At 69.7% G+C, this 56,064-nt stretch carries 57 protein-coding genes (2 of these 57 running past the window's edge); 29 read left to right on the top strand and 28 right to left on the bottom strand.

Annotated features, from left to right (window positions below; genetic code table 11):
• The 5 genes in view from P0Y60_16445 to P0Y60_16425 are tightly spaced (at most 47 nt apart) and all read right to left on the bottom strand, a layout consistent with a single transcriptional unit that may run on beyond the window.
• Positions 1-631 carry the 5' portion of a hydrolase gene (locus P0Y60_16445; protein WEK60869.1) on the bottom strand. Its footprint begins 431 nt before the window's first position, so the window shows 631 of its 1,062 coding nt (coding positions 1-631); the start codon lies at positions 629-631; its stop codon lies off the left edge, out of view.
• Positions 631-1,482: a tryptophan 2,3-dioxygenase family protein gene (locus P0Y60_16440; GenBank protein WEK60868.1), complete on the bottom strand. Its 852-nt coding sequence runs from the start codon at positions 1,480-1,482 to the stop codon at positions 631-633. The genes P0Y60_16445 and P0Y60_16440 overlap by 1 nt, the downstream gene beginning before the upstream one ends.
• 47 nt (positions 1,483-1,529) lie before the next feature.
• The gene (locus tag P0Y60_16435) at positions 1,530-1,748 is read right to left on the bottom strand and encodes a hypothetical protein (GenBank protein ID WEK60867.1); all 219 of its coding nucleotides are present in this window, start codon (positions 1,746-1,748) and stop codon (positions 1,530-1,532) included.
• Positions 1,749-1,779: 31 nt separating this feature from the next.
• On the bottom strand, positions 1,780-3,489 hold the full coding sequence (locus P0Y60_16430) for an amidase (GenBank protein ID WEK60866.1): 1,710 nt from the start codon (positions 3,487-3,489) through the stop codon (positions 1,780-1,782).
• Positions 3,489-4,529, bottom strand: coding sequence for an agmatine deiminase family protein (locus P0Y60_16425; protein ID WEK60865.1), 1,041 nt, complete (start codon positions 4,527-4,529; stop codon positions 3,489-3,491). The genes P0Y60_16430 and P0Y60_16425 overlap by 1 nt, the downstream gene beginning before the upstream one ends.
• Positions 4,530-4,596: 67 nt before the next feature.
• On the opposite strand from P0Y60_16425, the gene P0Y60_16420 reads away from it, so the two are divergent.
• Both P0Y60_16420 and P0Y60_16415 read left to right on the top strand, forming a co-directional pair.
• Positions 4,597-5,229: a TetR family transcriptional regulator C-terminal domain-containing protein gene (locus P0Y60_16420; protein ID WEK60864.1), complete on the top strand. Its 633-nt coding sequence runs from the start codon at positions 4,597-4,599 to the stop codon at positions 5,227-5,229.
• A 9-nt stretch (positions 5,230-5,238) separates the two neighbouring features.
• Positions 5,239-6,612 (top strand): aminotransferase class V-fold PLP-dependent enzyme, encoded by a 1,374-nt coding sequence (locus P0Y60_16415; GenBank protein ID WEK60863.1) that lies wholly within the window; start codon positions 5,239-5,241, stop codon positions 6,610-6,612.
• 345 nt (positions 6,613-6,957) lie between these two features.
• Here the strand turns inward: P0Y60_16415 and P0Y60_16410 are convergent, their stop codons facing one another.
• The 5 genes from P0Y60_16410 to P0Y60_16390 all read right to left on the bottom strand — a co-directional run bounded on the left by P0Y60_16410 (position 6,958) and on the right by P0Y60_16390 (position 13,246).
• Positions 6,958-8,013 (bottom strand): alpha/beta hydrolase, encoded by a 1,056-nt coding sequence (locus tag P0Y60_16410; protein WEK60862.1) that lies wholly within the window; start codon positions 8,011-8,013, stop codon positions 6,958-6,960.
• Positions 8,014-8,197: 184 nt separating this feature from the next.
• A complete protein-coding gene (locus P0Y60_16405) occupies positions 8,198-8,782 on the bottom strand; it encodes an ECF transporter S component (GenBank protein WEK60861.1) in 585 nt (194 codons plus the stop codon).
• A gap of 17 nt (positions 8,783-8,799) precedes the next feature.
• Entirely contained in the window at positions 8,800-9,543 is a 744-nt protein-coding gene (locus P0Y60_16400) for a siderophore-interacting protein (protein WEK60860.1), read from the bottom strand.
• The gene (locus P0Y60_16395) at positions 9,543-11,342 is read right to left on the bottom strand and encodes an ABC transporter ATP-binding protein (protein ID WEK60859.1); all 1,800 of its coding nucleotides are present in this window, start codon (positions 11,340-11,342) and stop codon (positions 9,543-9,545) included. Before P0Y60_16395 ends, P0Y60_16400 begins: the two co-directional genes overlap by 1 nt.
• Positions 11,339-13,246, bottom strand: coding sequence for an ABC transporter ATP-binding protein (locus tag P0Y60_16390; protein ID WEK60858.1), 1,908 nt, complete (start codon positions 13,244-13,246; stop codon positions 11,339-11,341). The genes P0Y60_16395 and P0Y60_16390 overlap by 4 nt, the downstream gene beginning before the upstream one ends.
• 131 nt (positions 13,247-13,377) lie before the next feature.
• Here P0Y60_16390 and P0Y60_16385 point away from each other — a divergent pair, with 131 nt between their 5' ends.
• The 9 genes from P0Y60_16385 (at position 13,378) to P0Y60_16345 (ending at position 23,301) form a co-directional block, all read left to right on the top strand.
• Entirely contained in the window at positions 13,378-14,061 is a 684-nt protein-coding gene (locus tag P0Y60_16385) for a hypothetical protein (protein ID WEK60857.1), read from the top strand.
• On the top strand, positions 14,058-14,858 hold the full coding sequence (locus P0Y60_16380; GenBank protein WEK60856.1) for an AraC family transcriptional regulator: 801 nt from the start codon (positions 14,058-14,060) through the stop codon (positions 14,856-14,858). The genes P0Y60_16385 and P0Y60_16380 overlap by 4 nt, the downstream gene beginning before the upstream one ends.
• 132 nt (positions 14,859-14,990) lie before the next feature.
• Positions 14,991-16,007 (top strand): ABC transporter substrate-binding protein, encoded by a 1,017-nt coding sequence (locus P0Y60_16375; GenBank protein ID WEK60855.1) that lies wholly within the window; start codon positions 14,991-14,993, stop codon positions 16,005-16,007.
• Positions 16,007-16,882, top strand: a complete 876-nt coding sequence (locus P0Y60_16370) for a siderophore-interacting protein (protein ID WEK60854.1) — start codon at positions 16,007-16,009, stop codon at positions 16,880-16,882. The genes P0Y60_16375 and P0Y60_16370 overlap by 1 nt, the downstream gene beginning before the upstream one ends.
• Before the next feature lie 4 nt (positions 16,883-16,886).
• Positions 16,887-17,972, top strand: coding sequence for an iron chelate uptake ABC transporter family permease subunit (locus P0Y60_16365; GenBank protein ID WEK60853.1), 1,086 nt, complete (start codon positions 16,887-16,889; stop codon positions 17,970-17,972).
• Positions 17,969-19,093 (top strand): iron chelate uptake ABC transporter family permease subunit, encoded by a 1,125-nt coding sequence (locus tag P0Y60_16360; GenBank protein WEK60852.1) that lies wholly within the window; start codon positions 17,969-17,971, stop codon positions 19,091-19,093. Before P0Y60_16365 ends, P0Y60_16360 begins: the two co-directional genes overlap by 4 nt.
• A gap of 25 nt (positions 19,094-19,118) precedes the next feature.
• A complete protein-coding gene (locus tag P0Y60_16355; GenBank protein ID WEK60851.1) occupies positions 19,119-19,946 on the top strand; it encodes an ABC transporter ATP-binding protein in 828 nt (275 codons plus the stop codon).
• Entirely contained in the window at positions 19,943-21,559 is a 1,617-nt protein-coding gene (locus tag P0Y60_16350; protein ID WEK60850.1) for an ABC transporter ATP-binding protein, read from the top strand. The genes P0Y60_16355 and P0Y60_16350 overlap by 4 nt, the downstream gene beginning before the upstream one ends.
• Positions 21,556-23,301 carry an ABC transporter ATP-binding protein gene (locus tag P0Y60_16345; protein WEK60849.1) on the top strand — a complete coding sequence of 582 codons (1,746 nt, stop codon included), beginning with the start codon at positions 21,556-21,558 and terminating at the stop codon, positions 23,299-23,301. The genes P0Y60_16350 and P0Y60_16345 overlap by 4 nt, the downstream gene beginning before the upstream one ends.
• A 126-nt stretch (positions 23,302-23,427) precedes the next feature.
• Here P0Y60_16345 and P0Y60_16340 read toward each other — a convergent pair whose 3' ends face one another.
• The gene (locus P0Y60_16340) at positions 23,428-23,952 is read right to left on the bottom strand and encodes a WHG domain-containing protein (GenBank protein ID WEK60848.1); all 525 of its coding nucleotides are present in this window, start codon (positions 23,950-23,952) and stop codon (positions 23,428-23,430) included.
• An 80-nt stretch (positions 23,953-24,032) separates the two neighbouring features.
• Here P0Y60_16340 and P0Y60_16335 point away from each other — a divergent pair, with 80 nt between their 5' ends.
• A complete protein-coding gene (locus P0Y60_16335; GenBank protein ID WEK60847.1) occupies positions 24,033-24,740 on the top strand; it encodes an MBL fold metallo-hydrolase in 708 nt (235 codons plus the stop codon).
• Positions 24,741-24,904: 164 nt separating this feature from the next.
• Here the strand turns inward: P0Y60_16335 and P0Y60_16330 are convergent, their stop codons facing one another.
• From P0Y60_16330 to P0Y60_16320, 3 genes are read right to left on the bottom strand one after another with little or no spacing between them, the layout of a single operon-like run.
• A complete protein-coding gene (locus P0Y60_16330; GenBank protein ID WEK60846.1) occupies positions 24,905-25,471 on the bottom strand; it encodes an isochorismatase family protein in 567 nt (188 codons plus the stop codon).
• Positions 25,468-26,910 (bottom strand): cytosine permease, encoded by a 1,443-nt coding sequence (locus P0Y60_16325; protein ID WEK60845.1) that lies wholly within the window; start codon positions 26,908-26,910, stop codon positions 25,468-25,470. The genes P0Y60_16330 and P0Y60_16325 overlap by 4 nt, the downstream gene beginning before the upstream one ends.
• Before the next feature lie 46 nt (positions 26,911-26,956).
• Positions 26,957-28,240, bottom strand: coding sequence for a M18 family aminopeptidase (locus P0Y60_16320; protein ID WEK60844.1), 1,284 nt, complete (start codon positions 28,238-28,240; stop codon positions 26,957-26,959).
• A 291-nt stretch (positions 28,241-28,531) separates the two neighbouring features.
• Between P0Y60_16320 and P0Y60_16315 the strand changes: the two genes are divergently transcribed.
• Together P0Y60_16315 and P0Y60_16310 are read left to right on the top strand one after the other, a co-directional pair.
• Positions 28,532-29,401 (top strand): EamA family transporter, encoded by an 870-nt coding sequence (locus P0Y60_16315; GenBank protein WEK60843.1) that lies wholly within the window; start codon positions 28,532-28,534, stop codon positions 29,399-29,401.
• 184 nt (positions 29,402-29,585) lie between these two features.
• Complete coding sequence (locus tag P0Y60_16310) at positions 29,586-31,337, top strand: DUF222 domain-containing protein (protein ID WEK60842.1); 1,752 nt, start codon at positions 29,586-29,588, stop codon at positions 31,335-31,337.
• Positions 31,338-31,432: 95 nt separating this feature from the next.
• Here the strand turns inward: P0Y60_16310 and P0Y60_16305 are convergent, their stop codons facing one another.
• The gene (locus tag P0Y60_16305; GenBank protein WEK60841.1) at positions 31,433-31,924 is read right to left on the bottom strand and encodes a YfbM family protein; all 492 of its coding nucleotides are present in this window, start codon (positions 31,922-31,924) and stop codon (positions 31,433-31,435) included.
• Between the two features lie 72 nt (positions 31,925-31,996).
• Complete coding sequence (locus P0Y60_16300) at positions 31,997-32,740, bottom strand: GntR family transcriptional regulator (GenBank protein WEK60840.1); 744 nt, start codon at positions 32,738-32,740, stop codon at positions 31,997-31,999.
• Positions 32,741-32,910: 170 nt separating this feature from the next.
• Between P0Y60_16300 and phnD the strand changes: the two genes are divergently transcribed.
• From phnD to P0Y60_16260, 8 genes are all read left to right on the top strand, one after another.
• Positions 32,911-33,837, top strand: coding sequence for a phosphate/phosphite/phosphonate ABC transporter substrate-binding protein (gene phnD / locus P0Y60_16295; GenBank protein WEK60839.1), 927 nt, complete (start codon positions 32,911-32,913; stop codon positions 33,835-33,837).
• Between the two features lie 134 nt (positions 33,838-33,971).
• Positions 33,972-34,895, top strand: coding sequence for a phosphonate ABC transporter ATP-binding protein (gene phnC / locus P0Y60_16290; GenBank protein ID WEK60838.1), 924 nt, complete (start codon positions 33,972-33,974; stop codon positions 34,893-34,895).
• A complete protein-coding gene (gene phnE / locus P0Y60_16285) occupies positions 34,895-36,646 on the top strand; it encodes a phosphonate ABC transporter, permease protein PhnE (protein ID WEK60837.1) in 1,752 nt (583 codons plus the stop codon). The genes phnC and phnE overlap by 1 nt, the downstream gene beginning before the upstream one ends.
• Positions 36,643-37,875, top strand: coding sequence for a TIGR03364 family FAD-dependent oxidoreductase (locus P0Y60_16280; GenBank protein WEK60836.1), 1,233 nt, complete (start codon positions 36,643-36,645; stop codon positions 37,873-37,875). Before phnE ends, P0Y60_16280 begins: the two co-directional genes overlap by 4 nt.
• Positions 37,872-38,579: an HAD family hydrolase gene (locus P0Y60_16275; GenBank protein ID WEK60835.1), complete on the top strand. Its 708-nt coding sequence runs from the start codon at positions 37,872-37,874 to the stop codon at positions 38,577-38,579. Before P0Y60_16280 ends, P0Y60_16275 begins: the two co-directional genes overlap by 4 nt.
• An 11-nt stretch (positions 38,580-38,590) precedes the next feature.
• Positions 38,591-39,679, top strand: a complete 1,089-nt coding sequence (locus tag P0Y60_16270; protein ID WEK60834.1) for an alcohol dehydrogenase catalytic domain-containing protein — start codon at positions 38,591-38,593, stop codon at positions 39,677-39,679.
• Positions 39,680-39,873: 194 nt separating this feature from the next.
• Positions 39,874-41,139 (top strand): CoA transferase, encoded by a 1,266-nt coding sequence (locus tag P0Y60_16265; GenBank protein WEK60833.1) that lies wholly within the window; start codon positions 39,874-39,876, stop codon positions 41,137-41,139.
• Positions 41,139-41,957, top strand: coding sequence for an enoyl-CoA hydratase/isomerase family protein (locus P0Y60_16260; GenBank protein WEK60832.1), 819 nt, complete (start codon positions 41,139-41,141; stop codon positions 41,955-41,957). The genes P0Y60_16265 and P0Y60_16260 overlap by 1 nt, the downstream gene beginning before the upstream one ends.
• On the opposite strand, the gene P0Y60_16255 is transcribed toward P0Y60_16260, so the two are convergent.
• Together P0Y60_16255 and P0Y60_16250 are read right to left on the bottom strand one after the other, a co-directional pair.
• A complete protein-coding gene (locus P0Y60_16255) occupies positions 41,924-42,403 on the bottom strand; it encodes an FHA domain-containing protein (GenBank protein WEK60831.1) in 480 nt (159 codons plus the stop codon). The genes P0Y60_16260 and P0Y60_16255 overlap by 34 nt on opposite strands.
• Before the next feature lie 107 nt (positions 42,404-42,510).
• Complete coding sequence (locus P0Y60_16250; protein ID WEK60830.1) at positions 42,511-42,861, bottom strand: hypothetical protein; 351 nt, start codon at positions 42,859-42,861, stop codon at positions 42,511-42,513.
• 71 nt (positions 42,862-42,932) lie between these two features.
• Between P0Y60_16250 and P0Y60_16245 the strand changes: the two genes are divergently transcribed.
• From P0Y60_16245 to P0Y60_16235, 3 genes are all read left to right on the top strand, one after another.
• Positions 42,933-43,280 (top strand): ATP-dependent DNA ligase, encoded by a 348-nt coding sequence (locus P0Y60_16245; GenBank protein WEK60829.1) that lies wholly within the window; start codon positions 42,933-42,935, stop codon positions 43,278-43,280.
• 133 nt (positions 43,281-43,413) lie between these two features.
• Complete coding sequence (locus P0Y60_16240; protein WEK60828.1) at positions 43,414-44,298, top strand: SDR family oxidoreductase; 885 nt, start codon at positions 43,414-43,416, stop codon at positions 44,296-44,298.
• 45 nt (positions 44,299-44,343) lie between these two features.
• Positions 44,344-45,258, top strand: coding sequence for an EamA family transporter (locus P0Y60_16235; protein ID WEK60827.1), 915 nt, complete (start codon positions 44,344-44,346; stop codon positions 45,256-45,258).
• A gap of 27 nt (positions 45,259-45,285) precedes the next feature.
• On the opposite strand, the gene yidC is transcribed toward P0Y60_16235, so the two are convergent.
• Both yidC and P0Y60_16225 read right to left on the bottom strand, forming a co-directional pair.
• Complete coding sequence (gene yidC, locus P0Y60_16230) at positions 45,286-46,092, bottom strand: membrane protein insertase YidC (protein ID WEK60826.1); 807 nt, start codon at positions 46,090-46,092, stop codon at positions 45,286-45,288.
• Between the two features lie 63 nt (positions 46,093-46,155).
• Positions 46,156-46,428, bottom strand: a complete 273-nt coding sequence (locus P0Y60_16225) for a DUF6412 domain-containing protein (GenBank protein WEK60825.1) — start codon at positions 46,426-46,428, stop codon at positions 46,156-46,158.
• A gap of 110 nt (positions 46,429-46,538) precedes the next feature.
• On the opposite strand from P0Y60_16225, the gene P0Y60_16220 reads away from it, so the two are divergent.
• Complete coding sequence (locus tag P0Y60_16220; protein ID WEK60824.1) at positions 46,539-47,582, top strand: DUF561 domain-containing protein; 1,044 nt, start codon at positions 46,539-46,541, stop codon at positions 47,580-47,582.
• A 52-nt stretch (positions 47,583-47,634) separates the two neighbouring features.
• On the opposite strand, the gene purU is transcribed toward P0Y60_16220, so the two are convergent.
• Entirely contained in the window at positions 47,635-48,486 is an 852-nt protein-coding gene (gene purU / locus P0Y60_16215; GenBank protein ID WEK60823.1) for a formyltetrahydrofolate deformylase, read from the bottom strand.
• Positions 48,487-48,572: 86 nt separating this feature from the next.
• Between purU and P0Y60_16210 the strand changes: the two genes are divergently transcribed.
• Positions 48,573-49,031 (top strand): glutaminase, encoded by a 459-nt coding sequence (locus tag P0Y60_16210; GenBank protein WEK60822.1) that lies wholly within the window; start codon positions 48,573-48,575, stop codon positions 49,029-49,031.
• Positions 49,032-49,048: 17 nt separating this feature from the next.
• Here P0Y60_16210 and P0Y60_16205 read toward each other — a convergent pair whose 3' ends face one another.
• The 4 genes from P0Y60_16205 to P0Y60_16190 form a co-directional block, all read right to left on the bottom strand.
• On the bottom strand, positions 49,049-49,765 hold the full coding sequence (locus P0Y60_16205; protein WEK60821.1) for a GMP synthase: 717 nt from the start codon (positions 49,763-49,765) through the stop codon (positions 49,049-49,051).
• A gap of 64 nt (positions 49,766-49,829) precedes the next feature.
• A complete protein-coding gene (locus tag P0Y60_16200; GenBank protein WEK60820.1) occupies positions 49,830-50,600 on the bottom strand; it encodes a LysR family substrate-binding domain-containing protein in 771 nt (256 codons plus the stop codon).
• 38 nt (positions 50,601-50,638) lie between these two features.
• Positions 50,639-50,956, bottom strand: a complete 318-nt coding sequence (locus P0Y60_16195) for a hypothetical protein (protein WEK60819.1) — start codon at positions 50,954-50,956, stop codon at positions 50,639-50,641.
• On the bottom strand, positions 50,956-52,539 hold the full coding sequence (locus P0Y60_16190) for a PspC domain-containing protein (GenBank protein ID WEK60818.1): 1,584 nt from the start codon (positions 52,537-52,539) through the stop codon (positions 50,956-50,958). The genes P0Y60_16195 and P0Y60_16190 overlap by 1 nt, the downstream gene beginning before the upstream one ends.
• A 114-nt stretch (positions 52,540-52,653) precedes the next feature.
• On the opposite strand from P0Y60_16190, the gene P0Y60_16185 reads away from it, so the two are divergent.
• The gene (locus P0Y60_16185; GenBank protein ID WEK60817.1) at positions 52,654-53,877 is read left to right on the top strand and encodes a PspC domain-containing protein; all 1,224 of its coding nucleotides are present in this window, start codon (positions 52,654-52,656) and stop codon (positions 53,875-53,877) included.
• Positions 53,870-54,529, top strand: coding sequence for a response regulator transcription factor (locus tag P0Y60_16180; GenBank protein ID WEK60816.1), 660 nt, complete (start codon positions 53,870-53,872; stop codon positions 54,527-54,529). Before P0Y60_16185 ends, P0Y60_16180 begins: the two co-directional genes overlap by 8 nt.
• 48 nt (positions 54,530-54,577) lie before the next feature.
• On the opposite strand, the gene P0Y60_16175 is transcribed toward P0Y60_16180, so the two are convergent.
• The 3 genes from P0Y60_16175 to P0Y60_16165 all read right to left on the bottom strand — a co-directional run.
• On the bottom strand, positions 54,578-54,985 hold the full coding sequence (locus tag P0Y60_16175) for a DapH/DapD/GlmU-related protein (protein WEK60815.1): 408 nt from the start codon (positions 54,983-54,985) through the stop codon (positions 54,578-54,580).
• Positions 54,986-55,067: 82 nt separating this feature from the next.
• Positions 55,068-55,841 carry an Fpg/Nei family DNA glycosylase gene (locus tag P0Y60_16170; GenBank protein WEK60814.1) on the bottom strand — a complete coding sequence of 258 codons (774 nt, stop codon included), beginning with the start codon at positions 55,839-55,841 and terminating at the stop codon, positions 55,068-55,070.
• Positions 55,841-56,064: the final stretch of an EI24 domain-containing protein gene (locus tag P0Y60_16165; protein WEK60813.1), read on the bottom strand. Its footprint extends 562 nt past the window's final position; only the last 224 of its 786 coding nucleotides appear in the window; its start codon lies beyond the right edge, outside the window — the gene reads right to left on this strand; its stop codon occupies positions 55,841-55,843. Before P0Y60_16165 ends, P0Y60_16170 begins: the two co-directional genes overlap by 1 nt.

Below are 56,064 nucleotides of genomic sequence, written 5' to 3'. Positions count from 1 at the left end.
CCTCCGCATGGGCGACGACGTCGAGTGCGTGCGCGGCGGCGAGATCGACGATCGTGCGGAACAGGTCGTCGTCGAACACCGGGCCCGCGCTGCCGTTGCTCGCGACCTTGATGCAGGAGGCCCCGGCATCCGCCATCTCGGCGACGGCTCTGGCGGCGGCATCGGCATCTGCGATCTCGCGGACCGAGCCCTCCGGCGCCCACTCACGGTCGGAGGGGTAGCCGCCCGGTGCGGTGAGGAACGCGCCGGCGAAGTCGATCTGGACGGGGTGCGGCGCGGGAGGTGTGCACAACTCCTCAAAACCGTCAGCTCCGGGGCCGGAAACGGGGCCAGCCGTCGAGCCGGGGGCCTCCGGGCCGGTGGCTTTTGAGGAGTTGTGAACGGCCAGCTGCGCGACCACGGCCGGATTCGCGCCCAGATCGAGCACGCGGCCGAGCGGAGAACCGGCCAGGAGTGCGTGATCGACGAGCTGCAGGTGCACGTGGTGGTCGGTGAAGCCGCCCGTGATCACGCCGTCGAGTCGGGGCAGCTCGGGCGAGGGGCGCTCGTCGCGCAGCGCCGGGCGCCCGTCGACGCAGTCGATCACACCGTCGCGCCATTCCTCGCCGTCGAAGAACGTCACGGCGTTCATCAGCCGCCGAGCTCCGTGCGCACCGTGTACAGCTCGGGGAAGAACGTCAGCTCCAGGGCGCGCTGCAGGAAGCCGGCGCCGCTCGATCCGCCCGTCCCGACCTTCATGCCGATCGTGCGCGTCACCGTCTTCAGGTGCCGGAAGCGCCAGAACTGGAAGTTGTCCTCGAGGTCCACCAGGTCTTCGCACGCTTCGTAGAGGTCCCAGTACCGATTCGGATCCTGATAGATCTCGCGGATCGCGGGCACGAGCGCCGCCGTCTCGCGGTAGGGCTCGCGCACGTCGCGTTCGAGGATCTCGACCGGGATGGGCAGCCCACGACGGGCGGCGAAGCGCAGGAACTCGTCGTACACCGTGGGCTTCTCCCACTCGGCGGTGAGCAGGGCGAGGTTCGCGGGGTGATCGCGGAACACGCTCAGCATGCGTTCGTTCTTGTTGCCGAGGGCGAACTCCACCGCCCGGTACTGCACCGACTGGAATCCGGAGGAGTTGCCCAGCGCGCCGCGGAACTGCGCGTACTCGGTGGGAGTAAGGGTCGCGAGCACCGACCACTGCTGCGTCATCACGTCCTGGATGCGCTTGACCCGCGCGATCCGCTTGAGCGCCTCACGCAGGTCGTCGCTGGCGAGCAGCTCGCGCGCGGACGACAGTTCGTGCAGCAGCTGCTTGAGCCAGAGCTCGGTGGTCTGGTGCTGGATGATGAACAGCAGTTCGTCGTGGTGCTCGGGCACGCTGACCGGATTCTGCGCGGTGAGCAACTGGTCGAGCGACAGGTACGACCCGTAGGTCATGCGTCCGGACAGGTCGGTGACGATGCCCTCTTCGAGTGCGCGCTCGTTCTCAGTGCTCATGGGGTGAATATATCACCATCGTGGCGAGCGTCACAGTAGTGAAATGTTTACCGCGAGGATGTCGGTGCGGCTGTTGACTCCGCTCCGGTCTCTACGCTCGCCTGTGCGATGCGGTCGCGCCGGGCTGCCAGGAAGCCATCGATCGTCACGCGGATCAGGATATTGACCGCGGCGACCGCCAGGAACACGAGAACGATGGACCCGAACGCAATACCGAGCCAGAACGGGATCACGAAGAGCCCGTACATGATCGACCCGTTGTCCATGCGCCGAGTGTATCCCCGCGACTCCGAGCTGTCAGAGGCGGGGCGTGCGCGGCGGGGGCACGCGCCGTGCACCGGGAGCGCCGCTCGCCTCGAACGCTGCCGCGAGCCGCAGCAGAGCGGAGTCGTCGTACGCGCGCCCGGCGAACGTGAGTCCGATCGGCATGCCGATGTCGTGCATCACGCCCATCGGCACCGTCACCGTCGGGACGCCGAGATGCCGCACGGCGAGGTTGCCGTTCGCGATCCACACCCCGTTGCGCCAGCCTCGATCGGCGGACGCCGGGTTCACGTCCATGTCGGCCGGTCCCACGTCGGCGACCGCGGGGAACACGACGGCGTCGAGCCCGAGCTCGTCCATCCATGCCTCCAGGTCGCGCCGCCGCGTCTCCTCGAGTCCGCGCAGCCCGTCGGCGAGTTCGGGCATGTCGTTGATTCCGGTGCCCGGATTTCGACGCACCCAGTCCGGATACTCCGCGATGTCGTCGTCGAACCCCGTGTAGCGGTCGGGGAGGGCGCCGTCCGGATGCGGGAAGATCGTCGCCCCGTCGACGTCGGCGAGCGTGCGCAGCGCGGGGTCGCCGTTCGCCTGCAGGAAGTCCTCCCAGCCCCACGCCGAGAGGTCGACGATCTCGCGCCTCAGGTACGCGGGGGTCACGATTCCGCGGGTCGCGATCGTCGGTGCGCCGCTGCGATCGCCCTCGTAGTTCGACACCACCGGGAAATCCACCTCGACCACGGTCGCGCCGGCTGCTTCGAGATCGCGGCGGGCGTCGTTCCAGCGCGCGATGATCGAGGCGCGGGTCTCGATGGGATGTCCGGTCGGCCCGCCGATGCCGGGAGCCGCACCGCTGCCGGCATCCGGATCGGCGTTGATGTACATGCGGGGGATGCCGATGCGGATGCCATCGAACGAGGCGTCGGCGGCGAGTGCGGCGTACGAGGCCGGGCGCACGGCCGAGGCGGCGGGCAGCGGCACCCACGACTGGGCGCGCCAGAAGTCGCCTCGGGTCTCGTCGTCGTCGGCCACGATCACGTCGAGCACCTCGAGCAGGTCCGCCATGCTGCGGGTGTGCGGAACCACGACGTCCATCGTCGGCACGAGCGGCCAGTTGCCGCGCACCGAGATAACGCCGCGCGACGGGGTGTAGGCGCACAGCGAGTTGTTGGTCGCGGGGCCGCGGCCGCTCGACCAGGTCTCTTCTCCGAGACCGAAGGCGCCGAAGCTCGCCGAGGTCGCCGTGCCGGAGCCGTTCGACGACCCCGAGGCGAACGGCGCGGTCAGCCAGTCCGCCGAGTACGGGCTCTCGGCGCGCCCGTAGACGCCGCGCTGCATCCCGCCGTTCGCCATCGGGGGCATGTTCGTCAGGCCGAGGCAGATCGCACCGCCCGCCCGCAGCCGGGCGATCGTGAAGGCGTCGCGCTGGGCGACGAGCCCGGCGAACGCGGGGCTGCCGGCCGCCGCGGTGAGGCCCCGCACCAGATAGCTGTCCTTGGCCGTGTACGGGATGCCGTCGAGAGGGCCGTGGGTCTCGCCGCGCGCGCGTCGCTCGTCGGAGGCGGCGGCCTCGGCGCGCGCGTCGGGGTTGCGCACCACGACCGCGTTCAGCGCCGTCGCGGTCTCAGGCCCGTCGTAGGCGTCGATGCGCGCGAGATAGGCGTCGACCAGGTCGGCCGCGGTGACGCTGCCGGCATCGAGTGCCCGCCGCAGTTCGGCGATCGACGCCTCGACGACGTCGAACATCAGCGCGTTCCGTCGAGTGCCGGCTGCTGCTGCGTGATGCAGTGGATGCCGCCGCCGCGGTCGAACAGCGGGCGCGCATCGACGGTGACCACGCGCCGGCCGGGGTACGCGTCCGACAGGATCTCGCGCGCCGCGGCATCCGCCCGCTCGTCACCGAACCCGCACGCCACCACGCCGTCGTTCGTGACGAGATGGTTGACATAGCTCCAGTCGACCGGTCCCTCGTCGTCGCGCAGCGTGGCCGGGGCGGGCAGGTCGATGATCTCGAAGCGGCGGCCCGCGGCATCCGTCTGCCGGGAGAGGTGCTCGCGCAGTTCGCGGGTCACGAGGTGGTCGGGGTGGTCGGGGTTCTGCTGGTCGTGGAGCAGCAGCCGCCCGGGCGAGACGATCGTGGCGACGATGTCGACGTGGCCGTTCGTGCCGAAGTCGTCGTAGTCGCGGGTGAGTCCGCGGGGGAGCCAGACGGCGGTGGTCGCGCCGATCGTGCGTGCCATCTCGGCCTCGACGCGCTGGCGATCGGCGTAGGGGTTACGGCGCGGATCGAGCTGCACGGTCTCGGTGAGCAGCACGGTCCCCTCGCCGTCGACGTGGATGCCGCCACCCTCGTTCACGAGCGTCGAGCTCACGAGTTCGGCACCGACCACATCGGCGATGATGCGGGCGTGCTGGGCGGCCTTGCGCCACTCCGCCCAGTCGGGAGCACCCCAGCCGTTGAAGATCCAATCGACCGCGCCGAGCACGCCGGGGCGCTCGGCATCGACCACGAACGTCGGTCCGGCGTCGCGCATCCAGAACTCGTCGACCGGGGCTTCGATGATCTCGATGCTCCCGCTCAGCATGCGCCGCGCGCGGGCCAGTTCGCTCGGATCGACGAGCATGCTCACCGGTTCGAACTCCGCGACCGCGTGCGCGACGGCCGTCCAGGTGGCGTAGCCCTCCTCGCGCTCGGCGTCGCTCGCGCCGAGGGTCTCGCCCTCGGCGGGGAACGCCATCCAGGTGCGGTCGTGACGTGCGGTCTCCGCGGGCATGCGCCAGCTCATGGGGATCTCCTCGCTGCCGAGTGGACTCTATTGAACATGTGATCAACAGCTGTTACGGTAGCCCTTGATGAAGACCACGTCAACAGGTACGACTCCCCGGCGTATGTCGCCCGAGGAGCGCGATCGCTCGATCCTGCGGGGGGCGATCGCGCACGCCCGCGAGAGTGGGCTCGAGAGCCTGAGCGTGCGCGCGGTCGCCGCGCGCGTCGGCGTCACGCCGGCCCTGGTGGCGCACTACCGGCCGGGTATGGACTCGTTCGTCGCCGAGGTGTTCGGAGTGATCGTGGCCGCCGAGCGCGACGAGGTGATCGCCGCACTCGACGACTCCGACGATGTGCGCGGCAACCTGCTCGGACTCATCGACACACTGCTCGACACAGCGCGTGACGACGTCACACTCATCTGGGTGCAGGCGTGGGCACTCGGCACCCGCAACGCCGCACTCGCCCAGCGCGTGCGTCAGGAGATGGACGGCTGGCAGAGCGCCTTGGAGCAGGTCTTCGCCCGTGCCGCGGCATCCGGTCAGATCGCTGCGGGGCGCGCCGACACCGCGGCCTGGCTGCTGCTGGCGATGGTCGACGGCATGAACGCCCACTCGCTGGTGAAGTGGGCGCCGCGCGACCGTGCCGATCTCGCCCGACGCGCGCTCTCGGCCGTGCTCGACGGCTCTCTTCCCAATACGACCTCCCTCGACAAGTAAGGAACGCCCATGGATGCTGTGCGCATGCACGCGGCCTCGCCCGAATCGACCGCGATCATCGATGCCGTCCTCGACTACTCCCGCCGGCGGATGCTGGCGGCAGACGTGCCGCTCGACAAGCCGCAGAGCGAGGCCGAGTTGAACAGGCTCGTCGGTCCGACGATCACCGACGCCGGGCTCGGCGCCCCGCGTGCGCTGAGCGTGTTCGAGCACATCCTGGCCCCCGCCTGCCTGACCACGAGTCATCCGCTGTACCTGTCGTTCATCCCGACAGCCCCGACCATGGCGGCGATCGCGTTCGACCTCGTGGTGTCGGCATCCGGGCTCTACGGAGGCAGCTGGCTGGAGGGCGCCGGCGCCGTGCACGCCGAGAACGAGGTGCTGGCGTGGCTCGCCCGCGAGTTCGGCCTGCCCGAGACCGCGGGAGGGGTGTTCGTGCAGGGCGGCACGATCGGCAACCTCTCGGCACTGGTCGCGGCGCGCGAATCAGCGAAGGAACGCCTTCTCGCGCAGGGCAAGGAGCTGCCGCGGCGGTGGAAGATCGTCTGCAGCGTCGAGGCGCATTCGTCGAACAAGTCCGCCGCGAAGGTGATGGATGCCGATGTGCTCCTGGTTCCCGCGGGCGACGACGGGAGGCTGCGCGCCGAGGCCGTGCGCGAGGCCCTCGCCGCGCACGGCGACGAGATCTGCGCGGTCGTGGCGACCGGCGGATCGACGAACTTCGGCATCGTCGACGACATCGCGGGGATCGCCGCCCTCAAGGACGACTTCGACTTCTGGCTGCACATCGACGGCGCCTACGGACTCACCGCGATGCTGGCCCCCGAGGCGCGGCACATCTTCGCCGGTGTCGAGCGCGCCGACTCGGTGATCGTCGATCCGCACAAGTGGCTGTTCGCGCCGTTCGACTGCTGCGCCCTGATCTACCGAGACCCCGACAGCGGGCGGCGGGCGCACACGCAGCACGCCGAGTACCTCGACACCCTCACGGACGGCGACGACTTCAGCCCGTCGGACTACTCGATCCAGCTCACGCGGCGCCCGCGCGGACTGCCGATGTGGTTCTCGGTCGCGACCTACGGAGTGCAGGCGTATCGGGATGCCGTCAGTGCGACGCTCGCCCTCACGGCGCGCATCGCCGACGAGATCGCGCGCCGGCCGGAGCTCCGCCTGGTGCGCGACCCCGAGCTGTCGGTCGTGGTGTTCGAGCGGGATGGGTGGGAACGCGCCGACTACGACCGGTGGTCCGCCGCGTTGCTCGACTCGCAGCGTGCGTTCGTGGTTCCCAGCTCGCACGCCGGACGCCCCAACACGCGCTTCGCCATCCTCAATCCACTGACGACGTTCGACGACCTGGTCGGCATCCTCGACACGATGAAGTAGCCCCCCCGGGGTCGGCCTGGTGTTGAGGGTAGGCGCCTGGTGTTGACGTAGGCGAAGTCGCGAGTGTAGGCCGATTCGCGCGATTTCGTCCTACGCCCGCGACTTCACCTACCTTCGGTCACGCTCCCCGGTGCCGGTGCCGGTGCCGGTGCCGGTGCGCGGTGCGCCCGTGTTGGTTCACCGTGCAGGGAGAAGTGCCGGATGCAGGGAGGATGCGGCAGGTTCGCCCGGCATCCGGGCTTCCTCCATGCATCCTGTTCGCTCCACCGCTGTTCGCTCCGCCGCTGTTCGCTCAGTCGGCCCAGCGGCACCGCGGCCCAGATCGCACCGCGGCACCACCAGGGGTCAGCGCGGGGTGTGGGTGTTCAGGAAGTCGATGGTCTTCTGCAGGGCGGTCTGCGCATCGGGCATGTCGAGGTGGAACTGGTACTCGTGCGGCAGGGCGGGCTCGTGCGGCGCGGGCCAGAACTGTGTGGTCACGTCGACGCCGAGCTCGTCGAGCCGCTGGGCCATCGGGATCGACTGCAGCCAGGTCAGCCCGTCGCCGTTGCCGCCTGAGATGTAGGTCGTGGGGAAGTCGGCGGTGACCCAGTCGACGGTCGACATGGTCGCTCCGGTCGAGTCCTCCGCCCAGGTCTTGGTGCCCGAGTATGCCCACATCGCCGACTTGAATCCCCAGCCCGCGATGCCGTCGAGGCGGGCGAGGGCCGCGAGGTCGTACACGCCGCAGTTCAGCACGGTCGCCACGAGCTGGTCGGCGGAGATCGCGGGCGTGATGTCCATGATCTCGGCGTAGTCCGAGCTCGTGATGAGGGTCGCCATCTGGCTGGCGAGCTGGGCGCCGGCGGAATCACCCGCGAGCACGATCTGCGCGGCATCCACTCCGAGCTCGTCGGCGTGCGCGTCGATGTAGGCGAGGGCCTCGTTGAGCTGGTTCACGGCCAGCGGATACACGCCCTCGGGGCCGATCGTGTAGTTGACGCCGATCGTCGTGTAGCCCTCGGCGGCGAGGATGCGCAGGTAGGGGTCGACGTTCTCCTTCGCCCCCGAGATCCACGCGCCGCCATGGATCCACACGATCGTGGGCAGCGGGCCGGTGGCGGATGCCGGTGCGAAGACGTCCATCGTGGTGTCGGCTCCGGCATCGCCGTACGCGACGTCGAGCTTCTCGGTGAGCGTCGTTTCGGGCAGGTGGCGGTCCATCTCGGCGGCCGTCTCATCGCCGCCCTTCGTGAACACGGCGCGGATGAGCATGGCCGAGGGCCAGGGGGTGACCGAGCCGACGACCGCGATGACCGCGACGACTCCGACCACGACCCCGAGTGCGATCTTCATGCGGTGCCACGGCCGCCGCGCCCTCTCGGTGCGATCCGGCTCAGCGTCATTCTCGCGCGCAGTCATGGAACCCCTCTCCGCGCCCCAGTGTGCCAGTATTCCGGTCACGGCATCCAGAGATCTGACCCGCGGGCATGCTGAGCGTAGGCGATCGACCGGGGGTAGGCGGCTTCCGGCGGCTTCGGCCTCCGTGGGAGTATTCGCCTACCTCCGATAGTCGCCTGCCTGGCCCCGCCTACAGCCCAGCCCCTTACAGCCCAGCCCCAACCCGCGCAGCACGGACGCGCTGCGGCGCCGGGCTCATGAGCCCGCGCGTCACGCCGGTGCGATCCAGACGTTTCGCGACGACCCGCGCGACCCAGGTCGTCGCGACGGCGCTCGCCGCGGCGAGGGGGTACACGGCGAACCGCACGGTATCCGGGGTGTCGCTTGCGAAGATCGCCTGTGCGGGAAAGGCGTACGCCAGCCCGATGACCCCGTTCGAGACGTAGAACAGCCACGCCGGCCAACGGCGGTAGAGCGTCGCGAGGAACGGCAGCTCCTGGCAGAGCCCGACCGTCGCGGTCGACAACACGGTCGAGAAGCCGTACGGCGTGAACGGCCCGATCACGAGCCCGGCGATGACCGAGGTCAGCAGCGCCATGCCCGGTCGGTGCGTGATCGACTGCATGAGCACGCCGCCGAAGAACCAGAAGCCCAGGAGCACGGTGTACAGCAGGGGAGCAGCGGCGATCGCGGCGCTGGAGAAGATGCCGAAGATCGGCAGAAGGACGATGCCGCACGCCACGCCGATCGCGGCGCAGGTGAGCAGGAGGCGAGTGCTGATGTTCTTCATGTGCGGTGCCCGTGGCGTCAGCCCGTGGCCTTCCCTTCGATCCAGTAGAGCTGCGTGAAATGGTGGCCACGGTCGAGGCCGAGATGTTCGCGGAGTGCTCCGCGCACGTTCTTGATGAGTGTCTTCTCGCCGGCTCCCCAGGCGTAGACGCCCTCGGCCGGTGCGACGGATGCGCGGATGGCGCGGGCGAGCGCCGTGCCCCGATCGCCCTCCCGCACCACCCACTCCCAGGTGCCGCGTTCCCGCTCGATGCGGGGCAGTGCGGCACGGTCTTGGTGCTCCTCCTCGAGGAACACGTGGGTCTCGATCTCGGGCGGGACCGATTCCAGCCAGGTGTTGATGGCGGGCAGCGCGGTCGCGTCGCCCGCGAGCACCAGTGTGGTGGTGCCGTCGGGGATGTCGATCCTCGCTGGGGTGAGCGCGGCTTCGATGCGCTCACCGACGACGACGCGCTTCGCCCAGTCGCCCGCGGGGCCCGCCACGTCGTGCAGCACGAAGTCCAGGCTGAACGTGCGCGCGGCGGCATCCACGCGCACGAAGGTGTACCCGCGCTGGACTACGAAGCCCTCACCCTTGGCCGGATGCGGCACCCACAGGCGCAGCCACAGTGTCGGGAACACGTCGAGAGTGTCGGTGAGCGTCGGCGTGCGGAACGTGATGCGCCGATACCAGGGCGTGAAGTCGTGCACCTCGACGACCTCGACCTCGTGGTTCGCGATGCGCATCAGGCGCATCATCCCGCGCTGCCAGTTGCCGGCCATCAGCGCACCACCGTCGCCGATCGCACCACCGGGATCGCGGTCGTGGCAGGGGCGGCATCGGCGTGAACGGATGCCGGCGTCAATCGCCATCCGGATGCCCGAGAGCGTTCGTTCCAGAAGTCCGCATAGCGTCCTCCCGCAGCCAGCAGCTCGTCATGCGTGCCGCGCTCCACGATGCGGCCCCGGTCGAGGAACAGGATCTGGTCGGCGTGCTGGATGGTCGACAGCCGGTGGGCGACGACCATCACGGTCTTGTCGCGGGTGAGTTCGTGGATGCCGCGCACCACGGCCGCCTCGTTCTGCGGATCGAGCGCGCTCGTGGCCTCGTCCAGCAGCACGATGGGGGCGTTCTTGAGCAGGGCGCGAGCGATCGAGACGCGCTGGCGCTCGCCACCCGACAGCGAGGTGCCGCCCTCGCCGACGTTGGTGTCCCATCCGTCGGGCAGCCGCTCGACGATCTCGTCGACGCGGGCGACCTCGGCGGCCCGCGCGATCTCGTCGGCTGAGGCATCCGCCCGACCGATCCGCACGTTCTCGGCGATCGACTGATGGAACAGGTACACGTCCTGGAAGACGAGCGAGAACTGCTCCATGAGCGTGGTCGACGGATACTCCGAGATGGCGTGCCCGCCGACCTCGATGCGCCCCTCGCCGACGTCGTAGAAGCGCGATGCGAGACGCAGCAGCGTGGTCTTGCCGCTTCCGCTCGGACCCACCAAGGCGGTCGTGGTGCCGGCCGGCACGGCGAACGAGACCCCGTCGATGACCGGCTCACCATCGACGTACCCGAAGGTGACGTCGTCGAAGCGCACACCGGCATTGCGCGGCTGTACGGGCGTCGACGACTCCGGCAGCGTGGGCTCGGCGAGCAGATCGGTGATGCGGTCGGCGGCGTTGGCCGCTCCCCGCACGGCGGTCGCGAGCTCGGCCGCCTGGTTGAGCGGATCGATGAAGCGCGAGCTCACGGCGATCAGGGCGATCGCCGCCGGAACCGAGAGGGTGCCACCGGAGGCGAACGACACCACCAGGTACACCAGGGCGATGAAGGTGAGCTGCACCAGGAAGGAGAAGACGACGAGGCCGGGCACCGAGGCGAACACGAGCCCGCGTCCGACGCGGCGTTGCGCGGTCAAGGCGGCCTGCATGCCGCGGTTGCCCGTGGTCGCGGCGCCGAAGGCGCGCAGCACCGGCTGCGCCTGAGCGAACTCGATCACGCGCGAGTTCGACTCCTCGGCCGCCGCGTGCGCCCGGGTCTCGGCGCGGGAGTACACGCTCGTACCCCAGCGATTGACGAGGTACAGCAGCGGTGCGCTCACCAGCATGGCGAGGGAGACGCGCGGGTCGAGGAACAGCATGCCCACGGCGACGCCGGCCGGAACCAGGACTCCGCTGAGCAGCGGCGTCAGCAGATGTGCGAACACGCCCATCGCGTCCTTCACGCTGCTGCTGATCAGGCGGGAGACCCGACCGGCTGTGGCTGAGCCGAACCATCCCAGCGGCAGCGTGGCGATGTGGTCGCCGAGGCGGGTCTGCAGCGAGTGCATCATGCCGGTGCCGATGCGCAGCCCCAGCACGGCCTGACGGTAGCCGCACGCGAACACGATCACGACGGCTCCCGCGATGCCCGCGGTCCACCCCCAGGCCGCACCGAGGTCGCCGCGGAAGAGTGCCTCCAACAGCGGCATGAGCAGCACGTACGCCACCGACTGCGCGAGCGCGAAGACGACGATCGTCGCGAGATAGAGCGGGATCATCCCCCGATAGGGATCGGGGACCAGCCTCAGGACCTTGCGGATCATGCGTTCACCTCTGCGTTCTGACCGACTGCGTTCTGATCGACTGCGTTCTGAGCGGCTGCGTTCTGACCGCCTGCGTTCTGACCGACTGCCTGGCGTCGTTCCGGGATGTCCATCTGCTCGACCTCGCCGAGCGCCCGTTCGTTCGCCGCCCAGAGCCGTGCGAACAGTCCGTCGGCGGCGCGGAGTTCGTCCGGGGTTCCGTTCTGCACGATCCGCCCCTGGTCGAGCACCACGATCCGATCGACGTCGACGATCGTGTGCAGGCGATGCGCGATCACGAGCACGGTGCGATCCGCCACGAGCACGGCCAGCGCATCCTGGATCGCGGCCTCGGACTCGGGGTCCGCGAAAGCGGTGGCCTCGTCGAGCACCAGCACGGGAGCATCCGCCAGCAGCGCCCTGGCGATCGACAGACGCTGTGCCTCTCCGCCCGAGAGTCGGGCATCGACGCCGATCTCGGAGTGGTAGCCGCGGGGAAGTTCGAGGATGCGGTCGTGGATCTGCGCCGCGCGGCAGACGCGCTCGAGTGCGGCGTCGTCGGCGTCGGGCCGGGCGAGCAGCAGGTTCTCGCGCACGGTGCCCGCGATCAGCTGCACGTCCTGCAGCACGAAGCCGACCGCGCGGTACAGGTCGGCCGATCGCAGTGCTCGCAGATCGTGGCCGTCGAGCGTGATGCGTCCGCCGGTCACGTCGTAGAAGCGGGGCACGAGGCGTGCGAGCGTCGACTTGCCCGACCCGCTGGGCCCGACCAGTGCCGTGATGGTGCCCGGGTGCAGTTCGAGGTCGATGTTCTTCAGCACGGGGTGGCCCTCGCGGTAGCCGAAGGTCACGTCGTCGAATCGCACGATGCCGCTCGTCGGCACGGGGCCCTCGGCGGGATCGACGAGCTCCGCGGTCTCGGTCAGCTCCCACAGGCGCACGGAGGCGGCCGACGCCAGACGCAGCGCCTGCACGCCGTAGCCGAACGTGAGCACGGTGCCGCCGATGCCCAGCCCGATCAGGATGAACGGCACGAGCGACGCCGGCTCCATGAGGCCGCCACCGATCAGTCCGAGCGAGGCGAGCAGCATGAGCAGCAGCACGACCACCGGGTTGAGCAGTTGACTGCCGATGCCCTCGAGGCGGGTGATGGGGGAGACCCAGGCCTGGAAGAAAGTCGCGTAGCCGTCGACGGCGGCCTGATACCGGTGGTGGCCTTTACGGGGCTGGCCGAAGGCGCGGACGACCTGGATGCCGTCGACGAACTCGATCGTCGTCTCGCTCACCTCGGTCTGCCACGACTCGTAGGTCGCCATCTTCGCGGCGTAGCCGGAGCCCATGATGCGCGACATCACGAAGGCGTAGATGACGATCGGCACGAGCAGCAGAAGGGCGAGACGCCAGTCGACGAGGAGCAGGTAGCCGAAGGTCGCCAGCGGCAGGGTGAGTGCGCCGACGAACTCGAGTCTCGCGTGCGCCACGAGGTAGTGCAGGGCATCGACGTCGTTCTGCAGGAGCTTCTTCACCTCGCCGGAACTGCGTTCGGTGAACCACCCCAGGGGTACGCGGGAGAGCTTGGCGGCCAATAGCTGCCGCAGCGTGAACTGGTGCTCGGCGTCGATCAGGTGCGACCAGAGCAGCGCACCGGACTGCAGGAGTCCGCGCACGCCGAGGATGCCGAGGGCGGTGAGCAGCAGGCCCCAGACGCGCGACCAGTCCGGGGTGCCGGCGAGCAGTTCGCGGCAGACCTCGGCGATCAGGATGAAGGGGACGACGGCGCACAGCGAGGCGACGGCGACGATCGCGCTCGCCACGGTGAGGCGCGCGGATACAGGCCCCAGGATGTGCCGGTCGGCTACGCGCTGTCTCTGCTTCGCGGTGCGGCGCTCTGCTTTCGCGGCGACGCGGTCGGCGGTGTCGGTCATCCGAGCCTCTCTTTTGCAATGATCTATTGCAAAACAGATCGAGCGTAGCGCGCTCGCAGACCTTTAGGCAAGGCTAGCCTTAGTTGGTGGAGGATCTGAAGGGGTGCGCGCTCGATCGGTACGATGGGGCGATGGCCGATCGACCCCGCCGCGGACGCCCTCCGCTCACCTCGCGGGAGGCCATCCTCGACGCCGTGCTCGAGCTCGGTCTCGATCGCGCCACCACGACCTCCGTCGCCGCCCGCCTCGGTGTCGACCAGTCCACGCTCTACCGCCACATCGGCGGCGTGGAGGACATGCTCGACGGCGCCGCCGCGGTGGCGATCACCCGTGGGGACTGGCCCGATCCCACCGACGACTGGGCCGAATACCTGCGCGATTGTGCCAGGGCGATGTGGGAGATGTTCCGCGCGCACCCCGGCCTCGCCCAGCGGTTGCGCCTGATGTCGTCGGTGCCGCCGGAGCTCGTCACGCAGTCGTACCTGGTGGTGGAGTACCTCACGGCGCGACTCGGCTTCGGTCTGCGCGAGGCCGCGCTCATCGTCGACACGATCGGTGACATGACGGCCGATTCCTACCTCACGATCGAGGCGCTGCACCGCCCCACCGAGAGTGGCGAGAGCTACAGCGAGCGGGTGCTCGCCCGGATGGCGGAGGCGGGCGAGGTGCTCGGCGATCCGGTCGTCTCGGGGGAGTATCTCGAGGCCATGCGCTACGCGATGGGGGAACCAGGGGCGCCGAGCTCATGGTGGCTTGACAAGGTCGACCTCGTCATCGACGGTGTGCGGGCGCGTCTGGATCGGCGGGGAGCGTGAGCGCTTCGGCGCTGGAACCCGATCACCTGCGCGTGCCGCCGGGGTATCTCCTCACCACGTTCGAATACGACGTCGACGACCCGGTGGTGTGGCCCGAGCACGTGCACGATGAGCACGAGCTGCTCTGGTCGGCCGGTGGCATGGCGCGGCTGGAGGCTGAAGGGCGCGTCTGGGCGATCCCGCCCGCACTCGCCGTGTGGGTGCCGTCGCGCATCGTGCACCGAGCGTCGGCCGAGCGCGGTGCCCGCGTGCGGGCGACGTATTTTCGGGGCGGCGGTCCCCACACCGCCGCGATGCCGGAGGTCGTCACCGGCGTCGCGATGACGGAACCACTGCGTGTGCTGCTCGACCACAACCTGCAGGGCGCGCTCGACGAGCCGGCCCGCGTGCGCGTGCAGCGGGTGATCCTCGATCTGCTCGTGCCTGCGCCTCGAGAGTCGTTCGAACTCGTGATGCCGCGCAGCCCGCACCTGCACATGGTCGCCAGCGCAATCCTCGCCGACCCGTCCGACAAACGCACGACCGCGGATTGGGCGTATGAATGCGGGATGCACGGGCGCACCCTGGCCCGGCAGTTCGAGGCCGAGACGGGAATGTCGTTCACCCAGTGGCGCATCCTCGCGCGCCTGCAGCTGGCGATCCGCGAACTCACACACGGGCGATCGATCGTCTCCGTCTCGCGGGTCGTGGGGTACCGAAACCCATCGACCTTCATCGACCACTTCCGCGAGCTCACGGGGCAGACTCCCGCGGAATATGTGCGGGGATCGCGTTCCGAGCGCCAGCCGGGCGAGTGATCCCTTGTACCGAAACCGGTACAAGTCGTCCCCTCTTCGGCATGGGTGATCCGTTAGCTTAGGTCAGGCAACCCTTACCAACGCCGGGCGGTCATCTCGCCCGGCGTTTTCGCTGCGAATCACAGGAGTCCCATGTCCCTCTTCGCCTCCGCGCACCCGAACCGCAGAGCGCTCCGCCTCGCCGGCATCCTCGCCGCCTCCACCGCCGTGTTCGCGCTCGCCGCCTGCAGCGCTCCGGCCGACGATGACGCCGCGGGTGCGACCCGCGTCTACGAGAACGAGTTCGGCACGGTCGAGCTCCCCGAGAAGATCGAGCGCATCGTCTCGGTCGACTTCTACACGCCCGCCGCGCTGATCGACCTCGGGGTGATGCCCGTCGGCGTCGTGAACACGTACTTCACCGACACCGAGGGCGTTGCGATCCCCACGCAGTACTCGCAGGCGATCGCCGACTCCGATGCCGAATCGATCGGGGAGTACTACGAGCTCAACCTCGAGGCCGTCGCCAAGGCCGACCCCGACCTCATCATCGCGACCAGCGACTTCCTGACGATGGACGACCCGCTGCGCGCGGAACTGGAGAAGGTCGCCCCGATCATCACGTTCGAGGCCCGCGACGGCGAGAGCTGGCGCACGCGCGCGACCGACCTCGCCGAGATCCTCGGCAAGGAAGACGTGCTGCAGCCGCTCGTCGACGAGTACGACGCGCGTCGTGACGCGATCAAGGAGGAGTACGCCGACATCCTCGCCGACCAGGCCGTGACGGTCTTCGTGCCGGTCGCCGACGAGTGGGGCACCTACGCCGACACGCACTTCTCGACCCCGATCCTGCGCGATCTCGGTGCGACCTTCCGCGAGCAGACGGATGACGAGGTCAACGAGGCGAAGTTCCCGAACTGGTTCTCGTACGAGAACCTGGACCGGATCTCCAACGCCGACGCCGTCTTCGTGATGCGCGGCAACGAAGAGGGGCGTGCCAACCTCGCGACCAACACGATCTGGCAGAACCTCCCCGCAGTGCAGAACGACATGGTCTTCGACTACATCCCGCTGTCGCCGACCGGCTCCTTCGGCTGGGCGCTGGAGAACCTCGACGACCTCGAGGACCTGCTCGCGCAGGTGCAGGAGAAGGTCGACGCGCAGGGCTGATGAACGCCTTGCATGTCGCAGAGGTGACGCGCACCACTCGGCTGACGCCGGGCATGGTGCGCGTCACCTTCGGTGGTGCGGGACTGGAGGGTTTCCGCACCACCGGAATCGGTGATGAATTCGTTCGTGTGCATTTTCCGGCATCGGATGGCGTGCTGCACCTGCCGCGCGTCGACGACGAGGGCGTGTGGCACTATCCGGAAGGCGTCGAGGATCACGTCGAGCCGTACACGATCCGTCGCCACGATGCCGCCGCCGGCGAGGTCGACATCGACCTGGTCGTGCACGGCCACGGTCGTGCGGGCACGTGGGCGACCGGGGCCAGGCCGGGGGACCGGGTCGCGTTCGGGGATCCGCGGGGTCTCTACGAGCCGCCCACCGGCGCCGTCGAGCAGATCTTCGTGACCGACGCCACGGGTCTTCCCGCGCTCGCCCGGCTGAGCGAACAGCTGCCAGCAGGCGTGCGCGCGGTCGCCGCCGTCGAGATCGCCGAGGACTCGCATCGACTGGAGATCGGCGACGGCTCCCTCTCGGTGCGCTGGATCATCGGGCGCGGCAACGGCGTCGCGCCCAGCGCGATCACCGAGGTGCTGCGGGCACTGCCGATCACCGACGACTCGTACGTCTGGGTCGCCGGGGAAGCAGGTGAATTGCGCGACGCCCGTCGGTACCTGCGGCACGAGCGCGGTCTCCCCGCCGACCGCTACGCCGTGATCGGGTACTGGCGCGAGCGGCAGGAGGAGTGGCTGGAGCGCTACGAGAGTCTCGACGACGACACCGTCGCCGGGCTGCAGGCGATCTGGGAGTCCGCGGATGCCGACCACGAGGAGCTCCGCGACCTCTACGACGCCCGCCTCGCGCAGCTCGGGCTCTGAGCGCATGACCGTCACCGAATCCGCCGTCGCTGCCGCCGCCGTCGACCCCCTGGCCGGAGATTCCTCCGTCGCCGCGGCGACCCGGAACCCGCGCGCGGCACTGACCCGCACGCTGTTCCTCCTGGGCGCGGCCGCGCTGCTCGCGACCGTCTTCCTGCTCAGCCTCTGGGTCGGCGCCCGCGGCATCGGATTCGGGGAGATCTGGCAGGCGCTCTGGCATCCGGACGCTGGCGAGACCTCGTACATCGTGCACGAGATGCGGATGTCGCGGGCGACTCTTGCGCTCGTCGTCGGTGCTGCTCTGGGAGTTGCCGGCGCCCTGATCCAGGCGCTCACGCGCAACCCCCTCGCCGACACCGGCATCCTCGGCGTCGGCGCGGGGGCGAACGTGGCGGTGGTGATCGCGATCGGTCTGCTCGGGGTGACCGCGATCTCGCAGTACATGTGGTTCGCGTTCATCGGGGCGATCATCGTGACCGTGCTCGTCTACGCCCTCGGCTCGGTCGGTTCGGCCGGAGCCACCCCGGTGCGGCTCACCCTCGTCGGCATCGCGCTCGGTGCGGTGCTCGGGGGCTTCGCCTCGGCGATCACGATGCTCAACCCGAACTCCTTCGACGACATGCTGCGCTGGAGCGCCGGCTCCCTCGCCGGTCGCGGCTGGTCCACGCTCGTGGTGGTGGCTGTCCCCATCGCGGTCGGGCTGCTGCTCGGCGCGATCGCCGGACGACCTCTCAATGCGATCTCGCTCGGTGACGACCTCGCGCGCTCGCTGGGGGCGAATGTCCTGCGCACGCGAGTGCTGGTCATCATCGCCGTCACACTGCTCGCCGGCGCGGCGACGGCGGCGGCCGGTCCGATCGGCTTCGTCGGGCTCATGGTGCCGCACGTGGTGCGCTGGTTCACCGGACCCGATCAGCGGTGGATCATCCCGTTCTCCGCCGTCGGCGCCGCTCTGCTCCTCCTCACCTCCGACGTGGTGGGCCGCGTGATCCTCGCTCCCCAGGAACTGGAGGTCGGCATCGTGACGGCGTTCGTCGGTGCTCCCGTGCTGATCCTCCTCGCCCGTCGCACGAAGGTGAGCACACTGTGATCTCGACCGGGATCTCGGCATCGACATCCACCTCGACCTCGACCGCGACGACCGCATCTCCGGATGCGGCGGCGGGCGCCGTCGTCGACTTCGGGTATCGCCGTATCGAACTCCAGGGTCGCCGGTGGTCGGGCAGTGCTTCCCTGCGGGCGTTCGTCGTGACGCTGGCGCTCGCCGTCGTCGCCGTCGCGGGTGTGATCCTCTCGATCTCCACCGGCACGTACGACATCCCCCTCGATCAGGTCGTCTCGGGGCTCCTCGGCACGGCCGACGGAGGCACCGTGCTCGTCGTACGGGAATGGCGGATGCCGCGGGCATTGCTGGCCGCGCTGCTGGGCATCGCGCTCGGAATGTCGGGGGCGATCTTCCAGTCACTGACCAGGAACCCGCTCGGCTCGCCCGACATCATCGGCTTCTCCTCCGGTTCGTACACGGGAGCGCTGATCGTGCTGCTCGTGACCGGCGGCGGCTACTACGCCGTCGCGGTCGGCGCGCTCGCCGGAGGGATCGCCACCGCGCTCGTCGTCTTCGTGCTCGCCTACCGCCGCGGGGTGCAGGGATTCCGCCTGATCATCGTCGGCATCGGAGTCTCGGCGCTGCTCGCCGCGCTCAACACCTACCTCATGCTCAAGGCATCGCCCGAGGAGCAGCTCACGGCCGGGGTCTGGGGGAGCGGCTCCCTGAACGGGCTCTCGATCGACCAGCTGATCCCGGTGGCGGTGGTGCTCGCGGTGCTGATCCCTGCCGTGCTCGCGCTGTCCCCTGCGCTGCGGGTGCTGGAGCTCGGCGACGATGCGGCCGGATCGCTGGGATCGCGTCCCACCGGCGTGCGCCTGGTCGCGATCGTGCTCGGCGTCGCCCTGGTCGCCCTGGTCACCGCGGCCGCCGGCCCGATCGCCTTCATCGCGTTGGTCGCCCCGCAGATCGCCCGTCGACTGACCCGGTCGGCCGGAGTCGGTCTCGTCGCCGCAGGCGTCACGGGCGCCCTGCTGCTCGTGGTGAGCGACTTCCTCGCGCAGCGCGTCTTCGCGCCGTTGCAACTGCCCGTCGGCATCGTCACGGTGTCGGTAGGCGGACTCTATTTCGTCTGGCTCCTGATCCGCGAGACCCGACGCCGATGACCGAACCTCGCAAGGACTCCAGGCCATGACCTCATCCGCCGTTCCGGCATCCACCATTCCCATGCCGGCACGCCTGCATGCCGCCGACGTCACGATCGGCTACGACCGTCGGGTCATCTCGGAGGGGCTCGAGGTGCGCATCCCCGACGGATCGTTCACCGTGATCGTCGGTCCGAACGCCTGCGGCAAATCCACGCTGCTGCGCAGTCTCGCGCGTCTGCTCAAGCCCATGCGGGGCGGGGTGCTGCTCGACGGAGCCTCCATCGCGGGGATGCCGGCCAAGGCGCTCGCGCGCCAGGTCGGGCTCCTGCCGCAGACCTCGCTCGCGCCCGACGGCATCGTGGTGGCCGATCTCGTCTCGCGCGGTCGGTACCCGCATCAGAAGCTCATCAAGCAGTGGTCGGCGGAAGACGCGCGCGCCGTCGCCGATGCGCTGGCCGCGACCAACACGACCGAGCTGTCGACCCGCCTGGTCGATGAACTCTCCGGCGGTCAGCGCCAGCGGGTGTGGGTCGCGATGGCGCTCGCGCAGGAGACACCGATCGTGCTGCTCGACGAGCCCACCACGTTCCTCGACATCGCACACCAGATCGAGCTGCTCGAGCTGTTCCGGAGACTGCATGGCGAAGGCCGTACGCTCGTGGCTGTGCTGCACGACCTGAACCACGCCGCCCGCTACGCCACCCACATCATCGCGATGAAAGACGGTCAGGTCGTCGCCGAGGGGGAACCGCGCGAGATCGTCACCGTCGACCTGGTGCGGGAGGTGTTCGGGCTCGAGTGCCTGGTGATCGCCGATCCGGTCGCGGGGAGCCCGCTGGTCGTGCCGCTCGGTTCGGCGACGCTGCCGTGACCACCGTCGGGGGAGTCTTCCGTGAGGGAGTCTGGGGCGCGAGTCGTCGTGTCAGGGCGGTGTTGTCGATCATCGGGTTCTGCGGGCACCAGCTCGCCGAGGTCATGGTGCCGATCGCCGTGGGCGTCGTGATCGATCGGGCGATCGCCCCAGCCGATCCGCACGCGCTCGCCTGGGCGCTCGCCTTCCTCGTCGGGGTGTTCACCGTGCTGATCCTGGCGTGGCAGCTGGGCGATCGCGCCGGCACCCGCGTCTATGCGCAGGGCGAGCACGCGCTGCGCCAGGGCGTGCTGGGGTTGGCGCTGCGCCGCCGCACGCGCCGGCCCGCGGGCGAGGTGCTCACGATCTCCTCATCGGATGCCGGTGAGACCGCTGGGTTCTTCTGGGTGATCGCCGAGCAGGCCGCGGCCGCGACCGCGGTGCTGGTCGCCTGCGTCACTCTGCTCCTCATCGCCTGGCCCCTCGCGATCGCCGTCGTGGTCGGCACCCTCCTGCAGGCGTTCATCGTGCACGCGGTCAGCGGCGGACTTCGCCGTCGCGGCTACGAGGCGCAGCGACAGGCCGCTCGGCTCGATGCGGTCAGCACCGACTTCGCCACCGGCCTGCGCGTGCTCGGCGCTCTGGGTGGCGCATCACGCGCGGCCGACCGCTACGTCGAGGAGAGCGCGATCGCGGCGGCGGCGGCCTATCGCGCCGAGAAGGCTGCGGCAGGGCTGACCGCTCTGAACCTGCTGGTCAGTGGACTCGCGTTCACCGTCATCGCGGTGCTCGGCTGCTGGCTCGCCCTCGACGGGGCGATCTCCGTCGGCGGCTTCGTCACCGCGATCGGATTGGCGCAGACGATCCGCGGGCCACTCCAGTCGCTGGGATACCTGCCGGCGCAGATCGCTTCGAAGCACGGCTCCGCGACCCGCATCGCGGAGTTCCGTGCCGAGACGGCGCCGCAGGATGCACGAGGGACGGATGCCGCGTCGGCGGATGCTCGCGGCGCCCGCCCGAGCGATGCGGCCGCGTCGACGATGGCGATGCCGCGCGTCGTGGCGCGGATACGTGTCGAGGGCCGGGACCTCGACGTCGTCGACGGGGAGGTGACAGGCATCCGGGCCGATCCCGATCGCATCGAGGATCTCGCACGTCTCCTGGGCGCACGTCGTGATGCGCGCGTGGGGGAGCTCGTCGTCGATGACGTCGATGCCGCACTGCTCGGTCCTGAGGGGCTGCGCGCGGTGATCTTCGCGCCCCCGCACGACGCTGCCGTGTTCAGTGGCACGGCGGCCGAGAACATCGCCGATCGGATCGACGAGGCGCATCTGAGCGCCGCAGCCTTCGACGAGGTGGTGCGCCGACTGCCCGACGGCCTCGAGGAGCGGGTCGGCGAGCGCGGGTTGCGACTGTCGGGAGGGCAGCGGCAGCGCCTGCTGCTCGCCCGCGCGTTGCACCAGCCGCAGCGCCTGATCGTGCTGCATGAGCCGACCACCGCGATCGATCCGATCACCGAGGCCCAGGTCGCCGCCGGACTCGCGGCCGAGAGGCGCACGATCCTGCTGCTCACCGATCGCGCGTCGCTCCTGTCGGCGTGCCATCAGGTGCACGACGTGAGGAGCGGGGCGTGACCGACGAGAAGCTTCCCATCGCCTCGCGGCGCGAGACCGCGCGTGGCCTGTGGTCGATGCTGCGCCGCCGCCGGGGCCTGGTCGTCGGGGCCGTGCTCACCCTCTGCGCCGGTGTGGGCGCGGCTCTGCTCGCTCCGCTGATCATCGGCGGCATGGTCGACGACATCGTCGGAGGCGGCGGGTCGCTCGTGATCTCCGGCTCGGTTCTGCTGGGATCGCTGGCCGTCGGCGCCGCGCTCACCTGGGTCGGGCGCATCCTGCTCGCGCGTCTCGGGCAGGGCACGATCCGTGAGGTGCGCGAGGCGGCCTTCCGCACCGCCCTGGCCCAACCGACCGCCCGCATCGAAGCCGCAGGAACGGGCGACCTGGTGTCTCGTCTGTCCGGAGACGTGCGCGCCGTCGGACAGGTCGTCGAAGAAGCCCTGCCGTCCTTCCTCACCGCGCTGTTCAGCATCGGCCTGAGCCTGGCGGGAATGGGCATCCTGGACTGGCGCTTCGCGCTGGCCGCCCTGCTCGCCGCTCCCGTGCAGTACTTCTCGCTGCGGTGGTTCCTCCGCCGCTCCGCTCCCGTCTACCGCGCCCATCGGGTCGCCGTCGCCGAGCGCGGACAGCGCACGATCGAAGCGGTGCGCGGCGTCGACACCGTGCTCGCGCTCCGTGCGGAGGAGGTGCATCTCGAGCGCATCGCCGAAGCGAGCGAACAGGGGATCGCGCTCGAGGTGCGGGCCACTCGGGTGCGCAACGACTTCAACGTGTTCCTCAACGGCGCGGAACTCGTGGGGCTCAGCGCCGTGCTCGTGGTCGGATATCTGCTGGTCACGAGCGGTGCGGTCGACCTCGGAGCCGTCACGGCAGCCGCCCTGTACTTCCTCGGGCTGTTCGGCCCGATGGGCACGCTGCTGTTCCGCATCGACGAACTGCAGGATGCCGGGGCAAGCCTCGCGCGCCTGTTCGGCGTGATCGGACTGCCCTCGCCGGCACCGCGTGGGAACGGCGAGGCGACCGGACGCGCACGCGGCGCGGGGGTGATCGAGGTGGACAGTCTGGAGTACGGACACCGACCCGGGCGGAGCGACCTCGACCGGGTCTCGATGTCGGCCGCACCGGGAGACAAGATCGCCATCGTGGGCGCGAGCGGCGCGGGCAAGACGACACTCGCCCGCGTGCTCGCCGGGGCCCTGCCGCCCCGGGCCGGCTCCGTGCGGCATGACGAACGCGGCATCGACGAGTGGCATCCCCACGACCTGCGGGATGCCGTTGTGATGCTCAGTCAGGAACCGCATGTCTTCGCCGGATCCGTACGCGACGACCTCGCCCTGTTCAGCGACGCCGACGATCAGCGAATGGACGACACGATCCGGGAGCTGCACGCCGACTGGATCCTGCGGCTGCCCGAGGGGCTCGACACCGTCATCGGTGAGGCGGGGCATCCGCTCACGGCAGGACAGTCGCAGCATCTCGCGCTCGTGCGCGTGGCCCTGTCGGGGGCATCGGTCGTGATCCTCGACGAGGCGACGGCCGAGGCGGGGTCAGCCGACTCGGAGGTGCTCGATGCGGCGGCGCTCGCCGCGATCGGTGAGCGCACGGGCATCGTGATCGCTCACCGGCTGAGTCAGGCCGAGACGGCGGATCGGATCCACGTGATGCACGACGGCAGGATCGTCCAGTCGGGCACCCACGCGGAACTCGTCGAGATGCCTGGCCCGTATGCCGAACTCTGGGAGGCCTGGACGGCCTGGTGAGTCTGGGTTGAGGTTTCGGGGGCTGGGGGACGGGGCGACGATTCGCCGAGGGTGTGACGATTCCCCGACCAGAACCCGTGGATTCCTCCGTGAATCGTCATCGAGTCGGCGATCCGTCGCCCTCGGTCAGCGCCCGAGGCCGGCGAGGAGCTGTCGCAGGCCGTAGTCGAACGCGCGGTCGACGTCACCGCCGAGCCGGAAGGCGCCCGAGAGCTCCATCTGCAGGAAACCCGTGGCCCAGGCCGTGAACAGGCGGGCGGCATCGAGCGCGTCCTCGTCTCCGACTCGTGCGGCTGCGGCGCGGATGAGGGGAGCCGCCGATCGCTCGAGTGCCTCGTGCGGCGATGCTGCGGTGAACATGATCCGGAATCCTTCGGGATGCGCATGCGCGAAGTCGCGGTAGGCGGATGCCAGTGCCGTGAGGTCGTCGCCTGCGCGCTCGAGCTGCGCCGTGAGGGCGTCGATGGATGCCGTGGCGACGGCCGTGTGCAGCGCTTCGCGGTCGCGCACCCGCTTGTAGAGCGAGGGGGCCCGCACTCCGACGCGTGCGGCCACGGCCTGCATCGTGAGCCCGCTCGGACCTCCGACCTCGAGGATCTCGCGGCCCGCGGCGACGATCTGCTCCATGGACGTGCGTTCGGGGGTGGGCACAGCATCCTCCTCATGGCTATTGACAATAGCCATGATAGCTACGTAACGTAGCCATCGCAATCATCCTGAGAGGATCCGTCATGAAACTCGCCCCGCACCTGCACCGTCTCGGCAACGACATCGTCGCCTCGTATCTTATCGAGACGTCAGAGGGCATCACCCTGATCGACGCCGGTCTGCCCGGGCATTGGCACGATTTGCAGCGCGAACTGGAGACGATCGGGCGTCCGCTCTCCGACATCCGCGGCGTCGTTCTCACGCACGGCGACAGCGATCACATCGGGTTCGCCGAGCGGTTGCGGCGCGAGGCGGGAGTGACCGTGTTCATCCACGCCGCCGACGCGCACCGCGTGCGCACGGGGGAGAAGCCCAAGACCGCGATAGGCCCCGCGCGGCTCGGGGCGACGCTCGGCTTCTTCGCCTACGGCATCCGCAAGAACGCCCTGCGCACGCATCATGTCACCGAGGTGACGGAGGTCGCCGACGGTGACGTGCTCGATCTGCCGGGCAGTCCTGTCGTGATCGGGATGCCGGGGCACTCGCCCGGCAGCATCGCCGTGCACGTGCCCATCGCCGACGCCGTGTTCGTGGGCGATGCGCTGACGACACGTCATGTGCTGACCGGGCGCACGGGGGCGCAGCCGGCGCCGTTCACGGATGAGCCGGATCGTGCGCTCTCGTCGCTCGACCGACTGGCCGCGGTCTCGGCCTCATGGGTGCTACCGGGACACGGAGCGCCCTGGCATGGGTCGCCGTCGGACATCGCCGCGGCGGTGCGTGCGGCCTGACCCCCGGGTGGCCGGGTGGCCCGGTGGCGCGGTGGGCGGGTGGGCGACGATTCGCGGACAGTATGACGATCTGCGGACTTTTCCCGCGAATTCCTCGGCGAATCGTCACAGGCTCGGCGAATCGTCACCGGCTTTCCGGGCGAATGCGGGAGACGTGACGTCGCTCAGCGGGACGCGAGCACTGCGGCGGAGTCGCTGATCGTGATCTGCGGCGGATACAGGCCCATGACCTGGACTGCCGCGGCGTGGTTCTCGGCTGTGGATCCCGCGCAGGCGTCCGCGGCGATCGTGACGTGGGCTCCGGCATCCGCAGCGGCGAGCGCCGTCGAGATCACGCAGCAGTCGGTCGACACCCCCGCCAGCACGATGTGCGCGCCGCGTCCGACGACGGCTTCGATCTCGGGGCCCCACTTGCCGAATGTCGGCAGGTCGAGCGTGGGATGCGGGGAGAAGGCCTCCGCATCCGGCACGAGGGCGAAGAGTGGGTCGCTCGCGGGCTGATCGGCGAAGGGCCAGGCGGCGAAATAGGCGCCCCAGGACGTCGCGCGGTCGGCGGTCGGCATCCATCTCGTGACCAGCACCCGCTCGCCGAACGCATCGGCGAGGGCGCGGATGTGGGGGAGCGCCTCGGCGAAGAAGGGCGATCCCCAGGCGGAGTCGGGGGAGGCGAAGATCGCCTGCGGGTCGATCACCACGAGCCAGGTGTCTTCGGCGCCCTGGATCGAGGTCATGCCCTTTCCTGGCGACGGATCTTCTCGGCGCGTGCGAAGTACGTCACGAGGAACGAGAGCACCAGGGCGAAGAAGACGCCCAGGTTCGCGTATGCCCACGGGCCCTCTCGTCCGCCGATCAGGAACAGCAGGTAGCCCTGCCAGTTGTTCCACTCGGCCTCCGCGGCGAAGTTGTTGACGACGAAGCCCCAGCCGATCACGCTCGCGACGATCATGGTGCCGATCGATGTCCAATCCCAGGCGCCGTAGCGTCCGCGAGCATCGAACAGGGCGTCTTCGTCGTAGTCCTTCCGGCGTCGCAGGATGTCGGCGATCAGGATCCCGGCCCACGAGGCGAGCGGCACGCCGAGCGTGATGAGGAAGCTCTGGAACGGTCCGAGGAAGTCCTTCGCGACGAACACCACGAAGATCGTGCCTATCGTGAGGATCACGCCGTCGATCGCCGCCGCCGACGGGCGTGGGATACGGATGCCGAGGCTGAGCAGCGTGAGCCCGGAGGAGTAGATGCCGAGCACCGCCCCGGAGACGAGCGCGAGCACCGCGGTGAGGAGGAACGGGACCAGCACCCATACGGGCAGGATGGTCGCGAGAGCCCCGACCGGGTCTGCCTGCACCGCGTTGAAGAGGTCTTCGTCGGAGCCGGCGAGCAGCAGACCGAAGATGACCAGGATCAGGGGCGCCACGGATCCGCCGATCGTGTTCCAGGCGACGATCGCACCGTCTGCCGCGGTGCGCTTCTGGTAGCGGGACCAGTCGGCGGCGATGTTGATCCAGCCCAGCCCGAATCCGGTCATCACCATCACGAGCGCACCGATGACCTTTCCGATGTCGCCGTCGGGGCGTGCCAGGACGGCGGCGAGGTCGATGCTCGGGGCGGCGAGGATGATGTACAGCACCGTCACTATCCCGGTCACCCAGGTGAGCACCGACTGCAGCTTCATGATGGTGTGATAGCCGAGCACGGATGCCGCGACGATCAGTGCGGCGACGATCAGCGTCGCGATGATCTTGAGCAGTATGCTCTCGCCGTCGCCGCCGAGCTGCGTGATCACGGTCGCTGTGGCGAGGACCGCGAGGATGGCGAGGAACGTCTCCCACCCGATCGAGGTCAGCCACGAGACGATGCCGGGGATCTTCTGACCCTGCACGCCGAACGCGGCACGGGAAAGCACCATGGTCGGGGCTGATCCGCGCTTGCCGGCGATCGCGATGAGTCCGCACAGCAGGAACGACACGACGATGCCGATGATCGAGACGACCGTGGCCTGCCAGAAGGAGATGCCGAAGCCCAGCACGAACGAGCCGTACGACATACCGAACACCGACACGTTCGCCGCGAACCAGGGCCAGAACAGGTCGCGCGGCTTGGCGGTGCGATCGGACTCGGGGATGATCTCGATGCCGGCGCGCTCGATGAGGCCGGGCTTGGTCTGCGTCATGGTCACATCCTGGCACTGCCGTGGGGCATCGGGGCTCGTGAGGGGGTCAACCGGCGAAGAAGGCCTGGGCCGTGCGAGCGAGATCGTGCAGGTCGGAGACTCCGGCGAGTTCTCGGGCGGAGTGCATCGAGAGGATGGGGATGCCGACGTCCACCGTGCGGATGCCGAGACGCGTCGCCGTGATCGGGCCGATCGTGGAGCCGCACGGGACGGCGTTGTTCGACACGAACTCCTGCGTGTGCACGCCGGCGCGTTCGGACCACGTGCGCCAGGATGCCGTGCCGACGGCATCCGTCGCGTACCGCTGATTCGCATTGAGTTTCAGGATCGGACCGGAGCCGAGCACGGGCTGCACGACGGGGTCGTGCTTCGCGACGTAGTTCGGGTGCACCGAGTGGCCGACGTCGCTCGACAGGCACCACGACGAGGCGTTCGCACGCCGGCGATCGGTCGCATCGGCGCCGAGCCCGGCGTAGAGGCGCTCGAGCACGTCTTCGAGGAAGGGGCCGGCGGCGCCGGAGCGGGATGCGGAGCCCAGCTCTTCGTGATCGAACGCGGCGAGCACGGCGATCGGCGCCCCCGCCGCGGGCTCGTGTGTGCTGAGTGCGACGAGCCCAGCGTGCACCGAGGCGAGGTCGTCGAGTCGGCCGGCGGCGAAGAACGCGTCGTCCTTGCCGAAGACGGCGCCGCGAGCGGTGTCGGCGATCATCACGTCGTAGCCGCGGATCGTGGACGCGTCGACATCAGCCGATGCGGCGAGCTCGCCGAGGATGTCGGCCTGCGTCGGGTCGCCGAGTCCCCAGACGGGCTGAGTCTCGACCTGCTTGTCGAGGGCGAGGCCGGAGTTCGCCGAGCGGTCGAGGTGGATCGCCAGCTGGGGCAGCCGCAGCATCGCTCCCGTGTCGGCGAGCACGACGCGGCCGTCGGAGAGAGCGAGCCGTCCGGCGAGACGCAGTTCGCGGTCGAGCCAGGAGTTGAGCAGCGGCCCGCCGTACACCTCGACCCCGGCCTGCAGCCATCCGCGGGTGCCGGTCGTCGGCTGCGGCTTCAGCTTGAAACCGGGGGAATCGGTATGGGCGCCGAAGACCTGGACCGGGGTCGTCGCACCGGCATCCGTGGGGACGACCCAGGCGATGGCGGCACCGTCGCGCACGACCACGAAACGTCCGCCCGGCTGGGTCGGCCAGGAGTCCTGCTCGTTCAGACGAGTGAAGCCGGTGGCCTCGAGGCGCCGGGCGAGCTCCGATGCGGCGTGATAGCTCGACGGCGAGACCGAGATGTAGTCGGCGAGATCGTCGGCGTGGGAGAGGGCGACCGGGGTCACGGGCATGGTGTGCCTTCCTGAGAACGGGCTTGCTTCGAGCGTAGTCGCGGTGAGGTGAGGGGGATGGGTCGGGGTGAAGTGGGGCTTTGGTTCGTGGTGGGGTGAAGCGGCTCCGTTTGCCTGGTGTTCATCAGCGGGCGTTACCGTGATCTCGATAGCGCCTAGGGTTCCGGGGTTCGCGCCCGACTGGTCCGAGCGGCGCCACGGTTCCCCTCCGCAGGGGAGCCGTCATCTGACAGGACAAAAGCCCGGAGGACCCTGTTCGTCGCGCCTCGCGACGGATGGAAGGGTCTCGCCGTGTCTGCACTCGCTTTCCTCTTCGTCATCGCTGCGGCTCTCGCTCACGCCGCATGGAACATCGTCGCGCACGGCGTGAGCCGTGCCGGGGTTCCCTTCCTGTGGTGGGGCGCGGTCGGCAGCACCGCGGTGTGGGTCGGGGTCGTGCCGTTCACGGGTGGACTCGGCACCGAAGACCTCGGATCCTTCGCCGCGGGCGTCTCGGTGTCGGCCGTCCTTCACGTCGGCTACATGGCGGTGCTGCAGCGCGGCTATCAGGAGGGCAACCTCTCCACCGTGTACGCGACCGCGCGCGGCACCGGCCCTTTCCTCTCGGTGATCGTCGCAATCGTGCTGCTCGGAGAGCGCCCTTCCCTGCTGGCGCTCGTCGGAGTGGGAGCCGTGATCGCCGGAGTCGTCGCGATCGGTTTGGTCGACCGCGGGCGCCTGACGTCGAGGTCCCGCCGGAGTCTCGACCTGGGCCTCGTGTTCGGGCTGCTCACCGGCGTCATGATCGCCGTCTACACGATCTGGGACGCACATGTGGTGCGAACGTGGAACCTGTCGCCGGTCGCCTTCATGGTGGGCACGACACTGTTGCAGGTGCCGTTCTACTCGATCGCGGTGCGTCGACGGTGGGCCGCGGTCTGGGCTCTCGGGCGGGCGCAGTGGCGTCGGATCCTCGCGTTCGGCGTGCTCTCCCCACTGTCATACATCCTCGTGCTCAGCGCGATACAGATCGCACCGGTCGCTTTGGTCGCGCCACTGCGCGAGGTGAGTGTCGTGCTCGTGAGCCTGTTCGGGGTGTTCGTGCTGCGCGAGGCGCGTCCTGTGTGGCGCATGGCGGCCTCGCTGGTGGTGGTCTTCGGGATCGTGCTTCTGGCGGTGTGAGAGCGACGTGCGTGTTCGGCCGGACGATGGAGGTGCGAGCCGTGCAGGCGTGAGCGGCAGAGATGCGGCGTGGTTTCGGCGTGCATTGAGGGACCTGTCTGTCGTGATTTCCAGGGCGTGATTTCTTCTTCCTCGGGTTTTCTAACAGGGAGTCCGGACATCCTCGGGCGGGCCTTCGATAACTGTGGACAAGCTGTTTTCGGCCGTGCCTGTGCAGGGCGACTGGAGCTGGATTGTGTTCCGGAATAATGCCTTGACCTGGCTAATTTCAGCCTCGAATGTCCGTGGCCCCGAGTTGACTTCAGGTATGAACCAATCGCTGGCCATCCTCGAACGGGTCTCCTCCGACCTGGATGCGGTGCTGCGCGACGATGCTCTGCGGGCGCTGTCGGATGAGTCGAAGATGCAGGTACTGCGACTGGCAGGAGAAGTGTCCCGGCGTGTGGAGGCGGTGATCGTCGAGACGGTTGCGAGCGTGCCGGCGCGTGCCGCGAGCGCGGGCGACCCGGGTTTCTCCGGTCTGTTCGGCTGTGGGTCGATGAATGAACTGTTGCAGCGCGTGCTGCGCACCGATGGGGTCGGAGCTTCACGGGTCGTGAAAGCGGCGCGGTTGGTGAGGCGAAACCTCAATGTGTCTTCCGGTGGACTCCTGCCGGTATTGTGGCCGGCGCTGCAGGGAGCGTTGGTGGAAGGTTCGATCGGGATCGCCGGACTACTCGCCGCGACCGGGCCACTGGAGCACGCGGGGCGGCGTATCGGCGACGAAGCACGGTGGCGCGCAGATCTGCAGCTGGCCGGATTCGCGCAAGGGCTGACCGTCGTTGACCGGGGAAGCGCGGAGGCGGCGGGAGACGCCGTGCATGTCGATGCAGCGCCGCCCGCGACACCCGAGGACCTGCGCGTGTTCGGTCAAGCGATCGTGGCCTATCTGGATCCCGACGGTGCCGAACCGCAAGAGGAACTCGCGATGCGCGTGCGCGGTGTGAGGCTCGGGCGGGAGAAGTATGGCGTCATCCCGATCCACGGTGACCTTCTTCCCGAGGTCGCGGCGCAGCTACAGCGGATCTGGGATGCGACCCTGAACCCGCGAGTCGATGGCCCCGTGCTGTCGGGCGTTCGCTTTCGTCCCTCGGATGCGGATGCGGATGCGGATGCGGATGCGGATGCGGATGCGGATGCGGATGCGCGTGCGGGAGCGGGCGTGGGAGTGGGCGCAGCTGGTCGGCATGCGGGCGTGGTCGGCGAGCACGTGGCGGGATCGTCTGCGGCGGACGACCACCTTCCATCCGGCGATGCGAGTGGGCTGGTCGATGGCCGCTCGCGTGCGCAGAAGCAGCATGATGCTCTCGCCATGGCGCTGGGGATCGCGGCTCGACATGACGAGATGCCCCGATTAGGAGGCGCGGCGCCGACTCTCGTGGTCTCAGTGACCGCGGAAGACTATGCGACCGGTCGCGGCTGGGCGCATCTCGATGGGGTCTCGACCCCGGTCAGCATCGCTACAGCCCGGCACACCGCGTGCGGAGGTGGTGTTCAGCGAGTGCTCTTCGATCCCGAAGGTCGAATCATCGGCATCGGGGCGACGCAACGTCTCTTCACGAGTCATCAACGCCGCGCGATCGCACTTCGCGATGCGGAGTGCCTGATCCCCGGGTGCCACGTTCCGGCTTCCTGGTGTGAGATTCATCACGTGCAGGAGCATGCTCGCGGCGGACCCACCAGCACCGACAACGGGGTCGCGCTGTGCTGGCATCACCACCGCACATTGGAGTCCAGCGGGTGGGAGATCCGGATGCAGGGTGGGGTTCCGCAGATTCGCGGGCCGGAATGGTGGGACATCCGGCGCCGATGGCGTACGCCCCGACCGGCTGTCGCTCCGCCCGACTCTCGTGCTGCCCGCGCCACCCGCCGCTCGCGCTCGAGGAGTGTCGGATGACGCGCGCGCCTATGTCGGACATGCGCGCCCCGGCTCGGCACGCGCGTGCACGTCCCGCCTCGACGCGCGCGCCGGCCGCAGAAGCCCAGTCCGGCTCAGAGGATGCTGATCACCACGTGGTGGCCCTCATCCGCGGCTCGGCGATGCACCGAGGTGAGAGCATCCCAGGCGTCGGCGAGCTCGCGGCGCAGAACCTCGGGGTCGTCATTCCAGACGTTCGGATAGATGCCGGCCTTCGCGAAGGTCGAGAAGTCTGCGCCGCCGATCACCGTGTCGCGATCCAGCGAATCGAGTGCAGCCAGGATCGTCTCGAGCTCGTCGTTCTCGGTGCAGCCGACGAAGTCCTCGCCGCCGAACACGTGCACGCCCACGATCGATTCGCTCAGCGGATCGTCATCGCGCGGGGACGTGGCCGAGACGCCCGTGAGGAGGAAGTGCAGTCCGTCCCACATCTTGTCCAGATACACGGTCGGTGCGCCGCCCGTCTCGAGGTCCTCCAGCGTGGAGATGAGAACCTCGGGCGCGAGCGACACCAGCCGGTCGAGCGTCAGTTCGTCCACGAGCGTGTAGGCCGCGCGCATCCCCATCAGAGTCCCTCCGAAGGCGTATCGATTCCTTTCGACTCTACGGGTCGAGGGGGACAGTCGATTCCGCTCGCGTCATGCACCGACCGCCCGCATGTAATGCCCGTCGGTCGATATGCCGGATGCCGCGACCGTGAAGCGGACGACCTCGCTGAGGTAGCGATCCTCCGACGCCTCGAAGATGCGGCCCTCGGCGTCGCGGGAGGTGCGGCTCAGGCGCAGGATCGGCGTTCCCTGTGGCACGCGCAGCAGCGCAGCATCCTGATCGTCCGCGGCGACGGCATCGATCACGTGCTGGAGGCCGACGATCGGATGCCCCTGCGAGGCGAGGTGCTCGGTGATCGACACCTGATCGAGGTCGACGTCGAACAACCGCCGTCCCGCGACTTCGGTGTAGAACAGGCGCTCCAGCATGGTCGGTCGCCCGTCGAGCAGCCGCAGACGCACGACACTCACGATGGTGTCATCCGCTCCCACTCCCAGCGCGGCCGCGTGCTCTCCGGCGCGACGCAGGCTGAGTTCCTGCGTGTGCGCACCCGGCGTCACCCCCAGATCCCGCGCCCACCGCGTGAACGGCACCGAGACGTCGACGGCCTGATTCGCCTTGCGCGCGACCACCCGTGCCGGGCGCCCACGGCTCGTCTCGATCAGTCCCTCGCTCCGCAGGGCGGCCAGCGCATTGCGAATCGGACCCCGCGACGTGCGCCACTGCGCGGCGAGTTCCGCCTCGGTCGGCACGTCGTCTCCGGGGCGCAGGATTCCGGCTGCGATCTGCGAACGCAGGTCGTCGGCGATCTGGGTGTAGACAGCTTCGGTCACATAGGTACATTACTTCGTCGCGACTGGGTGCGGCCATGCATTCGTGCACCGTTCATCCAGGGGAATGGCCGATGAACGACCTCTGAACTCTTCCGAGATAGGTATATTTCTCGCCACTTGCCCTGAGAGAGTCATCCATGGATCACCCCTCCCACCTCTGAAAGGTCCTCATGAAGCTTCGTGCTCTCCCCGCCCTCGCCGGAGTCGCGGTCCTCGCGCTCGGCCTCGCCGCCTGTTCCGGCTCCGCTGAGGCCACCGGCACCCCTGGCGCCGAGACCTCCACCGGAACCGGTTTCGCGGTCGACGAGAACACCCTCGTCTTCGGCGTCGTTCCCGACTCGGTCGACACCGAGACCAACTACCAGCCGCTCATGGACTACATCGCCGAGATCACGGGCAAGACGGTCGAGTACCACGAGTCCACCGACTACGCCGCGCTGATCGAGGCCGCCGTCGCCGGCAAGGTCGACGTCGCATCGTTCTCCGGCTTCACCTACGTCACCGCCACGAACAACGGCGCGAAGCTCACGCCGATCTCCTCGATCGTGACCGCGGAAGGACAGGAGCCCGGCTACTACTCGCAGGCGATCGTCCCCGTCGACAGCGACATCTCGAGCATCGCCGACTTCGCCGGCAAGAAGGTCTGCTTCGTCGACCCGTCGTCGACGTCGGGCTACCTCTTCCCGTCGTACAACCTGCTCAAGGCCGGCATCGACCCCAAGACCGACATCACCCCGGTCTTCGCGGGCAAGCACGACGTCAGCGTGACCAAGGTCGGTGAAGGCGTCGAGTGCGAGGTCGGCTTCGCCGAGGACTCCGAGGTCGAGAAGTCCGACAAGGTGAAGGTCATCGACGAGACGATGGTCCCCGGCGCCCCGCTCGTCTACTCCTCCACGCTCCCGGACGACGTGTCGAAGAAGCTCATCGACGGACTCGCCGAGATCACCATCGACGACATCATCGCCGCCGGGATCGACAGCGCCGACACGGATGCCTTCCGCAGCGTGTTCTACGCCACGAAGCCGGTCGACGACGCGTACTACGACCTGATCCGCGACATCTGCAAGGAGACCGAAGCGGAGCAGTGCCAGAGCTGATGCTCTGACGCGCCACGCGCTTCGCCTCACCGGGCTCGCTCGGGAATCGATCTCCGATTCCCGAGCGAGCCACACACGTACACGTACAGACGTACAACCCACAGACGTAGACCTCGAACCGCAGGAGCCACGCCATGACCGCCCCCGCCCCGACCAGCCCGGCCTCGAACGCCCCCGCCTCCGACACCGTCATCCGCCTGACCGGTGTGACGAAGACCTTCGGATCGACCACCGCGCTGAAGGATGCCTCGCTCGAGGTGTCGCGCGGCGAGATCGTCGTGCTGCTCGGACTCTCCGGATCCGGGAAGTCCACTCTCCTGCGCCACCTCGACGGTCTCGAGCTCCCCACCTCCGGAGAGGTGGATGTCCTCGGCGCGCGCGTTCCCACGCTGCGTGGCACGACGCTGCGGCGGTTGCGCAGCCGCGTCGGCTTCATCTTCCAGCAGTTCGAGCTCGTGCCGTCGCTCACCGTGCTCGAGAACGTGTTGACCGGTTCCCTCTCCCGCATCCGCGGTCCGCGACTCGGGCTGTGGGGGTACTCCGGGGCGGCGAAGCTGCAGGCACTCGAGCACCTCGATCGGGTCGGTCTCCTCGACCGGGCCTATCAGCGCAGCGACACCCTCTCGGGCGGACAGCAGCAGCGCGTGGCGATCGCTCGCGCACTGATGCAGAAGCCCGACATCCTGTTGGCCGATGAGCCGGTGGCATCACTCGACCCCGAGTCGAGCGACCAGGTGATGGCTTTGATCCGCGAGATCGCCGCCGACGAGGGCCTCACGGTCGTCTGCAGCCTGCATCAGGTCGACCTCGCGATCACCTGGGCCGACCGCATCGTCGGTCTGCGCCACGGCGAGATCGTGCTCGACACCCCCACGACCGACCTCACCAAGTCCGAGGTCATGGAGATCTACGGCCGCGTCGCCACCACCACCGCCGAACTCCGCGCGGTGCAGGTGGAACTGGCGGATGCCGCGATCGACGTCCCCGCCGCGGCACCCACCACCACGCCCGGTGCGGCACCCAGCGCCAGCGACGTCCCGGCGAAGGCCACGGTCTGATGACGCTCCTCGCCGAACGGCCCGCTCCATCCGCGCCATCGTCGGTCGCGGAGCGCGCGCCGAAGCGCCCGATCTCGCCCGAGCGCATCGCCGCGTCCCTCACCCTGATCGCCCTGGTCGTCATCGGCGTCATGGCGGTGAACGAGGTCGGCATCTCGATTCCCGCGATGGTGCAGAGCTGGGGCAACGCCGAGAACTTCATGGCCAGGGTCGGCGGACTCTCGTTCCCCGAACCCGGCGACCTCGCCTGGCTCATCGCCCTGACGGTCGGCCTGGTGCTGGTCGGCACGCTGCTCGCGGCGGTGCTCTCGGTGCCGATCGCCTACCTCGCAGCCTCCAACACGACGCCGGGAAACGGATGGCGCGCCGCCGCACGATTCATCGGCGTGCTGACCCGTGCGCTTCCCGATGTCGTTCTCGCCATGGCCTTCGTGCTGATGTTCTCGCTCGGCACGCTCCCCGGCATCCTCGCGATCGGCATCCACTCGATCGGCATGATCTCGAAGATGTTCGCCGACGCGATCGAGCAGATCGATGAGGGTCCGCGTCTGGCGATCCGCGCGGCAGGTGGATCGAAGCTGCAGGAGTTCAGCGCCGGCATCCTTCCGCAGGTGCTGCCGAGCTGGGTCGCGACGGTGCTCCACCGCAACGACATCAATCTGCGTGGCTCCGTCGTGCTGGGTTATGTCGGCGTCGCCGGCCTGGGGCTCGAGATGTCATACGCGTTCAAGGCGCTCAACTACGGCAAGGGTCTCGGGATCGCCCTGGTCATCTTCATCCTCTGCGTCGTCATGGAGATCGTCTCCAGCCTGGTGCGCGGGGCGATGCTCGGTCACGAACGTCAGACCCGATCGTGGATCGATCGACTGATCCACCCCCGCCTGGGAAACCCCGCGGCCACCGCGACAGCATCGACAGGGGCGGATGCCGCGCCCCCTCGTCCCGCCTGGGCCGCGACACCGCAGTCCGCTGTGCGTCGCCCCTGGACTCCGCAGCGCGTGCGCAACACCGCTGCGGGGGGCATCGCGGTGCTCGTGGTGCTCGGCAGCGTGGTGGTCAGCGACATCACCTGGAGCGACTTCTTCACGTTCTGGGCGAAGCTGCCCGAGGTCGCGGGCAGGTTCTGGCCGCCGTCCTTCGGCAACTACGACGCGTCGGCGATGATCGAGGCGATGCGCGACACCGTGGCGATCGCGCTCGCCGCGACCGTGCTCACGCTGCTGCCCTCGCTGATCCTCGGATCGCTCGCCGCCCGCAACGTCGCGCCGAACTCCGCTGTCCGCGGCACCGCGCGCTTCCTGCTGGTCGGCATCCGCGGCATCCCCGAATTGATCCTGGCGATCGTGCTCGTGGTGATCACCGGCCTCGGTCCGCAGGCCGGCGTCATCGCGCTCGCGATCGGCGGCATCGGGTTGCTCGGAAAGCTCATCGCCGACTCGTTCGAAGAGGTCGATCGCGGACCCGAACGTGCCCTCAGCGCGGTCGGGGCCACACGGCTGCAGACCTACAGCGCCGCCACGGTGCCGCAGGGGATGCAGGCGCTCATCGGGCACAGCTTCTACATGCTCGACACGAACATCCGGGCGGCGACCATCCTCGGCATCGTCGGCGGCGGCGGGGTCGGCTACTACCTGCTCAACGCCAGCCAGGGATCGCGCTATGAGACGGTCACCGCGATCGTGCTGATGATCCTCTTCACCGTGCTCGTGGTCGAGGGACTCGCGATGTGGATGCGGCGGGTGTTTCGATGAGCGCGGACGGCGGAAGCGGCGCGGCGCGCACCTCGGCGGCAGCGGATACGGCGGATGTCGTCGTCGTCGGCGCGGGGATCGTCGGGCTGGGAGCCGCCTACGCAGCCGTGCGCCGCGGCCTCCGCGTGATCGTCGTCGACCGTACCGAAAGCCCCGTCGGCGCCACGATCCGCAACTTCGGACACCTCTGCATCGGCGCTCAGGAGGGGGAGGCCCGACGCTACGCCGACGCCTCACGCGAGCTGTGGCTGCGCTTGTCGCGCGATGCCGGGTTCTGGCTGCGCGAATCGGGCACGCTCGTCGCCGCCCGCTCCGATGACGAGCTCGCGGTGCTGGAAGCGGCCGCCGCCTCGGTATCCACGGCGGGCGCTTCGGCATCCACCCCGGACAGCTCGTCAACAGTATCCGCCGGGAACGGCATCCGGATGCTGGACAGAGCCGAACTCCTGCGCCGCGCTCCGCTGCGCGCCGAGGCGATCGTCGGAGGCGCGTACATCGAGACCGATCTGCAGACCGACCCGCGCGCCGCGGCCGCCGCCATCGTGCGACACCTCGCCGACCGCGGCGTGGACTTCCGCTTCCGCACCGCCGTCACGACCCTCGAAGCCGGTCGTGTGCACACCACCCGCGGGTCGATCAGTGCGGGCCACATCGTCGTCGCTGTGAACCACGACCTCGACCAGCTGCTGCCCGAGACCGCGGAGCGCCACGGCATCGTGCGCTGCGCACTCGACATGGTGCGCGCGGCGGTGTCGCTCCCGCATCCGCTCTCCGCACCGCTGCTCACGGGCTGGTCGCTGATCCGCTACGGACGATTCGCTCAGAGTCCCGAGGCTGCGCGACTGCGCGAACGCCTTCACGCCGAGCGACCGGATCTCGCTGCCCTCGACCTGAACCAGATGTACACGCAGCTTCCCGACGGCACCCTGATCCTGGGTGACTCGCACACCTCGGCCGTGCAACCGACGCCGTTCCAGCCCGAGGCGGCGTTCACCGCCTTCCTCGACGAGGCCGTGGGGCTGTTCGACATGCCGACGCCGCGGGTGCTCGAACGCTGGCAGGGCGTCTACGCCAAGGGGCCGAACGATTTCCTCATCGAACGCACCGATGAGGGGGTGCTGGTGCTCGCCGCGACCACCGGCATCGGCATGACCACGGGTCTGGGGCTCGCCGAAGAGAATCTCACCGCCGCCTTCGGGTGGGCACCCGCAATGGAAGGAACACCATGACCACTCCTCTCGAACTCGTCGTGCTCGACATGGCCGGAACAACAGTGCTCGACGACGGCGTCGTGGAGCAGGCGTTCCAGCGCGCGGCAGAGCGCACCGGCGTCGCCGATCGGATGCCGTGGGAAGAGGCGCTCGACCACGTGCGCGTCACGATGGGGCAGTCCAAGATCGACGTCTTCACGCATCTCGCGGGCGGTGACGTCGTGGCGGCGCAGCGAGCCACAGTGGCATTCGAAGACGCCTACGCCGAGATCGTCGCGGAGCAGGGTGTGGCGGAGATCCCCGGCGCGGGCGACGCGATCCGCTCGCTCAAGGATGCGGGCCTGAAGGTCGCCCTCACCACCGGGTTCGCGCCGATCACGCGCGATGCGCTGCTCGACGGCCTCGGATGGCACGGGCTGGTCGATCTCGCGCTCTCCCCGATCGACGCCGGTCGGGGGCGTCCGGCCCCTGACCTCGTGCTTGCCTCGCTCATCCGTACGCAGACCTCGTCGGTGACGGCTGTCGCGGTCGCCGGGGATACTGTGAGCGACGTCGAATCGGGCCGGCGCGCCGGCGCGGGATTCGTCGCCGGCGTGCTGACGGGCGCGCACGATCGACCGGCTCTCAGCGGTGCGGGAGCGGATGCCGTGCTGCGCGATGTGACGGGCCTGCGCGGCGCTCTCGCCGAGCGCGACCTGTTGCCGCTGATCGCGACCCGCTGAGGGCGGGCGACATGGGCACGCTGCTGGTCCGTCCACCCGGGCACCGCCGAGACGTCGCGCTGCGTCCTGCCGCCACCGCGATGGTGTGGGTGGGGGAGGGACACCCGCACGAGATGATCGCGGTGCCCGGCGTCGCGCTCGCCGACACCGACGTGCTGGTCGCGGTCGAGATGTCGACGATCTGCGGTTCGGATGTGCACACCGTGCAGGGGCGCCGCTCGGCTCCCACGCCTCTGGTGCTCGGCCATGAGAGCGTCGGCCGGGTCATCGCGCTCGGCGATCACGGTGCCGCCGCGGTCGACGGCACCCCGCTGCGCATCGGCGACCGTGTCGTGTGGTCGGTCACGGTCTCGTGCCTGCGGTGCGACCGCTGCACGCACGGCATGCCGCAGAAGTGCCGCACGCTGGGCAAGTACGGCCACGACCGCATCGGCATGCATGGAGACCTCACCGGGGCCTTCGGCAGCCACATGCAGCTGCGGGAGGGCACGGCGATCGTGCGGGTGCCCGAGGCGCTGCCGGCCGCGGTGCTCGCGCCCGCATCGTGCGCGACGGCCACGGCGTGGGCCGCGGTGGCGCGCGCGGCCGGGCGCACCGATCTCGACGGCGCTGCGATCCGCATCCACGGTGCCGGGCTCGTCGGTCTCTCGGCCGCGGCGATCGCGGCCGATCAGGGCGCGCAGGTCGAGGTGCTCGACCCTAATCCTGCACGGCGGGAGCTCGCCGCGCGCTTCGGGGCGACCGCGCTCGATCGCGAGCCCGATGTGGTGATCGAGGCGTCGGGTCACGCGGTCGCCGAGGCGCTGGCGGGAGTCTCGACCGGGGGCATCGTCGTGCTCGTCGGCAGTGTGTTCCCGGCCGACCCGGTGCCGCTCGACGCCGAGAGCATCGTGCGGCGTCTGGTGACGGTGACCGGGGTGCACAACTACACCGGCGCTGAGCTGGCTGAGGCGGTCGCCTTCCTGGCGGGTCGCGGACGCGCCTATCCCTTCGCCGACGCGGTGGGGAGCGTGCGTGCACTCGCCGACATCGACGAGGCTGTGCTCGCGGCCTCGGCACCCGGGGCGCCGCTGCGCATCGGTCTGATCCCCGGGCGGTGATCCCCGGGCGCGAGCCCCAGCCCCGACGGTGAGCCCGGGGCGCGATATGGTCGCATCGACCCGGAAGATGCCGCGTGCTGTGTGTGATCGCCACATACCGCTGCGGCATCCGCGCTGAGAAGCTGAGCGGACGGCCACTTTCGTCCGCTCCATCGTCGACGCCGGAGCGGGCGCCGCAGAAGGGATCCCCCACCATGATCGACGACGAGCTCCGCGCCCGACTGGAATCTCTCGGAGGGTTGGATGCCGCCCCCGGTTCCCTCGCGGGGGTGGTGGTCATCGACGTGACACGCGTCGTCGCGGGCCCGTACTGCTCGATGATCCTGGCCGACCTCGGAGCGACGGTCATCAAGGTCGAGCATCCCGACGATCCCGACTACACGCGCACCTTCCCGCCGATGCTCGAGCGTGAGGGAGCCGAATCCTTCAGCGGATTCTTCGCCCAGTACAACCGCAACAAGCTCGGCGTGACCCTCAACCTGCGCCACCCCGAGGGCAAGGCCGCGTTGGAGCGCCTGGTCGCACACGCCGATGTGCTGGTGGAGAACTTCCGTCCGGGCACGATGGACCGCCTCGGACTCGGCCACGAGAGGCTGCGCGAGGTCAACCCGCGCCTCGTCTACGCGGCCCTCAGCGGCTACGGCCAGTCCGGTCCGTACCGTGGCCGCCCGGCGTACGACAACAGCGCGCAGGCGACCGGCGGACTCTGGTCGATGAACGGGTCGGCGGGCGAGCCTCCCACCCGCGTCGGCACGATCATCGGCGACCTCGCCGCGAGCCTGTACGGCGTGATCGGGGTGCTCGCCGCCGTACGTCATGCCGAACGCACGGGCGAGGGTCAGCTCGTCGACATCTCGCAGCAGGACTCCGTGCTCACCCTCACCGAGAACGCGGTCGTCTCCTACACGACCGAGGGCGTTGTGCCGAAGCCGCTGGGCAACCAGCATCCGTTCGTACGCCCCTACGAGCTGTTCGCGTGCAAGGACGGCTACGTGTTCTTCGGCGGGTACACCGACAAGTTCTGGAAGATCTCGTGCGACACCTTCGGCACGCCGGGGGAGTACGACGACAACCCCGACCTGCACCGCATGGCCACGCGGTTCGACGACGCCGTGTACGCTGCGCGTGTGAAGCCGATGGTCGAGCGCTGGTTCGCCGACCGCACGAAGGCCGAGCTCGAAGCGCTCGCCGGCGACCTCGTTCCGCTGAGCGCGGTGAAGGACATCGCCGAGGTGGTCGCCGATCCCCAGATCGCCGCGCGCGACATGGTCGTCGACACCGAATACGCCGGCTACGGAGCGCTGCGCACCTTCGGATCGCCGGTCAAGCTCGACCGCACCCCTCCGCGCCCGCGGGGTCTCGCGCCCGACACCGGGGAGCACACCGAGGCGATCTTCCGTGACCTGCTGGGCTACTCGTCCGAGGAGATCGACGCGCTCCGGGCCGCGGGGACCATCTGATGGGCGGTGTGCGTCTCGACCGCGACGGCGCCCTCGCGGTGATCACGATCGATCGTCCGGAGAAGCTCAACGCGCTCACGCTGGCGATGTACGAGCAGCTGGGCGACGCGTTCGCCGAGGTCAGGGACGACGACCGCATCGGGGCGGCGATCCTCACCGGCGCCGGAGACCGTGCGTTCTGCGTCGGAGCGGACCTCGGCGAATCGATCCCCGCGCTCACCGAGGGACGCTTCGACATCAGCGAATGGGATGCCGCGCACCAGAAGCACTCGACCCTCGACAAGCCCGTGGTCGCCGCCGTGAACGGACTGTGCCTGGGTGGCGGATTCGAGATCCTGCTGTCGACCGATATCCGCCTCGCCGCGGAGGATGCGCAGTTCGCGCTTCCCGAGACCGGCGTCGGCGTGGTTCCTGCCGGTGGCACCCTGGTCCGTCTCGTGCGGCAGATCCCCTACGCGTGGGCGATGGACCTCATGCTGCGAGGCACGAAGATCGATGCCGCGACCGCGTTGCGCTACGGCATCCTGAACCGGGTGGTGCCGGCAGCCGAACTGCAGTCCGCCGCGCTGGGGGTGGCGGAAGATCTGCTCTCCCGCAGCCGCACCGCGGTCGCGACGATCAAGAACGCGGTGCGGACTCTGGCCGATCTTCCGGAGGGCGATGCCTTCCGGCTGGAGGCCACACTCGGTCAGGCCGCCTTCACGAGCGCCGACGCGCGCGAAGGGCTCGCCGCGTTCGCCGAACGACGCCGCGCCGTGTTCCCCTCGCACACGCCCTCAGACGATCAGGGCGCCGACTCTGCCGCATCGGCGCTGTAGTCCGGCCGGGGCGCCTGCAGATCCTGGTCGTTGTACTCGCCGCCCTTGCGGCCGCCGAACGGTCGGCCGTGATCGGCGAACTCCTCGCGGGCGAAGACGAAGGTCCACGGTCCCGCGGTGAAACGTGCACCCGTGCGCAACGTCTCGGTGTCGTCGCCGGGATGCGTCGCATCCGCGCCCGCGGCCGCGTTCATCTCGCCCCCTCCGTGCAACGTGAGCACGTACTCGTCACGGTCGTCGTGCGTGATGGTCGCATGCACGGGGTCGGTGTCGGCGACGCGCAACTCGTTGCCCTCGGCGGAGCCGATGCGCACGACGTCGGCGACGAGCAGGAACTCGGTGCGCTCGTCATCGCGGGAGACGCGCAGGCGCGGCTCGCCGGCTCCCCACTCCGCATGCGTCGTGGTCGGCGTGTAGCCCTCGTCGGGAGTCTGCTGATCGGTCATCCTCATCGCCTCCTCGGCTGCTGGATTTCCGACTCTAGGTCGCCCGCCCGCCCGGGTGGAGGGGGTTGACTTCGGCACCGGATCCCGTCAGCGGTGCGCTCGTCCGCCTACTCCGCGACCTGCTCGGCGACCTGTTCTGTCACCTGTTCGTCCGCGGGGATCAGGTCCTCCGGCACGAGGGTGATGCCGCCGCTCGTGTTCGCGGAGTCCGCCATCGCGGTGATCCATTCCAGATGGAGCTCCGGCGCGACCGGCTCGTCGAACACGAAGCGCAGCGGGATCGAGGGGTGAAGCCACACCGTCGACCGGCCGGGGACGTCGCCTTCCGGGTGCATCCACGACAGGGTGAAGCTCTCGTTCCTGCGCAGTTTCGTGGCGATGACCACCTTGAGATGTGCGAGCGCGCGATCTTCGATCTGGATCGGATCGGCGCTGCCGCCGTAGTACATGAGGCCCATACGACATACGCTACGCATAAGGGGTCACGTTCGGCCCCGACAGGGCCGTGGCAGAAAGCGAATCATTCCGCATGGGCAAGTTCATCTATGAAGGCGGCGTGAAGACCGAGATCGAAGATCGGGCGCTCACGCATCTGCAACTCGTGATCACGGCGAAGCTGCGTCGCGGCGAGCCGTTCCCCTTCAGCTGGAAGGAAGACGCGAGCGTCGGTGGAGGCCGCACCACGGTGTGGATCCAGCCCGGCAGCTCCTTGGTGTTCAAGTACTTCGGCAGCCGTCAGCCGTCGATCAACCGGGCCTGGATCGAAGCACTGGCGTTCACCGCCAACGCGCCCTCCGGGCTGTACCTGGCGCCGGAGCCGAACGAATCGGTCGAGGCGCCCGGCACGGCCGAAGTGTCGGTCACCTCCGTCCCGTAACGACGCGAGGAGCGAGGAGCGAGGAGCGAGGCAGCCGGAAGGCACCGGCCCGCCACGTCGGTCGTGTCAACCCCCTGGGCGGCATCGGCATCGGACGTCAGTGTCATGAGGACACCCCGTAGAGGAGGACCTCATGACCGACGACACCGTCGACCCCCGTCACGCGCATCGCGAAGGCGGCTTCCCCGCACAGAAGCAGGACCAGCCGGGTCTGACCGGCGAGACCACCCCGACGCCGGATCACGGCGAATCGAGCTACGTCGGACACGATCGCCTCGCCGGTCGCCGTGCCCTGATCACCGGAGGGGATTCCGGGATCGGACGGGCGGTCGCGATCGCCTTCGCCCGAGAGGGTGCCGACGTCGCCATCGCCCACATGCCCGAAGAGCAGAGCGACGCCGATGAGACGATCGCACTCATCAGCGGCGCCGGCCGTACGGCGCTCGGGCTCCCCGGAGACCTGCGTCAGGAGGGCTTCGCGACCGACATCGTCGCCGAGACCCGACGAACGCTCGGTGGCCTCGACATCCTGGTGCTGAACGCCGGCTACCAGCACGACATCGATGACTTCGGCAGCCTCCGCACCGAGGACATGCGCCGGGTCTTCGACACCAACCTCGCCGGGCTCCTGTACACGGCGCGGGCCGCCTACCCTGACCTCCAGCCCGGGGCGAGCATCATCGTGACGGCATCCATCCAGGCCTACAGCCCGTCACCGGGACTGATCGACTACGCCATGACGAAGGCGGCGCAGGTCGCGTTCGTGAAGGCGCTCGCCGAAGAGGCGGGAGCGCGCGGCATCCGCGTGAATGCCGTCGCGCCGGGGCCGATCTGGACGCCGCTGATCCCGGCGACGGGATGGGATGCCGATCGCCTCGCGACCTTCGGCAAGGACACGCCTCTGGGCCGCGCCGGGCAGCCGGCCGAACTCGCGGGCGCCTACGTCTATCTCGCCTCGGACGAGTCGATGTACGTCTCCGGCGCCGTGCTCCCCGTCACCGGAGGCAAGCACCTCTGAGTGTCGAATGGACGTGGACGGCGCTGATGCCTCACGCTGTACTACGTGCAGCAGTCAGCGTCGTCCCGTCCTCTCGTCGGCGTCGCTCTCGTCATCGGCTCGTGCCTCTCGCTGCCGTTCGGCGCGGCCGTCGCCGCGCAGCTGTTCCCGGTGCTCGGTCCGTGGGGCGTCACATCGCTGCGCGTCGCGATCGCGGCACTGCTGCTGATCGTCATCGTGCGGCCCCGGCCGCAGGGGTGGACGCGCCCGCAGTGGACCGCCGCCGTGCTCTTCGGCGTCTCGCTGGCGGCCATGAACGGCTTCTTCTACGCCGCGATCGATCGCATCCCCCTCGGCCCCGCCGTGGCGATCGAGTTCCTCGGACCGCTGATCCTCGCTGCGGTTCTGACCCGGCGTCTGGCCGACGCGGCGTGGGTCGGCGTCGCGCTGATCGGCATGGTGCTTCTGGGCGTCGACGGGCTGATCGGCGCCGATCCGCTCGACCCGCTCGGTGTGCTTTTCATCCTCATCGCGGCCGGATTCTGGGTCATGTACATCCGCATGAGCGCCCGTGTCGGGTCGATCATCCCCGGCAGCGGAGGGCTGGCTGTCGGGCTCCTGGTCGCCGCGTTGCTGCTCGTGCCCGTCGGGGTGCCCGCAGCGATCACCGTGTCGGGCGACATGCAGCTCCTCCTGCTCGCGTTCATCACCGCGGTGCTCTCGTCGGTCATTCCGTACAGCTTTGAGCTCGCGGCGCTGCGGAGGCTCCCGCAGCGGGTGTTCGGTGTGCTGCTCAGCCTCGAGCCGGCGTTCGCGACGCTCGCCGGCTGGCTCGTGCTCGGACAGAGCGCGACCCCGCTGAGGATGCTCGCGATCGCGCTCGTCGTCCTGGCGAGTGTCGGGGCGACCCTCGGCATCCGACGTCGGAAGCGGATGGATCCGCCGATGGTGTTCACCGGGCCGATCCCGCTTCCCGACTGAACTGACCCCGGTTCCGGTCGCGATATGTCAGCTGTTGCGCTGATGTGACGTGTCATATCGCGACGGGAGCGCGCCGGGCTCGGGCGAGTGCGCTGCCGTCAGTGGGAAGCGGCGTCGGAGGATCGTACGCTGCACGAGCGTCCAGACGACGGTGACCGTGAGGTACAGCGCGGCGGCCAGTGGCACGAAGGCCGCGAACACCGCGGTCAGGTAGTGCAGAGCGCTCATCATCCGGAGCATGGTGGGGGAGGAGAGCGGGGAGTCGCTCTCGACCGGAGCCGGGCGGAACACGCGGCGCGTGACCTCGGCCACGGCGATCATCACGGCCAGGATCACCCCGAAGACCAGGAAGGTTGCGGGCGTGGCCGTGCCCCCGAAGAGAGCCGACACCAGGCTCGTGCCCAGCGGGGCGCCGAACAGATCGTGCGTGAGCAGTTCATTCGGATGACCGGCGATCTCGGTGCGGATGAACAACGTGTACAGGATGCCGACGATCGGCGCCTGCGCGAGCACCGGCAGCATCCCGGCGAAGGGTGAGGTGTTCTCGGCGCGATACAGCGCAAGGGTCTCGCGCTGCAGGCGTTCCGGGTTCTTCTTGTGGCGACGTTGCAGCTCGCGCAGCTTCGGGGCCAGGCGCGCCCGGGTCTGTTCGGCCTTGGCCTGCGAGATGCCGACCGGGATGAGCAGCGCACGTACGAGGAGCGTGACGAGGATGATGGCCGCGGCTGAGGCGGCCCCGCCCGCGAAGGGTTCGAGGAGGGTGGAGAGACCGGCGAGAGCGCCGTAGGCGCCGTCCAGAAGGGCGGCGAGAGGGGGGAAGGCGAAGAAGTCCATGAGGTATCCGTTCGAGAGGTCGGGAAGGGTCGGCGAAAGCCGCGCGGTCCCGGTGTGAACGGACTACGCGGCGGTCGGGACTCCCGGTGCTCGCGGACGCGGATGCCCCGCGGCATCCGGATCGCTCTGCGTGAGGACGGTGGAGACGTCGATGGCGCGCCACGGATGCGGTGCGGTGCCGCTCGAGACCTGGTGAAGGCCGATGACGAGAGCGAGGGTGAGAGCGGTGACCGCCACGAGGGCGATCGCGAGGCCGAGGGCGGCGGCATCGGGTGCGGACACGAGTCCGAGCGCGGTCAGGATGACGCTCAGCATCTGTCCGAACCAGTCACTCATCCGTGCTCCCCTCTCTGCTGCGAGGGTAGCACCGGCGCCTGGGGGGAGGGCGCGACCGCGGCGCCCGACACACGAGGCCCCCGCGTCGGCGGCGGGCGTAGCCTCGAAGCATGAGTGATCTTCGTGCGTTCGGCGGTGTCGAGCATCCTGTCGTCCTCGGGCCCTTCGGCGGCCTCTCGTCGGTGCCCCTGACGGCGGCGGTCAGCGAGGCGGGTGGCCTCGGATCGTTCGGGCTCTACGGCTACGACGGCGACCGCATCCGGCAGACGGGTGCGCAGCTGCGCGCCGCCACGACGCGCCCGTTCGCCCTGAACATCTGGTTACCCACGGGCGACGAGGTCGCGCCGAACGCCCAGCATGCGATCTTCGCGCAGGCGCTGCAGCCGTTCTTCGATGCGGTCGGTGAGGAGCTTCCGGCGCGGCCCGAGGCGTATATCCCTTCGCTCGACGAGCAACTCGACGCGATCTGGGAGGTCGCCCCCGCGGTGCTCAGCGTCGTGTTCGGTGTGCCGTCCGCCGAGCTGGTCGAGCAGGCGCATCGCCGCGACGTGCGGATCGTGGGCACCGCGACCACCGTCGCCGAAGCCGTCGCGCTCGCCGAGAGCGGCGTCGACGCGATCGTCGCCACCGGGTCCGAGGCGGCGGGTCACCGTGTCTCCTTCCTGCGCCCGGCTGAGGAGTCGCTGGTGGGCACCTTCGCGCTCGTGCCGCAGGTGGTCGACGCGGTCGATGTGCCCGTGATCGCGGCCGGCGGTATCGCGGATCGTCGTGGTGTCGCGGCGGCCTTCGCCCTCGGTGCCCACGCCGTGCAGGTCGGCACCGCATTCCTCGCGACCGCGGAATCGGCCGTGAACGATGCGCATCGCGAGGCCATCCGTCGCACGACAGCCGACGAGACCGTGCTGACCAGGGCCATGAGCGGCCGCCTCGCCCGTGGCGCCCGCAACCGCGCGATCCGCGCGATCGAGGCGAGCGGAACGATCGCGCCGTTCCCGATGCAGAACTGGTTGACCGGCAGGTTCCGCGCCGCGGCCGGGCAGCAGAACCTCGGTGAGCTGCAGTCGCTGTGGATGGGGCAGGCCGCGCCGCTCGCGCGCTATGACACGGCGGCCGAGGCGTTCGCCGAGCTCGTGGTGGGTGTCCCCTCGTCCTGAGGGTTCTCCTTCGCGTCCCGCGGACTCGCGGTCGATGTGATCGGCGCCGCTGCTACAGGATGACGGTCGACTTGCCGTGCACGATCACGCGGTCTTCGGCGTGCCACTGCACGGCCCGCGCGAGCACCTGACGCTCGACGTCGGCGCCGCGGCTCTGCAGCTGGGCGGCGGAGTCGGCGTGGGTCACGCGGGTCACGTCCTGCTCGATGATCGGTCCCTCGTCGAGGTCGGCCGTCGCGTAGTGCGCCGTCGCACCGATCAGCTTCACCCCGCGATCCTTGGCGCGCGCATACGGGTTCGCCCCGATGAACGCCGGCAGGAAGGAGTGGTGGATGTTGATGACCGGGGCCTCGAGCCGCTCGATGAAGTCGTCGGTGAGGATCTGCATGTAGCGCGCCAGCACGACGAGGTCGACATTGCCGCGCAGCAGGTCGAGCTGTCGCTGCTCCATGACCTGCTTGTCGCCGGAGGGGATGTGCATGAACGGCACGCCGAAGGAGCGCACCGACTCGGCGAGATCGGGGTGGTTCGACACCACCATCGTGATGTCGATGTCGAGCTGGCCGCGCTGCGTGCGCCACAGCAGCTCCATGAGGCAGTGGTCGTACTTCGAGACGAAGATGGCCACGCGCTTGCGCCGGGCCGTGTCGTGCAGCGACCACTCCATGCCGAAGCGGTCCGCCACCTGGGCGATGTCGGCCTCGAGCGCTGGGCGGGCGGCGGCGAGGCCGTCGAGGTGGATGACGGTGCGCTGGAAGAAGCGCCCGCCCTCGGAGTCGGTCGAGTGCTGGTCGAGCGAGATGATGTTCGCGCCGTGCGTCGCGAGCACTCCGGCCACGGCGGCGACGATGCCGGGCTGATCGTCGCAGGCGATCAGGAGACGGGCGGTATCGGGCTGTGGCATGAACGCTCCTCGGGGGGGTGTCCCTCGATTCTGCCGTGGATGCGCGCCGCCGGGCGAATCGGAGGGGACTCGATACTCTGAGAACTGTGACGACCGCATCCGCTCTGCTGACGCAGGCCGCCCTCGACCTCGCCGGAGCACCGCGTGAAGGACTCGGCGAGGAGCGCGATTCGCGATGGCGCGGCCGCCGTATCGTGCGCGTCGGCGCCGCGTGGCACCTGGGCGTGCTGCTGCTCACCGAGACACACGCCCTGGCAACGGCGGAGGTACTCCGCGCGGCTGACCCCGGCCGACGCGGCTACACCGCCGAGTCGGCGCGGGAACGTGCGGCGAGACGCGAAGAGGCGCTGCGCGGCGGCTTCGACGAGGGCGAGGTCGTGCACGTCGGGTGGAGTGTGATCGACGTCGACGCGGTGGATGCCGGTGGCACCTCCGGGCCGCTCTCGCTCGTCGAGGGTGAGCCGATGGTGCGGTGGAGCGCTGCCGGAGGCAACATGCCGCTCGAGGCATACCTGCGCGAGCGCGTCGCCTTCCTGCAGGGCTGACAGGCGCGCCGGCAGGCTCAGGCGAAGGTCTCCGCGAAACGGCGCAGCAGAGCGGCGCCTTCGGTGACGGATGCCGCGAGCACCTGGTTCTGCACCCGGTCGAACTCGTCGGGGTCGAAGTAGCCGGTCGTGCGGTAGAACGTCATGCGGTCGGCGAAGTCGCGCGGCGTGGGCTCGGGGTGGAACTGCGCGGTGTACAGGTGGGTGCCCACGCGGTAGGCCTGCACCGGGCAGGCCTCGTTGGTCGCGAGCAGTGTTGCGCCATCGGGCAGGGCCGCCGCGCTCTCCTTGTGCGCGGTGAACACCGTGAGCGCGGGAGAGCTGGGTCCGAACACCGGGTCGGTCGTGCCGGCGGGCGTCGTGCGGATCACGGTGGCGCTCGCCGCCTCGGGCGTCGCGGTCGTCACCTCGCCGCCGAGCATGCGGGTCACCACGCCGATGCTGAAGCAGGTGAAGAACACGGCCACCTCCGCATCGATCGCCCGCTGCGCGATACAGCGCAGATCGGCCTCGACGCGCAGCTGCACGGCATCCTTCTCGGCATCGCTCACGTTGAACGGAGAGCCGCCCACGACGATGCCCCGGTACCGCGCGAGGCGAGCGGGATCGAGCGGCTCCTCGAGCAGATCGAGCCGGTCGACGACCTCGGCGCCGAGTGCACGACGGAAGGACGCGTGCTCGGCATCGGCCGCCCCTCGTTCCGGACGCACGCAGACGTAGAGAAGCGAAGCCATCCGGCGATTCTAACCAGCGCAGAGCATCGTCGAGAACGCGTGACCCTCGGAGTCGGGTCCGTCGTCAGCGGGAGGAGTTGCTGGTGCGGCCGCGGACGATGCCGACGAAGGTCTCGACATCCGGCGTCGTGCGTTCACGTGGCCAGACGAGGGCGACCGTGGAGGTCGGGCCGTCGGTGAGGGGACGGTGCGCGACATCCTTGCGATGGTGCAGGCGGGCGAGAGACATCGGCACGATCACGATGCCGACTCCGGATGCCACGGTCTCGATCGCGTCGGCGGTCGTGCGGAGTGTGTCGAATGCCGGGGCGAGAACGCCCGGGAGATCGAGCGGGCCGAGCACGTCGTCGGCCGGGACGATCAGCACCTCTCCGGCGAGGTCGGCCGTGGTGAGCTCATCAACGGCCATCAGGTGCGAGTCGGCGGCGGCGACGACGACCGGAACCTCGTCGTACAGCTCGATGATGTGCAGCGACGGGTCGGTGAGAGGAAGCCGCACCAGCGCCGCGTCCAGCTCGGCCAGCGCCTCGCGTCGAGCGGAGGCCGGGACGGGGACGAGTTCGAGTCGCACCCGCGGCATCCGCTGCTTCCACGCATCGATCCATTTGCCCGGAGTCGCGCCGGGTACGACGCCGAGGCGGAAGTCTCGCGGCTCCTCCGGGGCGGTGCGCGGAGCGTCGAACACGACCTTGTCGCGAGCAGCCTTGTCGCGCGAGCTCTTGTCGCGGCCGGACTTCTGCGACTTCGAGGAGGGTGTGCGGCGCGCGGCTGCCTTGCCGCCTCGCGCCGGAGTCCCTCCGGTGCGCCGCGCCGGTCGCCGTCCCTGATTCGCCATGTGTCCCAGGGTATCGGCAGCCGCGCGGCGCGCCCGTGTCAGAGCCGTGCCGCGAGAGCCCGCCGCTGCGCGTGGCGGATCAGTCCTACCGCGCCGCCGACGAGGATCAGCACCCCGACGGCGAGGAGGAGCAGCGAGACCACGGTGGTGGGCGTCAGCGTGGTGACCCAGTCGGCGATGCCGTCGCGCCGGGTGTCATCGGAGACGGTCCAGAGGCCGTACGCGGCGATCGCGGCGAAGAGCAGCCCCCAGATGATCGCGGCGCCGCGCGTGCGGGGCGGAGTCGGGTCGGCGGAGATGTCGTGCTCCTGGATGCGCTGGATGCTCTCGGTGTCCTGGATGCTCTCGGTGCTCATCATTCTTCCTCTGCCGTCTCGTAGATGGTGACCTGCACGTCGCCGGAGGTCTGGGTGAGGGTGACCGGCTGTCGCGTCACCACGGAGGTGTTCTCCGCTGATGCCGTCGCGACGGCCGTACGGGTTCCGTCCTGCCGGCCGACGAGCGGCCAGGTGCCGGAATCGAGGATCCGCCCCGAGTCGGCTTCGATGCGCATCCAACTGATCGTCCCCTGCTCGATCGTCGCGGTGAGGTCGAGCTCGACCCCGGGTTGCACGTCGATCCAGGTCTGGCCCGTGCCCTTGTCGATCACGATCGGACGGGGTCCGCTGTCGTGCGGCAGGAGTGTGACGTTGAGGTCGCCGAACGGTTGGCGCACGTGCGATGCCTCGACGTTCGAGATCGAGGCCCAACCGAGCGTGAGGTCGTCGAAGGCCGCGAACGAGCTCGCCGTGACACCGCCCGCGAGCACCAGCGCCGTGAGGAAGCCGAGGAAGCCGCTGCGCCGACGTGAGACCCCGGCGACGATCATGCTCACGGCCAGGACGAGCGCGGCGGCGAGCAGACCCAGGGCGCCGGCGGCCGGCCCCCCGGTGAGTCCCACGGCTGCGCCGACCGCGAGGGCCAGACCCATCGCCGACGCCACGAACGCGAAGCTCGCCCGCGGGTTCGACGCCCGGCGGATGCGGCGGCGCTCGGATGCCTCGGCGGCGAAGGTCGCGGCGGCGGCCTGACGCTCCCGGCGCAACTGGTCGCGCGCGGCGCGCTCGGCATCCTGCTGCTGCCGGCGCCAGGCCTGGTCCTGCTCGCGCCAGGCGGCGTGCTGGGCGCGCCAGGCGGCGAGCTCCTCGGGGCTCTGGGTGCCTCCGGGCAGGGGAGCGGGCGGCGTGGGCCGGGCGGCCGCCACCTCAGACGGTTCGAGCGTCGCGAGAGATGCGGGGCCGGCGGCCGCGTGAGCGGCGGGGTCGGCGGGCGGGGAAGGAAGCGCATCCGCGCCCTCGGCGGTACCCGAATCGCCGAGGGTCGCGGATGCGGCGGGGGCTGCAGGATCGGGCGAAGCCATCGTCCCGACCGTCGAAGGAGCCCCCGGGGTGCGGCTCGCAGCGCGCACGATGAGGAAGAGCAGGCCGCCGACGAGCAGCAGCGCGAAGATCCAACTGAGTACCGCCAGCGCAGACCAGCTCTCGTAGCCGAGACCGAACAGTCGTCCGGTGAGCGGCGCGGTCGGGATGAGGCCGATGATCGCCATGACCAGGATCCCGACCTGCACGGGCTGGAAGTCGCGGTTCAGGAGGTCCCGGGCGTGGATCCGGCCGTCGGCGTCCGGAAGCAGCGCCCAGGCGATCGCGTAGAGGAAGATCACCGGCAGGCCGAACAGGGCGGCGATCACGAGCACCCCGCGCACGATCAGCGGATCGATGCGCAGACGGGCGGCGATACCCGCGGCGATGCCGCCGAGCCAACCGTCCGAGCGGGCGATGCCGAGCCCGGCGATCCAGAGGAAGAAGCGTTCGGAGGGGAGGGCGGATGCCGTCGTCGTCCTGCCGTCGGCGGCCGGATCGGTCGCGTCGGCGGCAGCCGGGGGCACTGTCGGAATCGTCATGCTTCGATCCTGTCGGTCCTGCGGGGGAGCCGACCATGGGGTGTTCCCCTGAGCGACCCCTGATCTTGTCCGCGGGAGCCCCCCGACCGGCGCATCGGGTGATTGGATGGCGTCATGTCCTCTTCCGCCCCGTCCGCCGGCGCGCCGATCGTCACCGCGCGGCCCGCACGCGTCGCGGCCCCGCCGCGACCGCCGCTGACGCGGGACCGCGAGTGCCTGGTCTCGGGGGTGAGTGCGGGACTCGCACGGCACCTGGGGGCGCCGGTGTGGACGATCCGCGCCCTGTTCATGGTGCTGGCCTTCTGCGGAGGTTCCGGCATCCTCCTGTACCTGTGGTGCTGGGTGTTCACGCCGTGGACGGAGGGGGAGCCCGCGCCGTCGCGTCGGGTGCCGGTGGCGTGGATGCTGCTCGCTCCCGCAGCGATCGGGGTCGTGGTGGTGACGTCGTGGGCGGCGGGCATCTCCGCCGCCGCCGTCACGGTCGCACCGCCCGCGTGGGCGCTCGTCACCGGCGCGACCGTGGTGCTTGCGACCGCCGCCGGGCTGTGGGCGACGCTCGTCGACCGCAGCGACACGGCGCGCGGACCCCGGCACACCATGGTGATCCGGGTGCTCTCGGTGGCGCTGCTCCTGGTGCTGTTCCTCGTGCTGCTGCCGCACGCGACGGGTGCGAGCGGGGTCGTGGTGACACTGCTCCCGCTCGCCGGGGTGCTCACCGTCGGCTCCTCCACGCTCGTGCACCGATGGCGCGAGCTCGCGGGCGAGCGGGTGCGCCGCATCCGCGAGGAGCAGCGCAGCGAGATGGCCGCACACCTGCATGATTCGGTGCTGCAGACGCTCGCGCTGATCCAGAACCGGGCAGGGGCATCGAGTGAAGCGGCTCGCCTCGCTCGGGCGCAGGAGCGCGAGCTGCGCGCGTGGCTCTACGACGGCGATGCGCCGGCCGACAGTGATCTGCCCACCGATCTCCGCGACTACGCCGGAGCCCTTGAGCTCGACTTCCCGGTGCGCATCGAGGTGGTGTCGGCCGGGCTGTCTGCGGAGCGCGCGAGCGGTGAGCTCGCCGCCGCGGCGCGCGAGGCCATGCTGAACGCGGCTCGGCACGCGGGAGGCGAGATCGCCGTGTACATCGAGGGCAGCGTCTCGGGCGTCGACGTGTTCATCCGCGACCGCGGCGCAGGATTCGATCTGCAGGAGGTGCCGAGCGACCGGCTCGGCGTGCGGCAGTCGATCATCGGACGCATGCGCCGGGTGGGTGGGACCGGCGCCGTGCGCAGTGATGAGGCCGGCACCGAGGTGCATCTGACGCTGCCGACGACGGGAGACAACCGTGGCTGATCCGATCCGTGTCGTGATCGTCGACGATCATTCGATCTTCCGCTCGGGCTTGCGCGCCGATCTCGACGACAGCGTCGATGTCGTCGGCGAGGCGGCCGATGTCCCCTCGGCGATCGCCGTGATCGGTGAGACGGCACCCGACGTCGTGCTGCTCGATGTGCATCTGCCCGGCGGCGCCGGAGACGATGCGAGCGGGGGCGAGTCGGTGATCCGCGGATCGGCGCCGACGTCGGCGAAGTTCCTGGCGTTGAGCGTGTCGGACGCCGCGGCCGACGTGGTGCGGGTCATCCGTGCCGGAGCGCGCGGGTACATCACCAAGGGATCGTCGGGGATCGAGGTGAGTCGCGCGGTGCATGCGGTGGCCGACGGCGACGCCGTATTCTCGCCGCGTCTCGCGGGGTTCGTGTTGGACGCGTTCGGGGCGGTGTCGGGCGAGACCGCGACGGCCACCGACGAGCTCGATCGCCTCTCGGCGCGAGAGCAGGAGGTCATGCGACTCATCGCCCGCGGCTACGCCTACAAGGAGGTCGCCACCGAGCTCTTCATCTCGATCAAGACGGTCGAGACGCACGTGTCAGCGGTGCTGCGCAAACTCCAGCTGTCGTCGCGCCATGAGCTGACCGTGTGGGCCTCGGAGCGACGCCTGCTGTAGCGGACGCGGGCGTCTGTCGCTGCTGCGGGCGTCCTGCTGGGGGGCGCGTCAGGCGGCGAGCCAGAGGCCCTTCGGATCGGTCGAGACGGTGAGCCCTGCGGCGACCGTCTCATCGTCGCCGATCCGTGCGCCGCGCACGATGCGCGCGCCGGCTCCGACGTCGGTGCGGACTCCGACATGAGCGTTGTCACCCACCGCGGCTCCCTGGCCGATGTGCGCGTGCGCGTCGATGTGCGCGCCTTCGCCGATCACGGCATCCGGTTCGATCCACGCACCTCGTGCGATCGTCGCCCCGGCGCCGATGCGCGCGCCCGGTTCGATGTAGGCACCGGCTTCGATGTGCGCCTTGGGGTGCACTTTCGCGCCGTGCGCCACGAGACCTCGGCCGTTCGCGTGCTTGCGGTACCGCAGCGTCGCGCCCTGGTCGTTCTCGATGTCGACGTAGTTCTTACCCACGATTCCTCCCGTGCTCCGGAGATGCCCCGGATATATGCACAACCATGGGATGGGTGTTTTCATTCCCTCGGAGGGATGCGGTTCAGCGCTGGCACGACGGGCACCAGAAGGTGATGCGTTCGCGGGTCGGATCGGCCCCCTGCTCCCCGCGTCGGATGCGGGTTCCGCAGCGTCGGCAGGGGCGCCCCGCGCGGCCGTAGACCCAGGTCGCCTGACCCGGTCGGTCGATGCCGGTGAACGTGCGTCCTGAGCGATCGCGGTTCGCGCGGATCGTGCGCACGCCGAGGTCGATCAGGGCCGCGACGTCGACCTCCGGCGTCGGCCGGGTGGGAAGGATTCCGCGCAGGAACAGGAGTTCTGCGGCGTACTCGTTGCCGAAGCCCGCGACGTTGCGTTGGTCGAGCAGCGCCACATGGATGCTGCGGGTGTCGGAGCCGAGGCGTCTCACCGCCTCGACGGCATCCCAATCCGGGGCGAGCGGATCCGGGCCGAGGTAGCCGACGAGCTGGTCCTCGTCACGGGTGGGCACGACCTCGATCTCGGCGATGTCGACGCCCACGGCTTCACGCTCCGCGGTGCCGACGATCGCGCGCACCTTGAACGCCGGATGCCGCCACTTCTCGCCCGGGCGGTAGATGAACCACGCGCCGTCCATGCGCAGGTGCGAATGCAGTGTGCTGTCGCCGACGCGCAGCAGCAGATGCTTGCCGCGCGAGCTCGCCCCGTGGATCGGCTGACCGGTGAGATCGATGGTCGCCGCCTGCGGCACGCGCAGATCGAAGCGGGTGCAGATGGAGCCCGCCAGAGCGTCGTCGAGCCGTCTGGCCGTGCGGAAGACGGTGTCGCCCTCGGGCATCAGCGCGCCTCGGGTTCGATGGCGGTTGTGTTGGTGAGGGGCGTGCTCGTGAGGGGCGTGCGCGCGAGCATCGTGCGCCCGAGCATCGTGGCGCCGGCGACGGCGGCGGGCATGACGGCGACGGCCCCGCCGGGAACGAGGAAGCAGAGCTGTGTGGCGACGCCGAAACCGAGAACGCGGGCGCGGCTGCCCGAGAACAGCGCGGCGCGGTCGAGAGGCGTCA

Source organism: Candidatus Microbacterium colombiense (genome assembly GCA_029203165.1).
GTDB classification, from domain to species: domain Bacteria; phylum Actinomycetota; class Actinomycetes; order Actinomycetales; family Microbacteriaceae; genus Microbacterium; species Microbacterium colombiense.
Note: the sequence above shows the minus strand (reverse complement) of the source record. Positions and strands in the feature narration are given on the sequence as shown.

Coding starts and splice junctions, on each gene's coding strand:
- P0Y60_16440 (WEK60868.1), bottom strand. CDS start 1,482: ATGAGCACTGAGAACGAGCGCGCACTCGAAGAGGGCATCGTCACCGAC.
- P0Y60_16435 (WEK60867.1), bottom strand. CDS start 1,748: ATGGACAACGGGTCGATCATGTACGGGCTCTTCGTGATCCCGTTCTGG.
- P0Y60_16430 (WEK60866.1), bottom strand. CDS start 3,489: ATGTTCGACGTCGTCGAGGCGTCGATCGCCGAACTGCGGCGGGCACTC.
- P0Y60_16425 (WEK60865.1), bottom strand. CDS start 4,529: ATGAGCTGGCGCATGCCCGCGGAGACCGCACGTCACGACCGCACCTGG.
- P0Y60_16420 (WEK60864.1), top strand. CDS start 4,597: ATGAAGACCACGTCAACAGGTACGACTCCCCGGCGTATGTCGCCCGAG.
- P0Y60_16415 (WEK60863.1), top strand. CDS start 5,239: ATGGATGCTGTGCGCATGCACGCGGCCTCGCCCGAATCGACCGCGATC.
- P0Y60_16410 (WEK60862.1), bottom strand. CDS start 8,013: ATGACTGCGCGCGAGAATGACGCTGAGCCGGATCGCACCGAGAGGGCG.
- P0Y60_16405 (WEK60861.1), bottom strand. CDS start 8,782: ATGAAGAACATCAGCACTCGCCTCCTGCTCACCTGCGCCGCGATCGGC.
- P0Y60_16400 (WEK60860.1), bottom strand. CDS start 9,543: ATGGCCGGCAACTGGCAGCGCGGGATGATGCGCCTGATGCGCATCGCG.
- P0Y60_16395 (WEK60859.1), bottom strand. CDS start 11,342: ATGATCCGCAAGGTCCTGAGGCTGGTCCCCGATCCCTATCGGGGGATG.
- P0Y60_16390 (WEK60858.1), bottom strand. CDS start 13,246: ATGACCGACACCGCCGACCGCGTCGCCGCGAAAGCAGAGCGCCGCACC.
- P0Y60_16385 (WEK60857.1), top strand. CDS start 13,378: ATGGCCGATCGACCCCGCCGCGGACGCCCTCCGCTCACCTCGCGGGAG.
- P0Y60_16375 (WEK60855.1), top strand. CDS start 14,991: ATGTCCCTCTTCGCCTCCGCGCACCCGAACCGCAGAGCGCTCCGCCTC.
- P0Y60_16370 (WEK60854.1), top strand. CDS start 16,007: ATGAACGCCTTGCATGTCGCAGAGGTGACGCGCACCACTCGGCTGACG.
- P0Y60_16365 (WEK60853.1), top strand. CDS start 16,887: ATGACCGTCACCGAATCCGCCGTCGCTGCCGCCGCCGTCGACCCCCTG.
- P0Y60_16355 (WEK60851.1), top strand. CDS start 19,119: ATGACCTCATCCGCCGTTCCGGCATCCACCATTCCCATGCCGGCACGC.
- P0Y60_16335 (WEK60847.1), top strand. CDS start 24,033: ATGAAACTCGCCCCGCACCTGCACCGTCTCGGCAACGACATCGTCGCC.
- P0Y60_16330 (WEK60846.1), bottom strand. CDS start 25,471: ATGACCTCGATCCAGGGCGCCGAAGACACCTGGCTCGTGGTGATCGAC.
- P0Y60_16325 (WEK60845.1), bottom strand. CDS start 26,910: ATGACGCAGACCAAGCCCGGCCTCATCGAGCGCGCCGGCATCGAGATC.
- P0Y60_16320 (WEK60844.1), bottom strand. CDS start 28,240: ATGCCCGTGACCCCGGTCGCCCTCTCCCACGCCGACGATCTCGCCGAC.
- P0Y60_16305 (WEK60841.1), bottom strand. CDS start 31,924: ATGGGGATGCGCGCGGCCTACACGCTCGTGGACGAACTGACGCTCGAC.
- phnD (WEK60839.1), top strand. CDS start 32,911: ATGAAGCTTCGTGCTCTCCCCGCCCTCGCCGGAGTCGCGGTCCTCGCG.
- phnC (WEK60838.1), top strand. CDS start 33,972: ATGACCGCCCCCGCCCCGACCAGCCCGGCCTCGAACGCCCCCGCCTCC.
- phnE (WEK60837.1), top strand. CDS start 34,895: ATGACGCTCCTCGCCGAACGGCCCGCTCCATCCGCGCCATCGTCGGTC.
- P0Y60_16280 (WEK60836.1), top strand. CDS start 36,643: ATGAGCGCGGACGGCGGAAGCGGCGCGGCGCGCACCTCGGCGGCAGCG.
- P0Y60_16275 (WEK60835.1), top strand. CDS start 37,872: ATGACCACTCCTCTCGAACTCGTCGTGCTCGACATGGCCGGAACAACA.
- P0Y60_16270 (WEK60834.1), top strand. CDS start 38,591: ATGGGCACGCTGCTGGTCCGTCCACCCGGGCACCGCCGAGACGTCGCG.
- P0Y60_16265 (WEK60833.1), top strand. CDS start 39,874: ATGATCGACGACGAGCTCCGCGCCCGACTGGAATCTCTCGGAGGGTTG.
- P0Y60_16260 (WEK60832.1), top strand. CDS start 41,139: ATGGGCGGTGTGCGTCTCGACCGCGACGGCGCCCTCGCGGTGATCACG.
- P0Y60_16255 (WEK60831.1), bottom strand. CDS start 42,403: ATGACCGATCAGCAGACTCCCGACGAGGGCTACACGCCGACCACGACG.
- P0Y60_16250 (WEK60830.1), bottom strand. CDS start 42,861: ATGGGCCTCATGTACTACGGCGGCAGCGCCGATCCGATCCAGATCGAA.
- P0Y60_16245 (WEK60829.1), top strand. CDS start 42,933: ATGGGCAAGTTCATCTATGAAGGCGGCGTGAAGACCGAGATCGAAGAT.
- P0Y60_16240 (WEK60828.1), top strand. CDS start 43,414: ATGACCGACGACACCGTCGACCCCCGTCACGCGCATCGCGAAGGCGGC.
- yidC (WEK60826.1), bottom strand. CDS start 46,092: ATGGACTTCTTCGCCTTCCCCCCTCTCGCCGCCCTTCTGGACGGCGCC.
- P0Y60_16225 (WEK60825.1), bottom strand. CDS start 46,428: ATGAGTGACTGGTTCGGACAGATGCTGAGCGTCATCCTGACCGCGCTC.
- P0Y60_16220 (WEK60824.1), top strand. CDS start 46,539: ATGAGTGATCTTCGTGCGTTCGGCGGTGTCGAGCATCCTGTCGTCCTC.
- purU (WEK60823.1), bottom strand. CDS start 48,486: ATGCCACAGCCCGATACCGCCCGTCTCCTGATCGCCTGCGACGATCAG.
- P0Y60_16205 (WEK60821.1), bottom strand. CDS start 49,765: ATGGCTTCGCTTCTCTACGTCTGCGTGCGTCCGGAACGAGGGGCGGCC.
- P0Y60_16200 (WEK60820.1), bottom strand. CDS start 50,600: ATGGCGAATCAGGGACGGCGACCGGCGCGGCGCACCGGAGGGACTCCG.
- P0Y60_16195 (WEK60819.1), bottom strand. CDS start 50,956: ATGAGCACCGAGAGCATCCAGGACACCGAGAGCATCCAGCGCATCCAG.
- P0Y60_16190 (WEK60818.1), bottom strand. CDS start 52,539: ATGACGATTCCGACAGTGCCCCCGGCTGCCGCCGACGCGACCGATCCG.
- P0Y60_16185 (WEK60817.1), top strand. CDS start 52,654: ATGTCCTCTTCCGCCCCGTCCGCCGGCGCGCCGATCGTCACCGCGCGG.
- P0Y60_16170 (WEK60814.1), bottom strand. CDS start 55,841: ATGCCCGAGGGCGACACCGTCTTCCGCACGGCCAGACGGCTCGACGAC.